General features: G+C 60.0%; 56 protein-coding genes, 1 tRNA gene and 2 pseudogenes (2 of these 59 cut by a window edge). 44 read left to right on the forward strand and 15 right to left on the reverse strand.

Features of this window, described 5'->3' with window-relative positions:
* The 4 genes in view from C1713_RS00435 to C1713_RS00450 are tightly spaced (at most 1 nt apart) and all read right to left on the reverse strand, a layout consistent with a single transcriptional unit that may run on beyond the window.
* A protein-coding gene (locus C1713_RS00435) for a 2-oxoacid:acceptor oxidoreductase family protein (RefSeq protein ID WP_102492675.1) crosses the window boundary here: on the reverse strand, positions 1-126 show its 5' end (the start). Its footprint begins 405 nt before the window's first position; 126 of the gene's 531 nt are visible here — the first part of the coding sequence; it begins with the start codon at positions 124-126; the stop codon falls past the left edge of the window.
* 1 nt (position 127) lies between these two features.
* Complete coding sequence (locus tag C1713_RS00440; protein ID WP_102492676.1) at positions 128-976, reverse strand: thiamine pyrophosphate-dependent enzyme; 849 nt, start codon at positions 974-976, stop codon at positions 128-130.
* On the reverse strand, positions 973-2,124 hold the full coding sequence (locus C1713_RS00445) for a 2-oxoacid:acceptor oxidoreductase subunit alpha (RefSeq protein WP_102492677.1): 1,152 nt from the start codon (positions 2,122-2,124) through the stop codon (positions 973-975). Before C1713_RS00445 ends, C1713_RS00440 begins: the two co-directional genes overlap by 4 nt.
* A complete protein-coding gene (locus tag C1713_RS00450) occupies positions 2,121-2,324 on the reverse strand; it encodes a 4Fe-4S binding protein (RefSeq protein ID WP_102492678.1) in 204 nt (67 codons plus the stop codon). The genes C1713_RS00445 and C1713_RS00450 overlap by 4 nt, the downstream gene beginning before the upstream one ends.
* A 677-nt stretch (positions 2,325-3,001) precedes the next feature.
* Between C1713_RS00450 and C1713_RS00455 the strand changes: the two genes are divergently transcribed.
* Both C1713_RS00455 and C1713_RS00460 read left to right on the forward strand, forming a co-directional pair.
* Complete coding sequence (locus C1713_RS00455) at positions 3,002-3,697, forward strand: class I SAM-dependent methyltransferase (protein ID WP_102492679.1); 696 nt, start codon at positions 3,002-3,004, stop codon at positions 3,695-3,697.
* Between the two features lie 30 nt (positions 3,698-3,727).
* Positions 3,728-4,174: a DUF3887 domain-containing protein gene (locus tag C1713_RS00460; RefSeq protein ID WP_102492680.1), complete on the forward strand. Its 447-nt coding sequence runs from the start codon at positions 3,728-3,730 to the stop codon at positions 4,172-4,174.
* A 221-nt stretch (positions 4,175-4,395) separates the two neighbouring features.
* Here C1713_RS00460 and C1713_RS00465 read toward each other — a convergent pair whose 3' ends face one another.
* Positions 4,396-5,406 (reverse strand): hypothetical protein, encoded by a 1,011-nt coding sequence (locus C1713_RS00465; protein WP_102492681.1) that lies wholly within the window; start codon positions 5,404-5,406, stop codon positions 4,396-4,398.
* A gap of 13 nt (positions 5,407-5,419) precedes the next feature.
* A complete protein-coding gene (locus C1713_RS00470; RefSeq protein WP_050342430.1) occupies positions 5,420-5,827 on the reverse strand; it encodes a hypothetical protein in 408 nt (135 codons plus the stop codon).
* Positions 5,828-6,108: 281 nt separating this feature from the next.
* Between C1713_RS00470 and C1713_RS00475 the strand changes: the two genes are divergently transcribed.
* The 13 genes from C1713_RS00475 (at position 6,109) to C1713_RS00535 (ending at position 18,938) form a co-directional block, all read left to right on the forward strand.
* A complete protein-coding gene (locus C1713_RS00475) occupies positions 6,109-7,635 on the forward strand; it encodes an LPS-assembly protein LptD (protein WP_102492682.1) in 1,527 nt (508 codons plus the stop codon).
* A complete protein-coding gene (locus C1713_RS00480; protein ID WP_102492683.1) occupies positions 7,629-8,630 on the forward strand; it encodes a bifunctional heptose 7-phosphate kinase/heptose 1-phosphate adenyltransferase in 1,002 nt (333 codons plus the stop codon). Before C1713_RS00475 ends, C1713_RS00480 begins: the two co-directional genes overlap by 7 nt.
* Positions 8,617-9,081 carry a D-glycero-beta-D-manno-heptose 1-phosphate adenylyltransferase gene (gene rfaE2 / locus C1713_RS00485; protein ID WP_061945193.1) on the forward strand — a complete coding sequence of 155 codons (465 nt, stop codon included), beginning with the start codon at positions 8,617-8,619 and terminating at the stop codon, positions 9,079-9,081. The genes C1713_RS00480 and rfaE2 overlap by 14 nt, the downstream gene beginning before the upstream one ends.
* A gap of 264 nt (positions 9,082-9,345) precedes the next feature.
* On the forward strand, positions 9,346-10,377 hold the full coding sequence (locus C1713_RS00490; protein ID WP_102492684.1) for a glycosyltransferase family 9 protein: 1,032 nt from the start codon (positions 9,346-9,348) through the stop codon (positions 10,375-10,377).
* A gap of 27 nt (positions 10,378-10,404) precedes the next feature.
* The gene (locus C1713_RS00495) at positions 10,405-11,583 is read left to right on the forward strand and encodes a glycosyltransferase family 9 protein (protein ID WP_170950733.1); all 1,179 of its coding nucleotides are present in this window, start codon (positions 10,405-10,407) and stop codon (positions 11,581-11,583) included.
* Between the two features lie 10 nt (positions 11,584-11,593).
* The gene (gene rfaE1, locus C1713_RS00500; RefSeq protein ID WP_102492685.1) at positions 11,594-12,592 is read left to right on the forward strand and encodes a D-glycero-beta-D-manno-heptose-7-phosphate kinase; all 999 of its coding nucleotides are present in this window, start codon (positions 11,594-11,596) and stop codon (positions 12,590-12,592) included.
* A complete protein-coding gene (gene rfaD, locus C1713_RS00505) occupies positions 12,589-13,560 on the forward strand; it encodes an ADP-glyceromanno-heptose 6-epimerase (protein WP_102492686.1) in 972 nt (323 codons plus the stop codon). Before rfaE1 ends, rfaD begins: the two co-directional genes overlap by 4 nt.
* Positions 13,550-14,053, forward strand: coding sequence for a D-glycero-alpha-D-manno-heptose-1,7-bisphosphate 7-phosphatase (locus C1713_RS00510; RefSeq protein ID WP_102492687.1), 504 nt, complete (start codon positions 13,550-13,552; stop codon positions 14,051-14,053). The genes rfaD and C1713_RS00510 overlap by 11 nt, the downstream gene beginning before the upstream one ends.
* 27 nt (positions 14,054-14,080) lie before the next feature.
* Positions 14,081-15,295 carry an O-antigen ligase family protein gene (locus C1713_RS00515; RefSeq protein WP_245870865.1) on the forward strand — a complete coding sequence of 405 codons (1,215 nt, stop codon included), beginning with the start codon at positions 14,081-14,083 and terminating at the stop codon, positions 15,293-15,295.
* Between the two features lie 19 nt (positions 15,296-15,314).
* On the forward strand, positions 15,315-16,061 hold the full coding sequence (locus C1713_RS00520) for a glycosyltransferase family 2 protein (RefSeq protein ID WP_102492688.1): 747 nt from the start codon (positions 15,315-15,317) through the stop codon (positions 16,059-16,061).
* Between the two features lie 70 nt (positions 16,062-16,131).
* Positions 16,132-17,253 carry a glycosyltransferase gene (locus C1713_RS00525; RefSeq protein ID WP_102492689.1) on the forward strand — a complete coding sequence of 374 codons (1,122 nt, stop codon included), beginning with the start codon at positions 16,132-16,134 and terminating at the stop codon, positions 17,251-17,253.
* A gap of 12 nt (positions 17,254-17,265) precedes the next feature.
* Entirely contained in the window at positions 17,266-18,186 is a 921-nt protein-coding gene (locus C1713_RS00530) for a VirK/YbjX family protein (protein ID WP_102492690.1), read from the forward strand.
* Between the two features lie 11 nt (positions 18,187-18,197).
* A complete protein-coding gene (locus tag C1713_RS00535) occupies positions 18,198-18,938 on the forward strand; it encodes a glycosyltransferase family 32 protein (protein WP_170950734.1) in 741 nt (246 codons plus the stop codon).
* Positions 18,939-19,065: 127 nt separating this feature from the next.
* Here the strand turns inward: C1713_RS00535 and C1713_RS00540 are convergent, their stop codons facing one another.
* From C1713_RS00540 to C1713_RS12190, 5 genes are all read right to left on the reverse strand, one after another.
* The gene (locus C1713_RS00540; RefSeq protein WP_102492717.1) at positions 19,066-20,124 is read right to left on the reverse strand and encodes a tyrosine-type recombinase/integrase; all 1,059 of its coding nucleotides are present in this window, start codon (positions 20,122-20,124) and stop codon (positions 19,066-19,068) included.
* A 73-nt stretch (positions 20,125-20,197) separates the two neighbouring features.
* Positions 20,198-21,283 carry a 3-phosphoserine/phosphohydroxythreonine transaminase gene (serC, locus tag C1713_RS00545; RefSeq protein WP_102492691.1) on the reverse strand — a complete coding sequence of 362 codons (1,086 nt, stop codon included), beginning with the start codon at positions 21,281-21,283 and terminating at the stop codon, positions 20,198-20,200.
* A gap of 109 nt (positions 21,284-21,392) precedes the next feature.
* Entirely contained in the window at positions 21,393-22,712 is a 1,320-nt protein-coding gene (locus tag C1713_RS00550; protein WP_102492692.1) for a hemolysin family protein, read from the reverse strand.
* A gap of 158 nt (positions 22,713-22,870) precedes the next feature.
* A complete protein-coding gene (locus C1713_RS00555) occupies positions 22,871-24,598 on the reverse strand; it encodes a DUF3329 domain-containing protein (RefSeq protein WP_102492693.1) in 1,728 nt (575 codons plus the stop codon).
* The gene (locus tag C1713_RS12190) at positions 24,582-25,382 is read right to left on the reverse strand and encodes a glycosyltransferase (RefSeq protein WP_245870867.1); all 801 of its coding nucleotides are present in this window, start codon (positions 25,380-25,382) and stop codon (positions 24,582-24,584) included. The genes C1713_RS00555 and C1713_RS12190 overlap by 17 nt, the downstream gene beginning before the upstream one ends.
* A gap of 168 nt (positions 25,383-25,550) precedes the next feature.
* Here C1713_RS12190 and C1713_RS00565 point away from each other — a divergent pair, with 168 nt between their 5' ends.
* From C1713_RS00565 to C1713_RS00590, 6 genes are all read left to right on the forward strand, one after another.
* The gene (locus C1713_RS00565; protein ID WP_102492695.1) at positions 25,551-26,339 is read left to right on the forward strand and encodes a molybdopterin-binding protein; all 789 of its coding nucleotides are present in this window, start codon (positions 25,551-25,553) and stop codon (positions 26,337-26,339) included.
* Positions 26,340-27,668: an SGNH/GDSL hydrolase family protein gene (locus tag C1713_RS00570; protein ID WP_102492696.1), complete on the forward strand. Its 1,329-nt coding sequence runs from the start codon at positions 26,340-26,342 to the stop codon at positions 27,666-27,668.
* Positions 27,669-27,749: 81 nt separating this feature from the next.
* On the forward strand, positions 27,750-28,430 hold the full coding sequence (locus C1713_RS00575) for a hypothetical protein (protein ID WP_245870869.1): 681 nt from the start codon (positions 27,750-27,752) through the stop codon (positions 28,428-28,430).
* Positions 28,431-28,445: 15 nt separating this feature from the next.
* Positions 28,446-28,871: a bacteriohemerythrin gene (locus tag C1713_RS00580; protein WP_102492697.1), complete on the forward strand. Its 426-nt coding sequence runs from the start codon at positions 28,446-28,448 to the stop codon at positions 28,869-28,871.
* Between the two features lie 63 nt (positions 28,872-28,934).
* Complete coding sequence (locus tag C1713_RS00585; protein ID WP_102492698.1) at positions 28,935-29,342, forward strand: bacteriohemerythrin; 408 nt, start codon at positions 28,935-28,937, stop codon at positions 29,340-29,342.
* Positions 29,343-29,697: 355 nt separating this feature from the next.
* A complete protein-coding gene (locus tag C1713_RS00590; protein ID WP_009753268.1) occupies positions 29,698-30,060 on the forward strand; it encodes a hypothetical protein in 363 nt (120 codons plus the stop codon).
* Positions 30,061-30,123: 63 nt separating this feature from the next.
* Here C1713_RS00590 and C1713_RS00595 read toward each other — a convergent pair whose 3' ends face one another.
* The 3 genes from C1713_RS00595 to C1713_RS12195 form a co-directional block, all read right to left on the reverse strand.
* The gene (locus tag C1713_RS00595; RefSeq protein WP_102492699.1) at positions 30,124-35,295 is read right to left on the reverse strand and encodes a DUF4132 domain-containing protein; all 5,172 of its coding nucleotides are present in this window, start codon (positions 35,293-35,295) and stop codon (positions 30,124-30,126) included.
* 230 nt (positions 35,296-35,525) lie between these two features.
* Positions 35,526-35,948: a hypothetical protein gene (locus C1713_RS00600; protein WP_102492700.1), complete on the reverse strand. Its 423-nt coding sequence runs from the start codon at positions 35,946-35,948 to the stop codon at positions 35,526-35,528.
* Positions 35,949-36,284: 336 nt separating this feature from the next.
* Positions 36,285-36,410 carry a secretion protein HlyD gene (locus C1713_RS12195; RefSeq protein ID WP_071586098.1) on the reverse strand — a complete coding sequence of 42 codons (126 nt, stop codon included), beginning with the start codon at positions 36,408-36,410 and terminating at the stop codon, positions 36,285-36,287.
* Between the two features lie 66 nt (positions 36,411-36,476).
* Here C1713_RS12195 and C1713_RS00620 point away from each other — a divergent pair, with 66 nt between their 5' ends.
* From C1713_RS00620 to C1713_RS00670, 11 genes and pseudogenes are all read left to right on the forward strand, one after another.
* Positions 36,477-37,139 (forward strand): hypothetical protein, encoded by a 663-nt coding sequence (locus C1713_RS00620; RefSeq protein WP_102492719.1) that lies wholly within the window; start codon positions 36,477-36,479, stop codon positions 37,137-37,139.
* 296 nt (positions 37,140-37,435) lie between these two features.
* Positions 37,436-37,996: pseudogene (locus C1713_RS00625) on the forward strand (PD-(D/E)XK nuclease family transposase); the annotation flags it as partial.
* Positions 37,997-38,038: 42 nt separating this feature from the next.
* A complete protein-coding gene (locus tag C1713_RS12200) occupies positions 38,039-38,197 on the forward strand; it encodes a secretion protein HlyD (RefSeq protein WP_245870881.1) in 159 nt (52 codons plus the stop codon).
* Positions 38,166-38,381 (forward strand): annotated as a pseudogene (locus tag C1713_RS00635) (nuclease); the annotation flags it as partial. The gene C1713_RS12200 and the pseudogene C1713_RS00635, both read left to right, overlap by 32 nt.
* A gap of 370 nt (positions 38,382-38,751) precedes the next feature.
* Positions 38,752-42,447 carry a nitrate reductase subunit alpha gene (locus C1713_RS00640; RefSeq protein WP_102492703.1) on the forward strand — a complete coding sequence of 1,232 codons (3,696 nt, stop codon included), beginning with the start codon at positions 38,752-38,754 and terminating at the stop codon, positions 42,445-42,447.
* Positions 42,437-43,855 (forward strand): nitrate reductase subunit beta, encoded by a 1,419-nt coding sequence (gene narH / locus C1713_RS00645; protein WP_006690406.1) that lies wholly within the window; start codon positions 42,437-42,439, stop codon positions 43,853-43,855. The genes C1713_RS00640 and narH overlap by 11 nt, the downstream gene beginning before the upstream one ends.
* Before the next feature lie 2 nt (positions 43,856-43,857).
* Positions 43,858-44,391, forward strand: coding sequence for a nitrate reductase molybdenum cofactor assembly chaperone (gene narJ, locus C1713_RS00650; protein ID WP_170950737.1), 534 nt, complete (start codon positions 43,858-43,860; stop codon positions 44,389-44,391).
* Positions 44,388-45,053, forward strand: coding sequence for a respiratory nitrate reductase subunit gamma (narI, locus tag C1713_RS00655; protein ID WP_102492705.1), 666 nt, complete (start codon positions 44,388-44,390; stop codon positions 45,051-45,053). Before narJ ends, narI begins: the two co-directional genes overlap by 4 nt.
* A gap of 125 nt (positions 45,054-45,178) precedes the next feature.
* The gene (locus tag C1713_RS00660; RefSeq protein ID WP_102492706.1) at positions 45,179-45,472 is read left to right on the forward strand and encodes a hypothetical protein; all 294 of its coding nucleotides are present in this window, start codon (positions 45,179-45,181) and stop codon (positions 45,470-45,472) included.
* Between the two features lie 149 nt (positions 45,473-45,621).
* Positions 45,622-47,034: a glycoside hydrolase family 1 protein gene (locus C1713_RS00665; protein ID WP_102492707.1), complete on the forward strand. Its 1,413-nt coding sequence runs from the start codon at positions 45,622-45,624 to the stop codon at positions 47,032-47,034.
* Positions 47,035-47,287: 253 nt separating this feature from the next.
* Entirely contained in the window at positions 47,288-48,565 is a 1,278-nt protein-coding gene (locus tag C1713_RS00670; RefSeq protein WP_102492708.1) for an ArsB/NhaD family transporter, read from the forward strand.
* On the opposite strand, the gene C1713_RS12205 is transcribed toward C1713_RS00670, so the two are convergent.
* Positions 48,553-48,693 carry a secretion protein HlyD gene (locus C1713_RS12205; protein ID WP_071586082.1) on the reverse strand — a complete coding sequence of 47 codons (141 nt, stop codon included), beginning with the start codon at positions 48,691-48,693 and terminating at the stop codon, positions 48,553-48,555. The genes C1713_RS00670 and C1713_RS12205 overlap by 13 nt on opposite strands.
* Before the next feature lie 213 nt (positions 48,694-48,906).
* Here C1713_RS12205 and C1713_RS00680 point away from each other — a divergent pair, with 213 nt between their 5' ends.
* The 12 genes from C1713_RS00680 to C1713_RS00730 all read left to right on the forward strand — a co-directional run.
* Positions 48,907-49,488, forward strand: a complete 582-nt coding sequence (locus C1713_RS00680) for a Maf family protein (RefSeq protein ID WP_009753257.1) — start codon at positions 48,907-48,909, stop codon at positions 49,486-49,488.
* Positions 49,475-50,152 carry a RadC family protein gene (radC, locus tag C1713_RS00685; RefSeq protein ID WP_009753256.1) on the forward strand — a complete coding sequence of 226 codons (678 nt, stop codon included), beginning with the start codon at positions 49,475-49,477 and terminating at the stop codon, positions 50,150-50,152. The genes C1713_RS00680 and radC overlap by 14 nt, the downstream gene beginning before the upstream one ends.
* Before the next feature lie 91 nt (positions 50,153-50,243).
* On the forward strand, positions 50,244-50,627 hold the full coding sequence (locus tag C1713_RS00690; RefSeq protein WP_170950735.1) for a universal stress protein: 384 nt from the start codon (positions 50,244-50,246) through the stop codon (positions 50,625-50,627).
* Between the two features lie 11 nt (positions 50,628-50,638).
* Positions 50,639-51,646, forward strand: coding sequence for a deoxyguanosinetriphosphate triphosphohydrolase (locus C1713_RS00695; RefSeq protein WP_050342496.1), 1,008 nt, complete (start codon positions 50,639-50,641; stop codon positions 51,644-51,646).
* A gap of 226 nt (positions 51,647-51,872) precedes the next feature.
* Positions 51,873-52,199 (forward strand): CHC2 zinc finger domain-containing protein, encoded by a 327-nt coding sequence (locus tag C1713_RS12210; RefSeq protein WP_245870873.1) that lies wholly within the window; start codon positions 51,873-51,875, stop codon positions 52,197-52,199.
* Between the two features lie 64 nt (positions 52,200-52,263).
* On the forward strand, positions 52,264-53,046 hold the full coding sequence (locus C1713_RS00700) for a hypothetical protein (protein WP_245870875.1): 783 nt from the start codon (positions 52,264-52,266) through the stop codon (positions 53,044-53,046).
* A gap of 94 nt (positions 53,047-53,140) precedes the next feature.
* Complete coding sequence (gene rpoD, locus C1713_RS00705) at positions 53,141-54,286, forward strand: RNA polymerase sigma factor RpoD (RefSeq protein WP_009753252.1); 1,146 nt, start codon at positions 53,141-53,143, stop codon at positions 54,284-54,286.
* A 40-nt stretch (positions 54,287-54,326) separates the two neighbouring features.
* Positions 54,327-55,439 (forward strand): RNA polymerase sigma factor RpoD, encoded by a 1,113-nt coding sequence (gene rpoD / locus C1713_RS00710; protein ID WP_009753251.1) that lies wholly within the window; start codon positions 54,327-54,329, stop codon positions 55,437-55,439.
* A 73-nt stretch (positions 55,440-55,512) separates the two neighbouring features.
* A tRNA-Asn gene (locus C1713_RS00715) sits at positions 55,513-55,588 on the forward strand.
* Positions 55,589-55,683: 95 nt separating this feature from the next.
* The gene (locus C1713_RS00720; protein WP_102492709.1) at positions 55,684-56,394 is read left to right on the forward strand and encodes a tRNA (adenine(22)-N(1))-methyltransferase; all 711 of its coding nucleotides are present in this window, start codon (positions 55,684-55,686) and stop codon (positions 56,392-56,394) included.
* A gap of 206 nt (positions 56,395-56,600) precedes the next feature.
* On the forward strand, positions 56,601-57,410 hold the full coding sequence (locus C1713_RS00725; RefSeq protein ID WP_102492710.1) for a Nif3-like dinuclear metal center hexameric protein: 810 nt from the start codon (positions 56,601-56,603) through the stop codon (positions 57,408-57,410).
* Positions 57,411-57,422: 12 nt separating this feature from the next.
* Positions 57,423-57,671, forward strand: part of the annotated coding region (locus C1713_RS00730; RefSeq protein WP_138774467.1) for a GTP-binding protein (this coding region is incomplete at its 3' end). The annotated region continues 613 nt past the right edge of the window; 249 of its 862 annotated nt are in view.

Below are 57,671 nucleotides of genomic sequence, written 5' to 3' on the forward strand. Positions count from 1 at the left end.
CTCGGGACCGTAGGACTGCGACTGTGCGACATTCATTCCGCACGCGGTTGCCGCCTCGGCAAAGATGATGGCGGCGGTGATGACGCCCTGTCCGCCCGAGCCTGAGAGACGAAGTTCCTTCTGCATATCAGAGCCCTCCCGCGCGCCGCTGAATCTCGGCGTTCGCCGTGCCGTACTCCTCGCCCGCGCATTCGTAGAGCAGTCCGATGGGGAATTTCTCCGGCGTGCGCTTCTCGGGCGGGAGCTTGTCCCATGCCGCCTTCATGACGGCGGAGTCCTTCATCCATGTGAGCATCGCGGCGGGCGACCCCATCTTGTTCTTGCGCCCGTAGGCGGTCGGGCACTGCACCATCGCCTCGATGAGGGCAAAGCCGTGATTTTTGAGCCCTCCCGCAATCATCTGCGTGAGATGCTTGACGTGGAACGCCGTCGAGCGTGCGACGTAGGTCGCACCTGCTGCCTCGGCGATGCGGCACGCGTCGAGCGGGCGGTCGATCGTCCCGTATGGTGCCGTCGCCGTCATCTTGCCCGGCGGGGTCGTCGGCGAGGACTGTCCGCCCGTCATGCCGTAGATATTGTTGTTGAAAAGTACGACGGTGAGATCGACGTTGCGCCGACAGCCGTGCAGGAAGTGATTGCCGCCGATGGCAGTGCAGTCGCCGTCTCCTGTAATGACGATGACGTTCAGCTCGGGTCGTGCGAGCTTGATCCCCGTTGCGAAGGGAATGGCGCGCCCGTGCGCCGTGTGTACGGTGTCAAAGTCCATATAGCCCGAGCCGCGTGAGGAACAGCCGATGCCGGAGACAATGACGGTGTTGTCCTGCGAAAATCCCTCCGCAGCGTCCACCGCCTCCGCGATGCACTTCATTGCCGTGCCGTTGCCGCAGCCCGGACACCAGAGATGGGGGAGGCGGTTCTGACGAAAATACTGCTCGAACGGACGCTGTATGTCGGTCTTTGTATGTGCTGTGCTCATGCCCGCACCTCCTCGCTCATCTGACGGATCGCCGCCGTGATCTCCTGCGGCGTGAAATCCAGCATATTGTACTTGAGGCAGGAGCGGACGTGCGTGCCGTGTGCAGCGCGCGTGACCTCACCTACGAGCTGCCCGTAGTTCAGCTCCGCGGCGAGAATGCCCTTGACACGTGCCGCGAGCCGTGCGACTGCCGCATCCGCGAACGGCCAGATCGTCTGGAGCCGCAGGAAGCCGACCTTGATTCCCTCGGCGCGTGCCGTGCGCACCGCTTCGTATGCCGTACGCGCCGTGCCGCCGTAGCTGACGACGGCGTACTCCGCGTCCTCCATAAAGGATTCCTCTGTGTGGATAATCTCCTCACCCACGCGGCTGATCTTCTCGTGGAGACGGCGGATGAGCTGCTCCGTCACGGCAGGACTGCCTGAGGGAAAACCCGTCTCATCGTGGAGCAGTCCCGTGACGTGGATGTGATATCCGTCGCCGAAACGCGCCGCGTCGGGTACGAGATCCTCGCCCACGGCATAGGGCTGATAGCCCTCGGCACGCGTTGCTTTCGGCAGGCGGCGCGGGTAGATTTCGATTTCCTCAGGGGAGGGCAGTGTCACATTCTCGCGCAGATGCCCGATGATCTCGTCCGTCAGCAAAATGACGGGGGTGCGGAAACGCTCCGCATAGTTCACTGCCATGACTGCCATGTCGAATGACTCGCGCACGCTCCACGGGGAGAGCGCGATGATCGGATGATCGCCGTGCGTGCCCCAGCGCGCCTGCATCACATCGCCCTGCGAGGGTGCGGTCGGCTGTCCTGTCGAGGGGCCGACGCGCTGGACGTTCGCCACCACGCAGGGGATCTCCGCGCACGCGGCATAGCCGATCAGCTCCTGCTTCAGTGAGAAGCCCGGGCCGCTCGTCGCGTCCATGACCTTTGCCCCTGCGAGTGATGCGCCGAGAATCGCGCCCATCGCGCCGATCTCGTCCTCCATCTGGAGGAATGTGCCGCCGATTTTCGGCAGCAGCTTTGCCATCTGCTCGGCGATTTCCGTGGACGGCGTGATCGGATAGCCCGCGAAGAACGTCACACCTGCCGCAATCGCGCCCTCGGCAACCGCCTCGTTGCCCTGCATGAGCCTTGCTCTCGTCTCGCTCATTTGTGCTTCTCCCTCCGTTCCACGAATATCGCAAAATCGGGACAGCGCATCTCGCACTGTCCGCACGCGATGCAGTCCTCGGGGCGGATGGGTGTGATCTTGCCGAGCAGACTCACCTCGAGCACCTTCTTCGGGCAGAATGCCGCGCAGATGCCGCAGCCCTTGCACCGCTTTTCCTTGATATACAGCTCACCTTTCATGGCACTTCTCTCCCGCCGGGATGCGGAAACACATCCTCACATACACAAAAGCTCATCCTATCATTTCTATAAAAACGATTTTATCATTATAACAGAAAATACAGAAAGAGGATATATCCCCTGATAGGAAAGGGGGTTCGCGCGTGTATACATCTGCTTGTCTACCGATTGCCTACAAAAATCATTTGTCTGCAAGCCGTTCAAAGATACGATACATGAGTTAGGGCGCAGGATAATATGTGCCGCCTGTGAGGATGACGGCGAACTGTTCGGGCGTGATAATGGTACTTAGGACGGCTTTTCTATGCCCAAATTTTCTGTGTGTACGAACGACGAAAGCCGGGGCGGGAATTTTCGCCGCATGATGGACGCCATCAAATCGGTGGGAAAGCCTTCCCCGCATGTTGAAGTTCGCGACGGCACAGAGAAGTGACAGCGGATATCGGTGTATCGCAGGTGAAACGGTTCATGAAGGACAAGCGTCCCACCGACGGTGCAGTGATCTCTCGCCGCGAACAGCTGCACAGGAAGTGCGCATTACCTACTACACCTGCAGCGCTATGGACATCGGCTGTGCCGACGATGCAAAGAGCGCGCTGCACAAGATATTTTCGGTCATTGAAACCGCCATTTTTTTGTGCTAGAATAAATTGCGATCGGATCGGAGAAAGGATGCCATGATGGATGAGGAACTGCGCCGCTACGAGAAGATACGCGGAGCGTACTGTTCGGTCGGGCGGCTCGCGAGCCTCTATGACGGAATGATGACGTACTCGACATGGTCGGGGAAGCTGGTCTCACGGCTCGTGTGGGGGCTGGATCGCAGCGGCGTGCGCCGCTATGTGACGCTTGCGCTGCGTGCGGCGCACGAGGGCTTTACAGGACGCCTGCTTGAGGTACCCGTCGGGACGGGATGTCTCTCGCTGCCCGTCTATGCGGAGCTCCCGGAGGCGGACATCACCTGTCTCGACTACGCGCCCGCGATGCTTGCGGCGGCGCGTGCGCGTGCGGAGGCACTCGGCATTCGGAACGTCACCTTTACCGAGGGGGACGTCGGGCATTTGACGTTTGGCGACGCTGCGTTCGATGCGGCGGTTTCGATCAATGGGGTTCATGCGTTTCCCGACAAGGAAGCGGCATGGAGCGAGGTACACCGCGTACTGCGTCCCGGCGGACGTCTGACGGGGTCGGTGTTTGTCCTGGGGGAGAATGCGCGGACGGACTTCGTCGTGACGCAGCTCTACACGCGCATGGGATTCTTTACGCCGCCGTATGACACCCGGGAGAGCTTGACGGAGCGCCTGCGTGCGCTCTATGCGGAGGCCTCTGTGGAGTGCGTGGAATCGCTCGCTTGTTTTTCCTGTGTAAAGTAGGGGGATGCCTACTAGAAGGAGGACGTTTTTATGAAGTCTCGTACCCTTTCCCGTTTCCTTGCTGCCGCGCTCGTTGCGGGCAGCGCATTTGTTGCCGCACCGGTGGGCTATGCGGCGGATGCTCCCGCTGCACAGGCGCAGGAGGAGCAGGCACCGTTCCAGGGTGATGTCGTCCAGCAGCACATGATGGCGACGATTGACCGCTTCGAAAAGGGGGATATCGCAGGCCTGCAGAATGAGGCGACCGCCGATCTGAAGGCGCATCTCTCGGCCGATCAGCTGAAAGAGGCAAAGGCTCAGTTCGCACAGGACTGGGGCGCACGCGTCTCCGTTGGCAAGCCGTATATGACGGCAGGCAAGGAGAATAATGCGTGGTTCGCGGTCTGCGAGATCGCTGTCGGCTACAAGGCGACGGCTGTGGTCTACCGTCTTAGCTACGACCAGAACATGAAGCTCGCAGGATTCTTCATCCGCTGACGGATCCCTTGATTGCAGCAAAAAGGGGCTGTTGTACGAAGTCGTAAACTTCGTGCAACAGCCCCTTCTTTGTGCCCCTTCCACCGCTTGCGCGGTCCCCCTTCCCCGTGATAACGGGGAAGGCTTAGGATAACGGTATATTAGCTTCCCCCGCTAACGGGGGAAGTGGCGAGCGTAGCGAGCCGATGGGGGAATATGCAACAGCCCCTTTATGATGCCGTTTACGCCGCGTCGTGGTAGACGCTCTGGTCGTTTGTGCTGTCTGCCTTGGCCGCAGGTGCCTCTGCGTCGCGCTGGAACGGTGCCGCGCTGTCGTAGGTGGTCTGCACGCCGAAGAGAGTCGTCTCGTGCTGTGTCTGGATGTAGAGCTCTGTGCCGGCGGGGAGGTCGACGTTCTTGCCGTGGACGAACGCACCCGCGACAACGCCGATGGGGCCGAGGACGGCGATGCCTGCGAGGGATGCACCGGCTGCCATGGCGAGATGGGTCATCTCTTTCTTTGACTCCTCACCGATGAAGGTCGTCACGTACGTGCCGTCGAGTGCCTTGGTCTCCTTAAAGTCGATCTCGACCTGTGCGTTGCGGCCGAAGTTGCGCGCTTGGCGCACCTTCGTGACCGTGCCCTCACCGCGCGAGCCCTTCGTAAAGACGAGTACGTCGTTGACGAAGACATCATCCGCGATCTGGTACTCGATGGTGTCGCCCACTTTGAGATTCTTCGCGTTGACCGGGGTGACAAGGGCAATCTTGATGAGTGTGTTTGCAGGAACGGAGACGGGGGTGACGGGGATTTCTGCACGTCCAAAGGATGCGGTCGAGAGGGCGGCAATGCGCTTTTTGAACGTACCCTCGGAAGTCTTGCCGAGGAGTGCCGTTTCGAGTTCGCCGACGCGCTCCTGCACGGAGCGCATGCTCGTCTCGTGGTTGATGTTCCACTCGATGGCGTTGAGATCCATTAGAACGGACGGCGATGCGCTGTTCGTATAGACCTCCTCGTAGATCGCATCGATGCGCGCCATGAGGCTGCCGCCGCGATGTTTTCCGTCGTAGTCGCGCTCCAGGCGGTTGATGCGGTCGATGAGCGCACCCGTCTGCTCGCGTCCGTAGGTGTCCTGCTCGATGAGGGCGAGCTTTGACTGGACGGCGTTCGGCGGCTCTGCGGCAAACGCCGTACCGATGGACGTGAGTGCCAGAGCGAGCGTCAGCATGAGAGCGCAGATTTTCTGTCGCATGGATTCATCCTCCTTATGGTGTCGTCTTCTGCTTTGCGAGCAGTTCTTCGATAAAGTCCTCGATGCTCTGCATCGGCGAGGTGGGCGTGTAGACCTGTGGCGCTGCCATGCCCGGCGTCGTGCGCAGTACCTCCTTCGTGTCGTAGACCCCGACCTGACCGGAGAGAATCTGGTAGGTGCGCATCTGCCGATTGAATCGGATGCGGTAGAGGAGGCGACGGTTCTCCGTTGCTTTGACCACGGCGACGCCTGCCTCGCGCTCGGCATCCGAGAGGCGTGTGATGCTCGCGGCATCCACGTAGTAGCCCGTGTCGCCGTTCGCGTCGACAAAGCGCATATCCTCTGCCGCTTCGACGCTGCTGAGGCCAGTGAAAAGGCCAATCAGCACCGCCCAAAATCCACACACTACAATACGCCGCATCCGCAGGACTCCTTCCGTACCTGTCTTTCTCTCTGATTTCGCTCTATTATAGAGGAAAAATTTTTACGCGTCAAATCCTATGGACGTATGGATACAATGAAGTTTCTCAGATTGGTGTAGATTTTTTGAGGACTGCGGGAAAACGAATGCTGGGGGATTTTCTGTCGTAGTGTTTCCCTCGGAACGAGCAGGGCGCGTGCGCTCTTTTCAGTTGCGAAAATTCCGTTTATGATGTAGTATAAGAACGTCAAATCACTTTTAAAGGACAGGAGAACGCGCCGATGAGTACAGCCCACACCACCCGTATTCTGCTCGCACTGACCACCGCCTGTGCGATTTTTCCGGGAGCGGCGCACGCGGCGTACAGCTCAGACTCGGATACGGGGATCGAGCGCCTAGATTTTATCGAAAATCAGCGGCGTGCGGAGCGTGCCAATCGTCTCACGCCGGAGCAGGAAAAGCTGCTTGCCGACGTGGCGGCGATGCGAGAGCATCTGCGTCACCCCGTGGCGGCGGATCAGCCCTCTCCGATCGCGTTTGAGGGCGATGACCTGACGTATGATGAGAGCACGGGCGACTTTACGGCGAAGGGACATGTGGATATTGTCCAGCTGGAGGAGCGCCGCTTTCAGGGGGATTATGTGGCGGGCAATACGGTGCGCGGCGTGGTATCCGTGCCGGATCGCGCGCACGTGCTGCAGCTGACGGAGGGGACGTCGCGCGTGACGCTCGACGGCTATCACATTAACTACAACTATCAGAAACACACGGGGACGATGGAACGGGCGGACGGCAAGGTCGGCGCCTACTATATGACGGGCAAGCGCTTTGAGTTCTACCCCGACAAGATCGTTGTCTATGACGGCACGCAGACGAAGTGCGGGGCGAAGAGCCCTGACTATCATCTCAGCTCGGAGATGGCGGAGCTCTATCCCGGCGACCGACTCATCCTGCACAACGTGAAGTTCTGGGTAAAGAACAAGGTGATCTTTTCTAAAAAGCGGCATGAGGTCGATGTTTCGCACCCGATGCAGAACAATTTCCCGCGCGCGGGCTATGACAGTGACGACGGGCTCTGGCTGGAACAGCGGTTTGAGCAGAACGTTGCCCCGCGCGTGACCGTCGGAGCAAATATCCATGTGACGACGAAGCGCGGATGGCGCAGCTCCTATGATCTCGGCTGGGCGAACGGGGGCGCGAGTGCCGCATTGACCTACGGCGTCTTTGAGGACGGCGACAACGAGTGGGTCAAAAAGATGCCGTCGCTCTCTCTTGGCTATGGGCAGCGCGTCGGACAGTCCCCCATCACCTACAGCCTGTATTCGGAATACGGACGCTGGTACGGCGGTGGGATCCACAGCAACCATCTTAGGTATGGGATCTCCGTTACACACGACACGATTCCCCTGCACGGCTATGGGCTTGATCTTTCGGCGGGCTACTCCGTGACGCGTGAGAGCTACGATCATTCACGTGTACAGGGGCTCAGTGCCAGTGCCTTCCTGACGAAGAAATTTAACGACCGATTTGCGGCCTACGCCGGCGGTATTTACACGAAGAGCTCCAAAGAAAATGCCCTTTTCTCCTACAACGAAGAGGACTACTCCAAGGTCTTTATGGGCGGGCTGAGCTATCGCCTCGGCGAACGTGACCGCATTGCCATCGGCACGAAGTACGCTGTCGAGCCGCGTGCGTGGACGGATGTGGACTACTACTGGTTCCACGACCTGCACTGCTCGCAGATCATCCTGCGCTACCGTTCCAAGCAGGATGCGTGGCGCATCAAATGGGAGTTCACGCCATGGTGAGTGCACTGGAGCGCCTGAAGAACGCCCCTGTGCTCATCATCGGGGATATGGTGGCGGATGTCTATCTCGACGGGACGATCGCACGCATCTCGCGTGAGGCCCCCGTGCTCGTTCTGGAGCAGCGGGAGGAGCGCGTCGTGGCCGGCGGAGCGGCGAATGTGGCGAACAATGCAGCGACGCTCGGTGGGCGTTCGTATGCCGTTGGCGTCTGCGGGACGGATGCGGGCGGCGATGCGCTCTGCGCCGTGCTCGGGGAAAACGCCGTCGATACGGCGGGATTTGTCCGCGACGCGGCGCGTCCGACCATCACGAAGACGCGCATCATTGCGGGCGGGCGCGCGACAGTCAGCCAGCAGATTGTGCGCGTTGACCGTGAGTGGCATACGCCGCTTGCGGCGGCGGTGGAGGAGTGTCTCCTCACGGAGATCACGCGCCTCCTCCCACAGGTGCGCGCGGTGGTGCTCTCCGACTATGGGTCGGGTACGGTGACGGAGCGCGTGCGCCGTACGGTGATTGACGCGGCACGTGCGGCGGGGATTCCGAGTATCGTGGATGCACGCTATGACATCCTCAGCTATGCGGGCATCGGTTACGTCAAGCAGAACGACGCGGAGCTCGCGGCGGCACTCGGGCGTGAACTCCGCTCGGCGGCCGACATCCATGCGGCGGGACGTGAACTCCTCACACGCCTCTCGGCGGACGGCGTGCTCATCACGCGTGGGGCGGACGGCATGACGCTCTTTCTCGCAGATGGGTCAGCGACGGATATCCCCGTGAGCGACCACAGTGAGATCTTCGATGTCTCCGGTGCGGGCGATACGTGCGTTGCCGTGATGGCACTCGCTCTTGCGGCGGGCGTGGATCCCGTGACGGCGGCGCGGCTCAGCAATACGGCGTCGGGGATTGCCGTGCGGAAACGCGGGACGGCGACGGTGGCGTGGGCGGAGCTGCACGCGGCACTCACAGCGGAAGGAGACGCTCATGCTCATTCCTGACGAACACATCGAGGCGTACGCGGCGGCACTGCGCGCGTCAGGTGCGCGTGTCGTCTTTACCAACGGTTGCTTTGACATCCTTCATGCAGGGCATGTGCGCTACCTAGCGGCGGCGCGTGCGCAGGGGGATGTGCTCATCCTCGGGCTGAACAGCGACGCCTCTGTGCGGCGGCTCAAGGGGCCGTCGCGCCCCATTAACAATGAGCAGGATCGCGCGGAGGTCGTCGGGGCGCTCGCCGCCGTCGATGCGGTGGTGATCTTTGGCGAGGATACGGCGGAGACGCTGATCGCAAAGGTGCGTCCTGCAGTCTACGTCAAGGGCGGCGACTACACGCGCGAGACGCTGCCCGAGGCGCGCATCGTCGAGGCGTACGGCGGCGAGGTCGCCTTGGTCCCGCTCGTCGCGGGTAAGTCCACGACGGGGATTATTGAGAAGGCGGGCCGCGGGTAATCGCGCGTAGTGTTCGTAGCGTAGGCACCCGTGAGGATTCCCTGAGCGAATCCTAGAGAAGCAAACGGCGCAGAGCGTGCGACCCGCCCCCTGCGGATTTCTATCGTTCAAGCGAAGCGCGTTAAGGAATCCGCAGGTATTTAGGCGGACGAGCACGCGCCCGTTTGCGTAACGAGGCATTCGCGAGGGGGATCGCACGGCACTGACGGCAGGCGGACACGCTGCGTATGCGCGAACATATAGCGAAAGAAAGGAGGGCAGTCCATGAAGAATATCTTGGTCGTCAAACTCAGTGCGATCGGCGATGTGATTCATGCGCTGCCCGTTTCCTATGCCATCAAGGAGACCTATCCCAATGCACATCTGACGTGGGTGGTCGAGCCGCCCGCCTATCCTCTGCTCGAGGGAAATCCGTACATCGATGAGCCTATCCTCTTTGAAAAGGCGGAGTTCCGCAGCATCGCCGGATTCCTCCGTGAATATCCGCCCCTGCGCTGCCGTCTGCGCGCGCGCCGCTACGATGTCTCGCTCGATCTGCAGGGACTCTTCAAGTCGGCAGCGATCGTCTATACGGCGGGGGCGAGGGAGCGCGTCGGCACGGCAAATATGCGCGAGGGCGCGGACCGTGTGAGCCGCCCCGTGCGCGGGCCGCACGCACAGGGACACATCGTCGAGCGCTATCTCGACGTGGCACGCGCCATCGGCTGTCGTGTGGATGCGGTGCGCTTTCCCATCACCGTCTCGGATCGTGACCGCATGGCGGCAAAGACGCTGCTGCAGCGCGAGGGGGTGCCGGAGGGGCGCGCGTTTGTCGCCTTTGCCGTCGGGGCGAACTGGCCGAACAAGCGCTGGCCGGCGGAGCATTTCGCCGCGCTCGGCGACCGTCTCTATGAGGCGCATATCGTTTCCGTGCTCGTCGGCGGTGGGCATCTCGATGTGACGATTGCCGCCGACATCATGGCGGCGGCGCGGATCCCGCCCGTGAATCTCGTCGGGCGGACGAACCTCAAGCAGCTCGCACATCTCTTTACGCGTGCCGCGCTCGTCCTCGGCGGCGATACGGGACCCGTACATCTCGCTGCGGGGCTCGGACGGCCGACCGTTATGCTGATGGGGCCAACGGATGCGAACCGCAACGGCCCGTACGGGCAGCAGGAGAATGCCATCGAGGTGGATCGCTCCTGCCGCTGCTGCTGGAAACGCGCCTGCCCGAAGGGACTCGACTGCCTCGCGCTGATCACAGTAGATGAGGTGGAGAAGAAGATTACGGACGTTCTGCATGCTGTTGTGTCATGACAGACGAACGGACATGGGGGGAAAGAGTTGTATCAAAATATTCTCGTCATCCACCTCATGCACCTCGGGGATCTCATGCTCGGCACGCCCGTGCTCGCCGCCCTGCGTCAGCAGTATCCTGCGGCGCGCATCACGCTCCTCGCGGACAAGAAGCTCGCGGATGTCGTCGTCATGAACGAGCATCTCGACGAATGCCTCCTGATCGACAAGAAGGGCGCAGACGGCGGCATCCTCGGCATCCTGCGCTATGCGATGCGCCTGCGGAAAAACCACTACGATCTCGTCATCAACCTCCACCGCAACGAGCGTTCTTCGGCGCTCGCCGCGCTCAGCGGCGGACGGCGCATCGTCGGCTACGCAAAGCCCGGCTTCTCCCTCGCCTTTGACCATGTCAGCCCGAGTCAGAATCAGGTGATGCACGAGGTGCACTCGCACTATGCGGCACTGCGCGCGGCGGGCGTGCTCGATGCGGACGGGACGGCGGGGCTCGAGATGTGGATTCCGCCTGCCGCGGCAGAGGAGGCAGAGCGCCTCTGGAGGGAGCACTTCGCCCCGATCGACAAGGTGATCGCCATCAACATCGGTGCGAGCTGGGCGACCAAGCGATGGATTGATGCGTACTTCGCCGTCGTGGCTGACACCTATCTCCGACGCGGCTATCACATCGCCGTCATGGGCGGCCCGATGGATATGGAGATGGTGGAGGAATGCCGTGCCCGCATGGAGGAACGCGAGCATCCGCACCTCCATATCTTTACGGGGAAGGTCAGCCTCGGCGTGCTCGCGGGAATCCTCTCCCGCTGCATCCTTTTCATCACGACGGACTCGGGGCCAATGCATGTCGGCGTCGCAATGCACGTCCCCGTGATCTGCATGTTCGGCGCATCGCCGATTCCCGGGTTCTACCCCTACGATGCACGGAGCATCTCCGTCCGCGCGCCCGTCTCGTGTCATCCGTGCCGCATCCACGAGTGCCCGCTCGCAGGAGAGGAGCACATGATGTGCATGAAGCGGATGCCGCCTGACCTCATTTTGCAGTATGCCGATCAGATCCTGTGCGAGGAGGGCGAGCGTCCCGCGTGCGAACTGCCCGCACCGACGGATTTTGAGACGCGGGTGGTGGAGATGGCAGACGGGCATTTTGCCCTCGCACCGCGCGGAGCGGCAGGGCGGGTCGTTCGTTCGAGTTTACCGCAGAGCAGATAGGAGCATTTTCATGGATATGGAAAAAATCCGCAGCGTCGTTGCCGAAAAGAGCGCGCGCAGCAACATCCTCGTCGTCGGCGATGTCATGCTCGACAAGTATTATACGGGAGAGGTGACGCGCATCTCACCCGAGGCACCGGTGCCGATCACCCACGTGACGGGGACGCGCGAGACGCTCGGCGGGGCGGCAAACGTCGCGCACAACCTGGCGCTCCTTGGGACGAACGTCAGCATCGCGGGCTATGTCGGCAGGGATCCGCACTGCGACAGTCTGCTGGATAAATTCAAATCGCGCGGCATTGACTATGCGGGGCTCGTCCATACGGAGCGTCCGACGACGACGAAGATCCGCATCATTGGCGGGCATCAGCAGATGATGCGGCTGGACTTCGAGGATGTAAAGCCCATCGACGGCGCAGACGCAGAGCAGTACCTCGCCTACATTGATCAGAAACTGAACGAGAGCATGGACTGCGTCATTATCTCGGACTATGGCAAGGGCGCATGCACGGAGTACGCCTGCCAGCACATCATCCATGCGGCGCACGATCACGGCGTTCCCGTCATCGTCGACCCGAAGGGGCCGCAGTGGGCGAAGTACAAGGGCGCGGACTACGTGACGCCGAACCTGAAGGAGATCAACGAGATCCTCCTGGAGCCGATCGTCAACGAGAACGGCGCGGCGGAGCGTGCGGCACACTATGCCATACGCAAGTTCGGCGTGAAGAACGTCATCCTGACGCGCTCGGCAAAGGGCATCTCGCTCATCCACGGGCAGGCGGCCGTCCACATCCCGACGCGCGCACAGGAGGTATTCGATGTCTCGGGTGCGGGCGACACGGTGATCGCCGTCTTCGGGCTCGCACTCGCAGGCGGGCTGAAGCCCGAGGACGGCGCGGCACTCGCCAACCTCGCGGCGAGCGTCGTCGTCTCGAAACTCGGTACGTATGCCGTGAGCCGTGAGGAACTGCTCCGCGTGCTCGATCGGCAGGAAGGGGAAGATCTATGATTATCGTTACCGGCGGTGCCGGCTTTATCGGCAGCAACATCGTCCATGCGCTGAATGCGCGCGGCTATCGCGACATCCTCATCGTCGACGATCTGGAGGACGGCGAGAACTACAAGAATCTGCGCGGCCTCCATTTCATCGACTATCAGCACAAGGACGACTTTCTCCACCTCGTCGAGGAGGGTGACTTCGACGGGACGGACATCGACGCGATCTTCCATGAGGGCGCATGCTCGGATACGATGGAGTATGACGTCAACTATATGATGAAGGTCAATTACTCCTACTCCAAGGCGCTCCTGCACTTTGCGATGGGGGCGCGCATCCCGTTCTTCTACGCCTCCTCAGCCTCGACCTACGGCGGCGGGGTACATGGCTTCACCGAGGGGGATGCGTGTGAGGACGCACTCAATCCCTATGCGTTCTCGAAGCTCGCATTCGACCGCTATGTGCGGCAGGTCATCCCCGAGGCACGCAGCCCGATCGTCGGCCTGCGCTACTTCAACGTCTATGGTCCCCAGGAGCACCACAAGGGCAAGATGGCGTCGATCTTCTATCAGCTCTATCATCAGATTCTCGATGTGGGCGAGGCGCGTCTCTTCCGCGGGACGGACGGTATCGCAGACGGCGAGCAGCGGCGCGACTTCGTCTATGTCGGCGACGTCGTGCGCGTCAACCTGCATTTCTTTGAAAATGGCGGGGAGAGCGGCGTTTACAACTGCGGCACAGGTACGGCACATACATATAACGAGGCGGCACATGCCGTGATCGCCGCACTCGGCAAGGGGCAGATCGTCTACCGTGATTTCCCCGAAGTGCTGCGCGGCAAGTATCAGAACTACACACAGGCGGATACGGCAGCGCTGATCGCCGCGGGCTACACGGGCGGCTTCACCCCCATGGAGCAGGCGGTGAAGGAGTACTGCGACTTCCTGAATGCGGGCGGCTACTTCTCCTATGCCGAATAAGGCCATTTTCTTCGACCGCGACGGGACGCTCAATGTCGATGTGCACTACCTCCACGATCCTGCGGAATTCGCGTGGACGGAGGGGGCGGTCGAGGCGATCCGCTGGGCGAACGCACACGGCTTTCTTGTCATTGTTGTCACGAACCAGAGCGGTATCGCGCGCGGCTATTACGGTGAGGATTCTGTTCGCCGCCTGCATGACTGGATGAATGCGGAGCTTGCACGGCAGGGCGCGCACATCGACGCATTCTACTACTGTCCGCATCATCCCGCGGGGACTGTGCCGGCGTATACACGGGTATGTGGCTGCCGCAAGCCTGCGCCCGGGATGCTCCTGCGTGCGATCACGGAGCACGATATTGACCCCGCCGCATCGCTGATGATCGGCGATGCGGCGCGTGACGTCGCGGCAGCAAAGCAGGCGGGGGTGCGCGGCGTGCGCTATGTGGGCGGGAGCCTCGCGGACTGCGTGCGGGAGGCGCTGGCATCGTAGCGGCGGTAACATATAGAGAAAGCGAAGATGGTCTGTAATATGCTGCAGAAACTCAAGGGAACTCCTGTTATACGGCTCCATACGTGGGCATTCTATCTGCTCTGCGGGTTTGGACTTTTTAGTAGTGTTTCGACTACGGTTACCAGTATTTTTCTCAGCCTGCTCACGGCGCTGCTTCTCTTCCGCTTGTGGGTGAAGCATGATGACTGGCAAGATGCGCTGCCCGATGGGCAGCTTTGTCTGGCACTTTTGCTGCTGATGGGCGCAGTCGTTTTGTCTTCTTTTTTTTCCAGCGATATCCTGCATAGTTTGCGCATATTCAGTCATCAGTATGGAACGCGTGCGGTCGGACTATTTGCTGTCCTACTGATGATTCGACAGCGAAAACAGCTGATTTGGATTGCGGCCTGTATCGGCATTTCACTCTTCATCAACGATGTGGCTGTTGTCTTTCAAGGTGTCGTGCAGGGTGATTATCGGGCCGTCGGATTTTCTTCCTATATGACAGTGGGAGGAATCCTCTCCATGCTGCTCCCTGCCCTGCTCCTTCTTTCGCTCGGTGATCATCTTGATGTACGCTGGCGCACCCTTGCAGCAGGCTCATTCCTCCTTGGCTGCGGGGCTCTGCTGTACAATGGTACGCGCGGAGCATGGCTTGCCGTTCCCGTTGCCATGTGTCTTTGCACTGTCGTTTTCGTCCGTCAAAAGAAGCAGTTTGTTATCGGTGCACTCGTTGCGTTGAGCGTGTTTGCAGGAATCTTTATGATGTCGCCGTCACTTTCGTCACGGTTTGTCTCCATCGGCGATACACATAATCAAAGTAACTCAGAGCGGTTTCTTCTTTGGACAAGTGCCTATCACATGTTCGTAGATCATCCGTTGTTTGGCGTTGGGTTTGCCGAGTTTCAGACATCATATCATAGGGAATACGTTTCCCCCGAGGCAAAGGAACCTTGGCTGGCACATGCCCACAGCAATGTAATGCATATGCTTGCAGAGTGTGGAGGAGTTGGTCTTCTCGCTCTGCTGTTCTTCTGGTATACGTTCCTATCCTATGGATTCCGCACATGGATGGCAACCCGTCATATTGCGGCACTGCTTATACCTGCCATTCTTCTGGGACTCATTCTGCAGGGACTAACGGAATACAATATGGGGAATGCAGCAGTGATGAAGCTGTATTGGGTACTAATGGGGCTCTGTCTGCAATGGCTGCGTCTGGATCACTATGCGCCGGCATAATATAGGGGAGGGGAGACGGGTGAGACTTGCCGTTATCATTCTTACACATAACGAGGAACATCACATCGAGGCGTGCATTCAGAGTGCATCGTTTGCTGATGAGATCCTTGTGATCGACGATATGAGCACGGACCGTACGGCAGAACTGGCACAGAGCCTCGGCGCACGTGTTGTCACGCACCCTCTCGCGGGAGATTTCGCGGGTCAGCGGAACTTTGCCCTGACGCAGACGGATGCGGACTGGGTACTCTATGTGGATGCGGATGAGCGCGTGAACGAGGGGACAGAGGCGGAGCTTCGCCGCATTATGTCGGCAGATGTACGTGCTGTGTACGAGATCAAACGCATCAACGTCGTCTTTGGACAGCGTATGTGTTGCGGCGGGCATCGACCGGACTACCCTCGGCGATTTTTTCCGCGCGATGCAGTGCACTGGACAGGGCTGGTGCACGAGCGTGCGGAGTCTGAACTCCCCGTACGCCGTATGGGAGGGAGCCTCCTGCACCATACATACGAAAGCTGGGAACAGTATTTTCAGAAGTTCAATCAATATACAACACTCATGGCAGAACGGCAGCATAGAGAGGGGCGGCACGCGTCCTTCCTGAAAATTCTCCTTGATCCGCCGTTTGCCTTTTTTCGCTACTATATCCTGCAGTGCGGTTTCCTCGATGGACGTCTTGGATTTATCATGGCGGTGTACCACAGCTTCTATACCATGGCGAAGTATGTGAAGCTGTATTACATGGAGATGCGTCGGAAATAGCACTATGTATTTTGTGAAGAACTCGTATCTGCAAGAGCAGGCTGGGTTTTGGGAAAGGGGAGGATATGGTGTGCGGGTCGCTGTCTTGGAAACAGTGAAGGCGGATGGCGGATTTGAACTCGAATTTGACCATATCATCATCGAGACATTGAAGGAGGAGGGGCATGAGCCCCTGCTCTTTTTGCCAAGAGATACAGATCTCGGGCGAAACTTCCATGTGCCCGTGCACGATTTAGACGGAGGGCGCATTATTAGCTACGATGGTGCGGGGCGCCTCAAAAAAATATGGCTCTCCCTATTACGGGAATATCGTCGTGTCAAATGGTTTGATGCAATGGCGAGGGCGATCATTCAGGAACGGCTCGATGCTGTGTTGATTACGACGGCAACCTATCGCTATCTGCGTGCCCTAAAAAAAAGCATACTACGAGACAGCCCTGTGCCAGTTTATTTTATCTTTCTTGGCGTAAATCCTAAGGAGATGCCCAAATTCCAAAAGGCTGCACAGTCGTGTCAGATATACCGGAATATTCATCTCTGTGTAACAACGCTGCGCGATGACTTCGGGGTAAATCGTCCCGGCAATGTGAACCTTATCGCACCGCCTGTGATGTCACTACCCACGATCTGTCCAGAGCAACCAGATCAGACGCTGCGTATTGGATTTTTCGGTCACTATCGCAAGGGAGAAAAAAACCTCACGTATTTCCTGCGTGCAGCGGAAGAAGGAAAGTTTACACGCCCTGTGCATTTCATTTTGCAGGCGGCTCCGACCACGGAGGCAGATCGTGCTGATGTCCAGTCACTCGTAGAACGCTATCGGAAGGACACTCGGGTCACTATCCTGACGGAAAAATTAGTCGGCACGGCGTGGTATGAAATGATTGCTTCCGTAGATGCGATGTTCCTCCCCTATACGGCGGAGCGGTATCGTTATAACTGGAGTGCACTCTACTTCACTGCAATCGGATTTCAAAAACCTGTCATAACGACTGATGTGCTGAATCCCGAAGTCATGGCAGCATTTGACATCGGCAGCATTGTGAACATGAATCACTATGAGGACTTTCTCGTGAAGATCGAGGATTTCATCAATCACTTTTCTGCACGACGAGCGCGCTATCGGGAGCAGCTTGCAGCGGCGGCGGAGACATACAGCAGAGCAAATTTTATTCGAAATCTGCTGAACTAGGAGGAGAGATCGGTGCGCGCATTCTATCAGCTGGCAAAACAGATCTATGACATGAAAAATCCACGTGAAGCGAGACGTGCCGTGATCTTCTGTATACGTGCAATTCTGCATCGCGGGCAAATGCAGAAACTCGATGCGTTCCTTAAGCGAGATGCGTTACTGACGGAGTTGGCAGGGATTTACCCCTTTGTCTATGAACAGCCGACACGCGCCTTTTTTTACAGCCATTCCACCTTTGATACACGTGTTGCACTGATCGAGTCACACATGGAATTTCTTCGTGAACATGTGAGAGATGAGATCGTGCTCTCCCTCTATCGAAAGGAAGCATTCTCTCTTTGGTCAGGAATAGAGTGCTGTGGAAAGATCCTGTCAGCATCTCTTTTCTTTGAGCCGGGGCAGCGCAAGGAGGGGCTTCTGTCGGTGATGCTCCGCATGGGTGAAGTATCGTTCTATCAGATTATTTTTTGGATCGCTCCCGCTCACGATGGCAGTCCTGCCATGTGGATTGGAGCAATGCAGGGACCTAATATGGAGAATGCGCGTGATATGGTGAAAGCAGCAACCAAGGTATGTCATAGCTATCGGACAAAAAATCTTATACTTTACATTGCACAAGGGGTTGCGCGCAGCCTTGGGCTCAGGCACATCTATGCCGTGACGAATAAAGGATACTATGCCAACAATCACATCCGCATTGACCGTAAGCTTAAAACGGACTTCAGTGAATTCTGGCGTGAATCGGGAGGCGTTATCATGGGGGATACACGTTTTATGGAACTTCCTCTGACAGAGATACGCAAGACGATGGAGGAGGTTCCGACGCGCAAGCGTGCGGTCTATCGGCGGCGGTTTGCATTTCTTGATGCATTGGATGAGGAAATAGAGACGTCGATGGGACGGTTGCTTAAAGATGTGGGGGAGAAGACATGATGTTGGATACCTTGAAAGATAAGATGGCATATCGCCTGACAGACTACAGAGATAAGATACAGTTCTATATCGATCTGTACAGTTACTGCAGCAATATCAAGCTAACGGATTGGCAGTCACAGTGTCCTCCCGTTGCTATTCCTAAGGTCATTCATTATTGCTGGTTTGGGTGCGGAGAGTACTCTTCGCTGATCAAAAAATGTATGGCAACATGGGAGCGTGTATTGCCGGATTATGAATTTGTTCTCTGGAATGAGGATAACTTCCCCATTGAAAAATATCCTTTTGCACAGGAGGCGTACGACAAGAAGAAATATGCCTTCACTTCGGATGTTGCACGGCTCGCTGCCTTATATGAACATGGCGGAATTTATCTCGATACAGACATCGAGATGCTGAAATCATTCGACCCGTTTTTATCGCACCGCGCATTTACCGGATTTGAGACCTATGGCAATGTCCGCGCACGGATCCAGTCGGGTGTAATGGGGGCAGTCCCGCATCACCCTTGGATCGAGCTGCTTTTACGATGGTATGAGGGAAAGCATTTTAGCGGCTACGCAACATTTATGCCAAATACACGAATTATTTCCAAGATTATTGGACGTTATTATCGTGTAAAGCTGGATGGACAGCCGATGGTTCTGGATGGTGATGTTCATATTTATCCTGCGGCATATTTCTGTCCCGGTAAACAGGCATCAGAACAGAGTTGTTGCATACATCATTTTATCGGTTCTTGGTTCGACTAATGTGGTAAACAGAACATAACACCCAACGGAGTCATTTACATCCGTTGGGTGTTTATCGTATATAAATTGGAAGAGCTTGTCCCATATCTCCTGTCTCAGATTCAGGAGCTGTCCTTCCTGCTCTGCATCATTCCTTTTCCCTTGTCGCGGGCGGCGTCCCCTGCACGCTCTCCACATTCAGCCCCGGTGTGATGCCGCGTGTGTAGCGGCGCTCCATGCGGTCGTGGACATGGGCGTATTTCGCCGTGACCTTGGGGCTGCGCTGGCGCAGGGTTTCCTGTACGACGCGCAGATCCTTGGTCTCCTGATAGAGGTTCGTGCCGCAGCTGTGGCGGAAGAGGTGGCAGGCATAGCCGGGCTGCTTGAGCCCCGCCTCGGTGAGTGCCTTGTTGATGACATAGCGGATGCCGACGCGCGAGATGCGCCCCTTCGGGTTGTTGTTCGCGCAGGAGATGATGGTCGGCGTGAGGCGGCTCTCGGGCGGGACAGCGCCGCGCGTTTCGATGTATGCGCGCAGGATGCCGAAGGTCTCCTCGCAGGGGTAGATGATGCCCGCGTGTCCCTTACCGCGGATCTCGATGCGCCCGCGCTGCCAGTCGATGTCCTCGTCGGAGAGGCGCATGACTTCGACGACGCGCAGACCCTCGACCCCCATGAGGTAGACGATGAGGAGGTTGCGCAGACGGCGCAGCTCGTTCTTGTCGGCGGCAAGGCCCTCGCAGATCTCCTTGATCTGATCGACGGTGAGGTATTTATAGTCCTCGTCGAGGTGCTGTGGGTTGCGCAGCTGGAGGTCGGCGCAGGGGTTCTCGGCGATGAAGGAGAGCCGCTGGGCGACCTTGTAAAAGGCGCGGATCGCCGCGCCCTTGATCATGAGGGTGGCAGCACTGTAGCCGCGCGTCCGCATCTCCTCCATGTAGACGCGAATCTGGTAGTCGTGCACGTCGTTTAGCGGATGCAGCCCCTGTTCCATGCACCAGTGGAGAAAGAGGCGGATGGCGAGCTCATACGTGTCGCGCGTGTCCGACGTCGGTGCGCCGCCCGCGATGTAGCGCGGGAGGTACTCGTAGAAATGTGCGATAAAGAACTCCGGTGTAATGGCGTCCTGCCGCACGCTGATGGACGGCGCATCCATGCGGCGCACAGCTGCGGGCGCATTCTCCCCGCGCCGCGCGGGAACGCCCATCTCCTGCGTGCCGTCGCTGCGGTATGCGCGATTTCCTGCCAAAAATGTCACCTCTTTCCACAGACCACGAGCATCAGTGTTTCTTGCGGAACTCTGCCATGAACGCGGCGAGCGCCTCGACGCCTGCGAGAGGCATGGCGTTGTAGATGGAGGCGCGCATGCCGCCGACGCTGCGGTGTCCCTTGATGCCGCCGAGGTTGTGTTCCTTTGCCTCGGCAACGAATGCCGTTTCGAGTTCCTCGGTCGGCAGGCGGAAGGTGACGTTCATGCGCGAGCGGCTGGCCTTCGCGGCATGCCCGCGGTAGAATCCGTCGGAGCTGTCGATGGCATCGTAGAGGAGCGCCGCTTTCTTTGCATTTGCCTCGCCCATGGCAGCGAGACCGCCGCGCTCTTTGATCCAGCGGGCGACTTTGCCGACGATGTAGATGGCAAAGACGGGCGGGGTGTTGTAGAGGGAGTCGTTCTTCTGGAAGGTGCTGTAGCGCAGCATGGTCGGCAGCTCGGCGGGGGTGTTCGCGAGGAGCTCCTTTTTCGCGATGTTCAGTACGACGCCGGCGGGGCCGAGGTTTTTCTGCACGCCCGCATAGATGAAGTCGTAGGAGGAGAAGTCCCACGGGCGCGAGAGCATGTCGGACGACATGTCGGCAAAGAGGGGGACGCCGTTTGTCTGCGGCGTGTAGTGGTACTCCGTGCCGTAGATGGTGTTGTTGAGGCAGATGTGGAGGTAGGCCGCGCCGGGCGCGATGTTCAGCTCGTCCTGACGCGGGACGCGGACGTAGTTCTCCTCCTTGGTGGAGGCGGCGACGGTGCCGACGCCGAGTTTGACGGCCTCCTCGTATGCCTTCTGGGAGAAGGAGCCGGAGAGGGCGTAGCTGCCGGGGTGAGACTCGGTGGCGAAGTTCAGCGGGATGAGGGCAAAGGTCTGGCTGGCGCCGCCGGCGGTAAAGATGATGTCGTAGTCGTCGCCGAGCCCCATCAGTTCTTTGATGTCCGCCTTGGCCTGCTGGTGTACTTCGTCGTAGGCGGGGGCACGGTGGCTGATCTCGAGGATGGACATGCCTGTGCCGTGGAAGTTGAGCATCTCGCTCTGGACTTCTTTCAGGACGTCCTCGGGCAGGACGGCGGGGCCGGGGTTAAAGTTATAGATGCGTTCGTTCATTTTGTGTCTCCCTCTATATCCTATCATTTCCATTGGGCGCCCCCTCCGTCACGCTGGCGCGTGCCGCCTCCCCCGTTGCGACGGGGGAGGCGAAGGAAGCAGTATTCGATCAGTCGCCGGTTTCCACAGCGTTTGCCCGCGTCATGCGGATCTGGGCGACGCGCGCGCGATCCATCTGCAGCACCTCGAAGGTGTAGTCCTCCCATGTGCAGGTTTCGCCGACGGTAGGGATGCGGCCGATCTGGGCGGTGACGAAGCCGCCGAGGGTGTGAAAGTGGTCGTGATCCTCGTCGGGGAGTTCGTCGATGCCGAATTCCTCCTTGAACTCGTCGATGGGGAACAGTCCGTCAAAGATCCATGTCTGCGCCTTCTCCGCCCCGGTGCGCGTGCCCGTGGGCGCATCCTCATCCGCGCTGCCGATGATCTCGCCCATGATGTCGTCCATGGTGATGAAGCCGACGACGCCGCCGTACTCGTCGAGGACGACGGCCTCGTGGATGGCACCGCTGCGGAATTTTTCGAGGACGCGCAGCCCCTCCATGGTGCGCGGGACGAAGAGCGGCTTGCGGATGTAGTCCGTGATGTCGATCTCCGTCCCGTCGAGTGCCGCGTCGAGCAGCTCCTTGGCGTAGACCACGCCGCGGAAGTCGTCGAGGTTCTCATAGGCGACGGGGAATACGTCGTGCGCCTCTGCGCGGACGATGCGCAGCTGTTCGGCGCGGGGCTCCGCGAGGTCGACCCAGGCGATCTGGGTGCGCGGCGTCATGAGCGCCGAGGCGGTCTGATCGCTCATGTGGAAGATGCGGTCGACCATGTCCTGCTCGGTCTTTTCAAATGTACCGTCCTCCGTGCCCTGCTCCATGAGATCCTTGACCGCGTCCTCCGTGGCGGAGACACGGTTCTCCGGGTTGATGCCGAAGATGAGCAGGATGCCGCGCGAGATGGAGATGAGCGCAGCACTCGGCAGCGCGGTGAGCTGCGTGAGGAGGGCGATGGTGCGGTGTTTGCGCAGGAGCATCTCCTCGGGGTTCTGGAGGGCGATCTGTTTCGGCAGAAAGTCGCCAAAGAGCAGGGTGAGCGTCGTCATGACGAGGACGCTGAGGACGAGAGCGGCGGCGTAGACCTCCATGCCCGGGAGGAGCCGCGTGAGCACCCTGCTGAAAATCGGCAGGGCAAAGAGCCCGATGCCGAGCCCCGTAAAGAGACTCATGCAGGTGACGCCCGCCTGCGCCATGGCGATGGGGCGGTCGGCGTGCTCTAGGAGGGCAAGCGCCTCGGCCGCACCCGCTTCGCCGCTTTCGGCGAGACGCTCAAGACGCCCGCGATGGGAGGCTGTGAGCGCAGTCTCGATCTGGGCAAAGTAGGCGTTTGCCATGAGGGCGACGACGAGCAGGAAAAGACAGAGAGCGTCGGATAAAGGACTGTCCAAGAGTTGATGCAGCTCCTTTCAAATGTTGATGCGTTGCTTGACACTGCCGTCGATGCGAACACCATGCTGCGCAGGAAAACGCAGCGGAGCGTTGGCACTGGCGTATGGTGCCGTCATACGATACGTGCCCCTCATTCTACCACAAGATGAAGGAAATGTCATTGGGGCCTATGCGGGGGAACCTCTATATCCGTCAGCCCGAAGTATTCCATCGCACCGTCCTTCGTGACGCCGTTGTCCCAGTCCTCGTAGTAGACGTGGCGCAGGGCGCGGCGCGTGTTCTCGATGCGCGGGAAGTGAACGACGGTCTCGCCGCGTGCGCGGGCGGCCTCGATCTGTGCGATCCGTGCCGCGTCCTCTATCCCCATCTCGTGTGTGAGGAGGAGCGCCGCCGCGCCCGTATAGGCGAGGAGGAGGAACGCCGCCGTGCGCAGCAGGCGGCCTGCCCGGGGGGAGAATTCGCTGCGCACCGATGGATCATTCAGCAGGGCGAGCAGTGCCGCGACGCACATGGCGGCGGAACTGAATGTGGCACGTCCCGGGAAGGTCGGCGCGGCGATCATGACGAGATTGTTGCAGAGGCCGAGCCCGATGAGGCATGCGGCGTAACGCGCGGCGGGAGAGGCGCGCAGCACCTCGCACCAAGAGACCTGCTGCGCAGCGTCGCGGATGGAGGCCTTCGTCAGTCCCAGCAGCGCTTTCATGCGATGGTAGCAGAGCAGAATCACGAGCCAGTAGATCGCCATCTCCTCGAAGCCGTTCATGACATTCGTGAAGAGGAAAATGGTCTTTGGTCTGGTCTGCCCGAGCGGCGTGAGTACCCCCGCGATGACTGTGTCGCGGATGGCGGCCGCGACCCATCCGCCCGTAAAATAGGAGACGGTGAGCAGCAGAAGCAGGCTCCAGAGCACTGCAGAGGCGGCGGTGATGCCGCCTTTGTCAAACGCCGCGACATGTTTTTTTCTGGCGCAGAGGATGAGCGATCCATCTCGCTCTACCGGCAGCCCAGACAGACGGCGCTGGCAGAGACGATATGCCGTGTATATGAGCAGCAGGACGGGCAGGAGGTAGAGCAGCATCTCGCCCTGCCCCGCGATCTGATTGCCAAGGTGGATGAGGATGCCCTTGTCCGCGCCCTGTGCGTCGTAGCGGACGTAGTTGCCGGGCGCGGCGACGAGCCCGATGAGCCCCGCGAGTGCGCCGACGGCACCCGTGAGCATCCACGGTGCGAACGCGCCGTGCCGCCGCGCATAGAGCGTGCAGCCAAGCGCGAGGAGGGTCACGGTCACGGCGAGGTTCTCGATCGACCAGCCCGCGAGTATGCCGAGGAGAAACATCGGCAGGATCGCCCACGCATGACGCGCCCGCTGTCTATCCCCCAGCATTTTCAGCGTGAGATTGTACGGCAGGAGAAAGAGAAAGGCGGGCACCGCCGACCAGAGATAGACCGTCGAGCCGCTTTTCCACACGGCGACCTCGCCAAAATGCGGCAGAGAGAGCCAGAGGAGGAGTGCCGCCAATGCAAGCAGCCCCGGCGTCCGGGTGAGTGCGGCAGAGCGGCGTGCGTGCATCATGACGAGCACGGAGAGCGCGAGGAACATGAGCGCGTTCGCCGCGTCAAAGAGCGGCTTGCCGAGCCAGAGGAAGAGGTCGAGACAGAACACCGTGACCATGCGCCCGCCGTGCAGGAGGTAGTGCTGCATGGCGGAGGTGAGGACATCGGAGAGCGATGCGATGGGCACGCCCGTCTTCCAGACCATCAGATAGTCGTAGTCGTCGCGGTGAAGGGGCATCCAGTGATTGAGCGCGAGCATAAAGGCAAAAATGGCGGCGGCTGTGAGTGCCGTCGCGCCGTATCGGTGCCCTCCGTCATTCGCCTGTGTCAATGTATCTCCTCCTTGCCAGCTTTGCATTGTCAAATTTCTCCCCGTCCAGCTCATCGATCAGATAGCACGGACGACGCTTGCTCTCTGTAAAGACACGCCCGAGGTACTCGCCGATGATGCCGAGCGAGAGCAGCTGCACGCCGCCGAGAAAGAGCAGGACAGTCATGAGCGTCGGATAGCCCGCCACGGGGTCGCCGTAGACGAGCGCATCGACGAGCACGACGACCATGTAGCAGAGCGCGAGCGCGGAGACGATGAGCCCGAGCACCGTCGTCAGGCGCAGCGGCGCGGTCGTAAAGGACGTGATCCCCTCGACGGCGAGCGAGAGCAGCGCGAGATAGCTCCACGTCGTCTTGCCCGCCGCACGCGGCTGCACCTGAAAGGGGATCTCCTTTTTCTTGAACCCCACCCACGTAAAGAGCCCCTTCGTAAACCTCTGATTCTCGCGCAGCAGGCGCAGCGCCGCGACGCAGCGATGATCGAGCAGGGCAAAGTCATAGTTCTGCCCCGTCGGATGCGCGACGGTATACGCCTCCGTGCCCTCGTTGCGCACGGTCAGCTTCAGCAGGAGACGACCGCTCTTTTCGTTCACGGTCAGATCTTCGGAGAGATCGCCGATGCGCACCCCCGCGTAGGTGTTCGATGCCGCGTGCACCGCGGGCGTGTGCGAGGTCGGTATGCTGATGCCGATGCCTCCGCCGATGCCCGCCTCCGCCGCGGGGGCGAGGGCAGGGGCGAGGAGGGCGGCCGTGAGAAGGGCAGCGAATAGTTTCGTGGGGGTCATGGGTATTCCTTCCGTCAATCCAATTATTTTCATCGTATTCGCGCAGAAATGCGATTCCTTAGTAATTTCGACAAAAAAGGGCGAATTACCTTTTCTAGGCGGGATTTTTGTAGTAGAATGAATAGAAACACTGATTATCAGTGGGAAAACCGTCAAAGGAGAAAGTACATGGTCGTAGAAATCATCAGTGTGGGCACGGAGCTGCTCATGGGAAATATCGTGAACACGAACGCACAGCACATCGCGCAGAAACTCGCGCACATGGGGCTGGATGCCTACTATCAGACGGTGGTCGGGGACAATCCCGAGCGCCTGCGCGCCGCACTCGATGTGGCGTATACGCGCGGGGACTGCGTCATCACCACGGGCGGTCTTGGCCCGACGAAGGACGATCTGACAAAGGAGATGCTGATCTCCTACTTTGGCTGCACGCCCGTTGAGGACGAGGAGGCGCTGCGCCGTCTGGAGGAGCGCGCGGCAAAGCGCGGCGTCCCCCTCTCGGAGAGTATGCGCAAGCAGGCGACGGTTCCCTCAGGTGCAGTGGTACTGCAGAACGACCACGGCACGGCACCCGGCGTCATCATTGAGAAGGACGGCCGCGTGTGCATCATGCTCCCCGGCCCGCCGAAAGAGATGAAGCCGATGTTTGCGGATGCATGCCGTCTCTTTCTCGCGGGAAAGAGCGACAAGGCGTTCGTCTCCATGAACATCAAGCTCTACTCCATGGCGGAGCAAGGCTTTCCCGTCGGTGAGGCACAGGTTGCCGATCGGCTCGGCGCACTCGTCGATGGGGAAAACCCGACGGTGGCGACGTACGCGAAGGAGGACGGCTGCCTCGTCCGCGTGACGGCAGCGGCGAAGACCACGGAGGAAGCGCGAATCCTTCTCGCACCGACACTCGCAGAGGTCAGAGCGGCGATTGGGGAAGAGCATATCAGATTGGTGGAAGAGGACTAAATGCAGCTGCGATTTTTTCGGCATGGGCTGGGGGTACTCCTTGCCGTTTTTCTTATTGTGAGTATGACACAGGCATCCGCCGCAGGGAAATCTGTGGAGCGTGGTGCGGAGCGGAGCGGCGTACGTACACCGCCTGCGGCAGCACTGCCCTCCTCCGTGCTCCTGCGCTGGGAGCCCTACAATGGTGCGGTACGCTATGAGGTGCGCATCCTCGTGCGCACGGCGGAGGGGCGTATGGTCGAGCAGCAGAAGCTCAGCCGTGTCTATACGACGGGCGTACACATCCCCTTTACAGGGCTTCTGCCGCAGGACGACCTCTACTGGACAGTGCAGCCGCTTGGCTACGACGGCACGCCGATTGCTGCGGCGTCGGCGCCGCAGCCGGTGTGCAAGGCGCTCGCCGACCCGCCTGCGCCCGTCCTCACGGCGGAGTATGACAAGATGGCATACGCGCCGCTCTACCCCGTCTACTCGTGGATCCCGCTCAGCGGGCAGACCCATCATGAGGTCGAGGTCTACCGCCGCGCGGCCGATGGGCGTGATGTTTTCCTGCATACCCTGCAGGCGGGCGAGCAGGATGTCTATGACGATGCGGCGTTCACTGTGCCGGGACACTATGTCTACCGCGTTCGCGGCGTGACGACGGCGGGGACGCCGATCTCCGACTGGTCGGCGGGCGGCACATTCGATGTCATCTTGCATACACCGATCGCCGCGATCGGGGACAGCATCACGCATGGCGGCGGGGCGATCACACTGCCGCCCTCCTACACGCTCTATGACTGGGAGACGTACTGCACCGTGCCCGTCAAAAACCTCGGGCACAGCGGCGACACGACAGCGGATATGCTCGCGCGGTTTGACCGCGATGTGCTGCCGTTCGCGCCGCGCGTCCTCATCATCATGGGCGGCGTGAACGACTACCGCTCCGGCGTCTACGGTGCACAGACCGTGCGCAACCTCGCCGCCCTTGGGGAGAAATGCCGCGCGCACGGCATCACGCCGATCTTTCTGACGGTGACGCCGATCCGCCCCGTGTGGATGACGAAGCGCATGACGATCATGACGCCGCCCTCGGACTGGATGGATCACCGTGACTACATCAACGACTGGGTGCGTCAGCAGGAGTTCAGCATCGATGTCTCCTCCACGCTTGCGGACGCGAATGGCGAGCTCGAGGCAGCGTACACGACGGATGGACTGCACCCCGACTATATGGGGAAAAATCACATCGGGCAGACGGTGGACGCCTACCTGCGCAGGAATTTCGCTGATGCGGTGGGCGCGGCGGAACGCCGCCTTCGGATTTACAAAGAGACGGGAGAGTAGGGATAGGGCGCACACACTGTGCCGCTTGCTTCCCTATGGCGTATGAGATACAATATAAAAATGATGAAAGGAGCCTCTGTCATGCGACACCTGCGCCGCAGCAGTGCCGCTGTACTGGTCGTGTTGCTCATGTTCTGTGCATATATGGGCTTCGGATACTGGAAGAAACATACGCCCGAGGCAGCACTTGCACATATCGCCCATGCTGTTGCGGCGGAGGACCGCGTGACCTTCGATCAATACGTCGATACGGATGCCGTCCTTGCGTGGCTCTCTGAGGATGCGGCGGCACTGCTCACGGAGAACATCGACGCCCTGCACACGCGCCATCCGAGCGATTGGTTCTTTCGCCACGATGCCGCCTTCATGGAGCAGTATATGGCGGAGCGGCGCGCGGCGGACATTGCCTTTGTGCGTGCCGCGCTGGACTACTACTTTGACTCCTCGCGTGTACCGATCTCGCGCACAGACGGCACGGCGCGGTGGGCGTCCGACGAGATGCGTGCCTTTTCCGCTGCCTACAGCGTGACTGTGGGAGCGGTGCGCACGGACGGCGACCGCGCCTATGCGGATGCTGTACTGCATGGCAGCGACAGCACCTACGGACGGCTTCTGCCGGCGGCGGCCTTTACGCTGGAGCTGGCACGCATGGCGGACGGGCGATGGAAACTCGTGCGCATACGGACGGCGGCGGATGAGAACGGATTCTTCGCTCTCGTCGATGCGGCGGAGCGATACTGGGCTCTTCAGGGCTGGGACTAATAGAAAAGGAAGGAAATGCAGACGATGAAGAAGTACGAACTGACGAAAGAATATTTGACTGGAATCGATATGATCGACAAAGAGCACGGAAAGCTCTTTGATCTCGCGAACGAGTGCTATGAGCTCGTGATGGATGATGCGGGCACTGACCACTACGACCGCATCGTGGAGCTCATCGACGAGCTGCGCGACTATGCGGCGACGCATTTCGCCCATGAGGAGGAGTACATGGAGCGCGTGCAGTACGAGCGGCGCTTCAGCGAGCGGTATCAGCATCTGCGCTTCATCCAGAAACTGAGCGAGGTCGATCTGGACAGTGTGGATGAGAACCAGCAGGAGTATCTGCTCGGCATCCTCGACTTCCTCGCGCGCTGGCTCTATGGACACATCAAGGTGATGGACTGCCGTATCCCAAAGGAAGAGGACGCCGCAGCAAAGTAATTAGCATATTTCTCATACCAAAGGAGTAGCCGCTCAAAGCAGACGAAAGAGGGAAAATGCGCCATGAAGTATGAGTTTACGGATGACTATCTGACGGGGATTGCATCGGTCGACCAGCAACACGCAAAGCTGTTCGATCTGACGAACGAGTGCTACGAGCTCGTGATGGAGGATGCGTCGGAGGATAAGTACGATAAGATCGTCGCGATCCTCGATGAGCTTGCCGCCTATGCCGGCACGCATTTTGCGAGCGAGGAGGCGTATGCCGAGCGCGTCGGCGACCCGCACCGTTTCAGCCATCGCGCGCTGCACCTGCGTTTTATGAAAAAGGTCGGAGAGATTGACCTCGCCAAGGTGGACGAGAATCAGCAGGAGTATCTCCTGAACATCCTCGATTTCCTTGCGCGCTGGCTCTTTGACCACATCAAGGGGCGTGACTGCCATCTGCCGCACGCAGACGGCGGGAAGTGAGCGCAAAACAGAGGGAAGCACAGACAAAAAGACCGCGCAGTGAGCAACTGTGCGGTCTTTTTGCTGTGTATTTGTAGGAGAGTATGGGAGAAGCCGTACGGTGAAGAACGGCTCCTGAGGAAGGCTAACAGGAAATCCCTCAGGCGTTCCTCAAAACTGTGATGTAAGTATAGCATATAAGAGAATGAATTTCAATAGCGTAGAAGAAAATTTTTCATAAAACTTTCATTGAAATGTGTCATAAACAGTGACAAATTGGGAAAAAGGTCTGTAGGCAAGAAACGGGAAAGATTTTATAATGTACGTAGGACAAAGGAACTGTCCAAACAACTCATAAGGAAATGAGGTGATCGTGATGTCTGTACTATCACTTGCATCCGTACTCGACGATCCTGCACGGCAGATCCCCGTTCCGCTGATTATGCGGACGGCGACACCAACGCTTGCACAGGATGGGATTAACGTCGGCGATATCCGTTCGCAGCACTTTGCTCAGCGTGAGCAGATCCGCCTGCTGGCACGTATGGGGGAAGATGCGTACGCAGTAGACATCGAGTCCTTGGCGCGCTCGCTTCACTCGCTGGAGGAGGACATCCGCAAGGAGGCGTCGCGTGAGGTATTCGGTGATGCGTATGTGGTTGAACTGAGTACAAAGGCACAGCAGGCGAACACGGCGGCGGGACAGACGTACCGCGCTGCGTTTGCACAGCAGAACTGAAAGCAAAAAACAGCGGCAGGAACATGATTGTTCCTGCCGCTGTTTTTGTGCTGTGCTTCTTCCTTACTTCCTCACGCGGATCTGGTCGAGGATGAACGGATCCTTGATCTTGCCGTCCTCGGCAAAGAGGATGATCTTCGACAGGATCTCCGCCGTCTTCGGATCCTCGTCGAGGAACGGGAGGAAGAGACGCCCGCGATGCTGGCTGTGGACGGGCAGAACGTTGATCATCGCGCCCGCCTTCTGCTGGATGATGCCGCTGCCGAGGTGGACGGTGTAGTCGCCGAGCTTGCCGTGGATGTGCGCGTGCGCACCCTCGAGCCGCACGTTGTCCAGTTTGAACAGCGGCAGGTTAAACTGGACGATGGCGCGGCGCATCTCGATGGTCGAGTGGCTCGCCTCGGGATCGACGCCGCCGACGTGTGCGACGGAGACGACAAGATCGACGTCACGCATGACCTCGCTGAAGATGAGATCAGGGACATCGTCGATCGGCAGCCGCTTGAAGGTTTTACGGTCGAAGAACTCCACCCACTCCAGTGTCGGCGCCTCGATGTCGGCGGGCGAGTACCAGTCGGCGAGTGCGTAGATGCGTGCGATAATGTTCGCCTTGTAGTAGATGCGCTGCAGCCCCTCACTGCCGTCGATGACCCAGCGGCGCGTCTTGAGCAGAGCAACGGTCTTTGCGGGCTGCACCTGATGCCCCGCATAGCGGTGGCTCGACTCCTTGCCGTGCTCGTCCGCCGTCTTGATGTAGAGCTCGCGGAATACCTGCTTGAACGGCTGACGGATCTCCTTTTCAAAAAGATATTTCTGGTAGTCCGCCCATGTGCCGCTCTCATAGAGATCGAGCGCGTGGGCGATCTTTACCTCTGCGTCCTCCGCGAGCTCCGTGCGCGTGCCGTCCGCAGCGACGAGCGCACCGTCCGCATAGAAGCCGAGAGCTGCGCCCGTCTGAAACACGAGCGGTTTCAGCAGCGGTGCAATGACGGGGTTGTGCTCCATGACGTTTGCAATCTCGCGGGCGAGGAGCGGCGTGCCGTCCTCCATCATCTCCTCGAGCATCTTCTTTGCGCGGCGGTACTGCTCCTTTAGATTCTTCTCTGCGTCCTTCAGCTCGAGCACGTAGGCGTTCTTCTTCAGCTTCGCGGGGACGGCCTTCAGCGGCTTCCCGCCCTTCGTGCAGATGAGCGACACTGCGCCGTCCTCTGCGACGGAGAGGGAGAGCGCGACATCCTCGACCTCCTTCGGGGTGAAATGATCGGCGTGCGCCTTGATGAGCTCCGTCTCCGCCGTCCACACGAGGCGCGTCACATCGTCAAATCCGCAGGCGCGCGCGAGGTTCGAGAGGGCGATCTCCACCGCCTTCTCCTCACTCGCACGGCGCTGCGCCCCGAACTGCTTGCTTTCCTTGAGGAAATTTTGGAGGAACACATAGCGTGCGAGCATATCCTTATCCCGTGCGCGTTTCAGCGGGATCAGGCCGCAGCACATGACGAGATCTTTGTTGCGCTTCGCCGTGATTTCCTTCTCCACATCGGCGAGTTTCAGCGCACCGCGTACGGCATCGGCAAATTTGCGTGCTCGCGCGTGCTTTGCGCCGTTCGAGATGTACTTTGCCGCGTCGTAGAGACTCTCAAAATGCGCCTTGCCGAGCTCCTTGTACGCCGCTTTGAACCAGTCGATGTCGAACGCGCCCTCCTTCAGATCCTCGATCGGGATGGGCGTGTATTTCGCGATCATGCTCGCGCGTTCCTTTGGGATGTCGCTCATGTGCGCTTGGAAGTAGTAGCAGCCGCTCGCCATACTGCGCCAGCCGAGGTATGCCTCGATGAGCGGGATCCACTGCGGCGCGTACATCGCCGCCTCGACGAGGCGCTGCTGGGCGATGCCGGCGTCCTTCAGCGCCGCCTTCAGGTCGGCGGCCGTCTCGCCCGCGTGCGGGTGGCTGACCTTCAGCAGGTGGCTCAGCGTCGATGCCTTTGCCTCGTCCGAGCCCGCGTACCAGCTGCGGCGGTCGAGCTTCAGCGCACCGAGCGCCTGCAGGATGCGCACGAAGAGCTGGATGCCCTCGACGCGTAGGATACTGTCCACGGCGGCGGAGTGGAGCGCGGGTGTATCGCCGCGCCGCAGCTCTGCCGTGACGATGCTGTCGACGACGCGCTGTCCCTCCTCCTTGACAAAGGAAAGCACATCCTCCGTCTGTGCGCCGCGGCATTCGGGGTCATTGCGGTCGGGGAGCGCACCGCTCCGATAGCGCTCGAGCACGCGTATGCGGTTCTGTTCGACCTTTTTCTGATTGCGGCGTGCGTCCTTATCCATATCCTCCGCCTGCACGCCGAGGAGCATCTTGTAGAACGCGTCCTTCTTCTCCATGCCGAGGAGGTGTGCCTTTGCATGCTCGATGATGCCCGTCAGGCCGCCCTCGGGTTCCCCTCCCGCGCGCAGAAGGACATCCTCGATCCGCTCCGCGAGCCGCAGGCGCAGGGCGTAGGACTGTGCGAACTCCGCATCGTCCGCGTAGAGCCGCGCCCCGTGCAGGGCGGCCTGCATCAGTGCATTGTCGTGCGTGATCCGATACGTGCTCGAACTCCAACGCCCCTTTCGCTCCACGAGGTAGAGCTTTTCATCATAGCATTCATAGGCGCGGCGCATCAGCAGCAGCCCCGCGGCAAAGACGAATGGGCGGTTCTCCTCGGCGTGCGTTTCATAGAGCACGCGGATGACGTTTTTCCCCGTCTGCCGTCCGACGTACCCCTCGCCGAAGTAACTCAGCTTCTGCGCGGCAAGGGCGGCGGGGAACGCCGTCCAGTCCCGCCCCGTGATGCGCGTCAGCCCCTCCGTAAAGAGGGCATCCTCCGCCTTTGCCATGAGAACGGCGATGGCGAGCTGATAGAGCACGCGGAAGTCTTTGATCTCCTTTCGATAGAACTCCTCCCAGACCTCCGGGAGCGGGTAGTCTTTGATATTGTTGGGTGCCCTCTTCGTGTGTTCGGTATCCGCGCGCTCGTAAAAGCCCGAGGCCAGCGTCGTCTCCTCCCTGCCGTTCCAGCGGCTCTTGTACTCATAGTCCTCGTGTTCCGTGTAGAGCGCGTCGAGTTTTTCGACGATCGTGAGCAGTTCCTCGTCCGTGCACGGGAAAATATCCTCGAGCGTGACGGTATTGACGACGTGTACGATGTTCGTCGCCGCATCAAAGCCCGCCGCGACCGCCGCATCCGCTGTGTCATGGAGGTCAATGGTGAAGTCGGGCACGTATGCCGCATCGAACAGCGCGTCCTCCGCCTCTGCCGCCGCGTCCGTGCGTGCGAGCTCGTCGATCAGCACCTGCTCGTCCGACGTCGGCTTCTTGATCGTCTGTGCGAGGGCGAGCAGCTCCTCCTGCGGGATGCGCTCGTCCGCCTTGCAGCGCAGGAGCAGGTCGAGCGCGCCGAGCCGCTTGTTCACGTCGCGCTGCGTGAGGAGGCCTGCCATCGTCGCACGGAGCTGCGCATCGGTCTGCCCGTAGAGGAGATCGAGCACCGTGCGGCGTACATTCGCCGTCTTGAGGCGCAGCAGGGCGGCGATGTCGCCCTCGTGGCGCGTGACGAAGTCCCCGCCCATGAGACCCTTTGCTGTCTCAGGTGCCGTGCGGAGCGTGTCGGTAACCTCCGTATCGGGCACCGACGCCGTTGGGTTCTCACGGATGATCCGCGCCGCTGTCTCGGGAGCGAGGCGCAGGAGATCGATGAGTGCCTGCTCCTGCACGGGGCTCAGCGGCGCTTTGAGCAGGAGCGGTGCAGCCCGCTGTCCCGTGTAGCAGGCGGAGAGGATGGGCGCGACGCGATCCGTCAGCGCAGTGCCGGCACAGAGGGCAGCGAGCACCATCGCATTGGACAGTGCTTCCTTCGTCAGCGTCACCCCGTACCACGGGAAAATGCACGGACGGTATTCCTCCTCCTTGCGCTTCATGCGCGCATGGGCGCGTTCGCAGAGGTCGAAGAAACGCGTGGCCTCCTCTGCGTTCGCGAAATACGCCTGTGCGTCGAACTTCTTGACGAAGTCGTCGAGCTCCCGCAGGATGTAGAAATCGCCCGTCACATAGGACAGATAGCAGGCGATTTTCTGCATGTCCGCCGCACTGAGTTCCGCGTCCGTGATGCCAAGGAGCACGCGCTTGGCGACATTTCGCTCGGCCGCGCCGTCCTGCAGGGCGTGCAGGAAGTACGAGACGAGGAGGACGGAGTGCGGACGCCCCTCCCCAATGATCTCCTCCATGGCGGCGATGAGATCCTTTACGTCGTGCAGCCCCTTGCTCCACAGCCCGACCATCGCCTCGACATTGTCCGCGCTGTAGACGAAGGCATCTCCCTCCGCGGGATCGCGCAGCACGCGCATGATGAGCGCGAGGAGTTTCTTGTCCACACGCTCGCTGTCCGTGCCGATGCCGATGGTCGTCGCGATGGCGCGGCGCACGGACGAGAAACGGATGAGATTATGCGCCTCGATCAGCCCCATGATGTAGACGAAGTGCTCCTGCCGCCCGCAGTCCATCGTCTCGCAGATCGCCTGCCGCAGACCCTCCTGCAGTTTCCCCGCGAGGAGGAGCTTGCCGACGAGTTCTGCGAGCTCCGTATTGCGCGCCTTGAAGATGGCGCGGAACACATCGTAGGTGAGGATTTTCGTGTTGTTCTCGCTGAGCAGCATCTCGCGGATGATGGAGAGGACTTCCTCATCGCCGCGGTCAATCCACACGGCGATCTGCTCGGGCACGAGGAAGCTGCTGCCGTACTTTTCCACATCGTAGGCGCCGCGCAGAATCTGCGGCACGGTCAGTCCGGAGAAACGCTGGCGAATCAGCCGCTCTACCAGCGCCCAGATGCGCCCGACGTGCTGATGATAGTCACGCGAGCGGATGAGACGGCGCGTATAGCGGGTTGTGTAGGGATAGTCGGCGAGATTGTGTGCGATAGCGACGAGATCTTTCCGCAGCGCCTCGCCCATCATGAGGTCAAAGGCGGGGTAGAGCGCGGGCGGCAGGACATCATCGTCCACCGTACAGACCACGTCCTTCTTGTTGCGGCGGAAATTCGCCACAACGACATCCCAGTCATAGTCGGGCTCGCCCTTTTTGTCCGTGCGGAAAAAGAGAAAATTCAGCAGTTTTTGGCTCTGCTCATTCAGCGCGGGCATCGCCTCTTTCAGCTCCGCCAAAAGCGCGGCCATGTCCTCATCGCCCAGATACCAGTTGATCATCGTATTCCTCCAGTTACTATACGCCAGCATGATGCAGCGCTCCAAAGCGAACCTTAGTGAAGCAAGTGAGAAAAGTGCGTGTTCTGCCCCCTGTGGACTTCTTTCGTTCAAGCGAAGCGCGTTTAAGAAGTCCACAGGTATTTAGGCAGATAAGCGCACGATCACTTGCGCAACGAGGTGTTCGCGTGGAGCGTGCAGCATCGCATCAGATGAGTGCATAACATCCTCCCTCACCACATACGTCCCGCGAGCATCGTCAGACGCACAAAGGTGATCTCATCGTTCTCCTTCAGCGTGACGGGCGTATCGCACGTCTCGCCGAGCTCCTCCCCGTTCACGAAAATCCGGTAGATGCCGTCCTCGAACGACTGCCGCGCATTCTCGATCGCCGCCGCCGCACTCTGCACCTGCCCGCGATAGTCCACGCCAAAGCCGACCTTGCCGACCGTGCTCGCATCCGCGATCTCCGCGCTCGTCAGATAGCGGAGCGCCGTCTCGCCCGTCTCCGCACGCGCGTTGAACCGCGTGACCTCCGCCGTCACAAACGCATCGATCAGTTCGCCGATATCGTGCACCGCGCCAATCTCATACGGGCGCGTCTCGATGGCATCCCTGCGCTTGCCGATGTGCTTTACATTCACCTGTACCTGCATAACCCTGCCTTTCGTATCGAAAAGACACAATAACTTATCTTAAGGAAGCACTGATAAATTCGGTACAACCATCTTGACGCATCTTTTTTGCCCGCACTTCGGCGGAAAATCCTCCACAGAGCACCACTCTGCGTCCGGTTTTCCACCTCGTTCGGACGAAAAAATCTACGCCAATCTGGCAGACCTCATTTTATCAGTGTTTCCTTATATTATAGTATAGTTGAAGGATTCATACAATAAGAAGGACATTTGTTGTCAATGCGTCATGGCGGATGATGAATATCATCAAAAAATTGATTTTGGATTAAGGGAGGGGCGATTTTTACGATAATATTGTTAAGGAAGCACTGATAAATTCAGCACTACCATCTTGACGCATCTTTTTTGCCCGCACTGTGTCGGCAAATCCTCCACATAGCCCTTGCTATGCGTCCGGTTTGCCTCCTTGTTCGGACGAAAAATCTACGCCAATCTGGCAGACTTCATTTTATCAGCGATTCCTTAGAAGAAAAGAAAGGAAGGCTTGATATGGCATATTTGAGTGTACATGGAACAGATGATGCGGCGCGCGTCCACTCATCCGCCGCCAAACCGTCGAAAAAGCCAGTTGATGGAGAAGTTTTTGCCGCGATGCTCGGCGAGGCGTTGTCGACATCCGATTCCGACGCGAAGCGGAACTCAGTGGAGAATATTTGCAAGTGGTCTGTTGATCCGGAGCATTATCCGGAACCGGATGATGAGGCACTCATTGCGGCTCTCTATAACGATGATCTGCGTGATTATTCCACAATGGCGAAGCCGCGTATCGGCGGACGCCTTGTTGTCTGTCAGAAGAATCCTGACGGTTCGCTTTTCTACTACCCGCCGCGGGATGCATCATTCGAGGAAAAGCGTGCGTTCGTCGACGCGATGAAGGGGCTTTCACGAGAGGAACGCTATCAAGTGAACAATCTTATCTCCGATATGTTCGGCTTCTCTCCCTTTCATCCATTTCTGCATCGGCAGTTGCCGCGAACAGCGGGAGATGTGCAGTCGAGTACACTGTTTGATCTTCTGCGCGATGAAGTGATTAAGGATCTTAAGCAAATGCATGTGGATGATCCAAATCGCCCATGGCGTGAACAGGAAGCGGCGGTACTGGACAAGATTTTTGAACGCAGGGAAGCCGCAAAGCGTTCGGCAATACATTAGGGAAGCACTGATAAATTCAGCACAATCGTCTTGACGCATCTTTTTTCCCGCACGTCGGCGAAAATCTATGCTAAACTGAGGGACTGCTTTATCAGCGATTCCATTAGTCAAACGATTCACGGGAGTACCGCATGAGGCGAATGGCTTCGTGCGGTGCTCTTTTTGTCGTTGAACGAGGAGCGCCTTGATATTCCCGCCTTGACAATATTCGCCCCAATGCATACTATGATAGTAGAGTAAGAGGAGGAAGTGGATCAGTGAGCATCATCAAGAAGGACATCCCTGCGGAGTACAATATGCTGATTCAAAAACTCCGCCTGATCGACGATACATTCTTTAATGTCTGTTTTGATAACTATACCGAAGGGATGCAGCTCCTGCTGCGCATCTTCTTTGATCGAGATGATCTCGTTGTTCGGCGCGTTGTTACACAGCAGAGTGCGGACAATCTCTACGGGCGCGGGGTGCGTTTTGATGTGCTGGCAGAGGACAGCGAGGGGAAACTCTACGACTGCGAAGTCCAGCGGGCAAACGAAGGCGCAGCTGCGCGCCGGGCGAGATACAACAGCAGCATGATGGACTCGCGCGAGCTGGCAAAAGGAGCGGAGTTCGCGGCACTCCCGGAGACGTGGGTGATCTTCATCACAGAAAATGACATCTATCAAGCAGGATGCCCTCTGTATCACGTCGAGCGGATTGTCCAAGAAACGCAGCGTCCATTCGATGATGGGGCGCATATCCTCTATGTCAACGGAGCGAACCGAGACGACACACCGCTCGGGCGGCTGATGCAGGACTTTTTCTGTGAGCGTCCGGAGCAGATGAATTATGCGGAACTTGCGAAACGAGCAGATTATTAAGGAATCGCTGATAAAATGAAGTCCGTCAGATTGGCGTAGATTTTTCGTCCGATTGAGGAGGCAAACCGGACGCATAGCGGAGGCTATGTGGAGGATTTGCCGACAAAAAGCGGGCAAAAAAGATGCGCTAAGATGGCGGTGCTGAATTTATCAGTGCTTCCTTCAGGCAGAAGCAGAGGGGGTCAATGCCATGTGTGAACTGATGGAAAAATTTGGGGAAAAGAAGTTGGAAGAGGGGCGTGCCGAAGGTCGTATCGAGTCGGCACGTCGGACGGCGACGGCATTGCTCGCGCTGGGGAAGCTCACGCCCTCTCAGATCGCTGAGGCAACAGAACTGTCACAGGAAGAGGTAAAACGCTTGGCAGGGACGCTTGGGGTGTAACCTTGATTAGATAACAGTGTCGAATTGATCTATGTATTTTTCTACTCACGGGAGTACCGCATGAGGCTGAGGGCTTCGTGCGGTGCTCCTTTTTTATGAGCAAAATGTTCACGCAATTAGCATGGCCATGAAGCAATAATGAGAATCTCACGCAAGATTCATCATATATGAATTGAGAATATTATTCGATTGTAGAATTTGCCTAAAACTGTGATATAACTCACATTCTAGAGACAAGGATTATAGTAACATAAAAGAACCTATGTAATGTGTTTTTTCTGTGTAAAGGAAGCACTGATGAATTCAGAACCGCCATCTTAGGGCCTGTTTTATCAGCGATTCCTAAACAGAACAGCGGAGGGGTGAAGGCGTGAGCAGTATCTTTCAAAAATTCAAGTATCTGATTCCTACGTCGACTTCTGCGGATGGTCATCAGGAGACGCGCGAGGGCGGACGTACATGGGAGAACATGTACCGTGATCGCTGGTCATTTGACAAGACCGTACGCACGACGCATGGCGTCAACTGCACGGGCTCGTGCAGCTGGAACGTCCACGTCAAGAACGGGATCGTAGCGTGGGAGAATCAGGCGACGGACTACCCGGAGACGGCGCCCGATATGCCGGACTTCGAGCCGCGCGGCTGTCCGCGTGGGTCGACGTTCTCCTGGTATCTCTACAGTCCGCACCGCGTGAAGTTCCCGTACCTGCGCGGGGAGCTCGCGGCTCTCTGGCGTGAGGCGCGTGCGTCGCACGCGAATGCATACGAGGCGTGGAAGAGCATCGCCTCGGATCCCGTGAAGCAGAAAAAGTACAAAGAGGCACGCGGCATGGGCGGCTTTGTGCGCTCCAACTGGGAGGAGGTCAGCGAGCTGATCGCCGCCTCCGTGCTCTATACGGCGTATACCTACGGCTCCGACCGTATCTTCGGCTTCTCCGTTATCCCGGCGATGTCGATGCTGAGCTATGCGGCGGGCATCCGTTTCATGCAGCTGATGGGTGGTGTCGGCCTCTCGTTCTACGACTGGTACGCCGACCTCCCGCCTGCGAGCCCGCAGATCTGGGGCGAGCAGACGGACGTGCCCGAGTCAAGCGACTGGTACAACGCGGGCTACCTCATCACATGGGGCTCGAATGTGCCGCTGACGCGTACGCCGGACGCACATTTTATGGCGGAGGTGCGCTACAAGGGGACGAAGGTCGTCTCCATCGCGCCCGACTACGCCGAGTCGTCGATGTTCGCGGATACGTGGATTTCGCTGAAGGTCGGCAGTGACTCTGCCCTCGCGATGGCGATGGGACACGTCATCCTGAAGGAATACTATGTTGACAAGACCGTCCCGTTCTTCGTCGAGTACACGCGGAAATATACGGACTTCCCGTTCCTCGTGCGCATCGAAAAGCGCGCGGACGGCACGTATATCCCGGGGCGCATGCTCTCCTCGCGCGACATGGGACGCGACGAGAAGCACGCGGAGTTCCGCTACTATGTGGTGGACGATGTGACGGGCGAGATCGTCATCCCGAACGGCACACTCGCCGAGCGCTGGAGCGATCAGGAGAAATGGAACATCCGCGAGGAGAACCGCGACACGGGCGCGGAGATCTGCCCGCGTCTCTCCGTCTGGGATGATAAGACGGGGACGGTGGAGGTCGAGCTGCCGTACTTTGGCAACGACCGCGAAAAGCGCACGCTGACGCGTGCACTCCCCGTGCGCAGCGTCAAGACCGCAGACGGCGAGGTGCTCGTCACGACGGTCTACGATCTGACGCTCGCGAACTATGCGATTGACCGCGGCATCGGCGGCGAGAGTGCGGGCTCCTACGAGGACGATACGCCCTATACGCCCGCATGGCAGGAGAAGTACACGGGCATCGCACCCGACCTCGTCATCAAGACGGCGCGCGAGATCGCGGACAATGCGATCAAGACGAACGGGCGCACGATGATCATCATGGGCGGCGGCATCAACCACTGGTTCCACGCCGACATCGTCTACCGCACGATCATCAACCTCCTGCTCTTCACGGGCTGCGAGGGACGCAACGGCGGCGGCTGGGCGCACTACGTCGGGCAGGAGAAGCTCCGCCCGAACGAGGGCTGGGCGCGCATTATGTCGGGCTCCGACTGGCAGGCTCCGCCGAAGATGCTGAACTCCACGTCGTTCTACTATTTTGCGACCGACCAGTGGCGCAGCGACGAGATCCAGACGGACGCGCTCGCGGCGGCAAACGAGACGGCGCGCTATACGCATCCGGCGGACTACGCCCTGCTCGCGGCACGTCTCGGCTGGGCCCCCGCCTATCCGACGTTCAACCGCGGCTCGAACCAGATCGCCGCAGACGCGAAGTCGGCGGGCTACGAGGGCACGGATGGCATCAAGCAGTATGTCGTGAAGAGCCTGAAGGACGGCAGCCTCGACTTTGCGTGGGCGGACCCCGATGCACCCCAGAACTTCCCGCGCAACCTCTTCGTCTGGCGCTGCAACCTCCTCGGCTCGTCCGCGAAGGGCAACGACTACTTCCTCAAGTATCTCCTCGGCACGGAGAACAGCATCTTCCAGGAGGAGGATGCCGCCGTCCGTCCGCAGGAGGTCAAGTGGCGTGAGAAGGAGGAGCTCGAAAAGCCGGGCGGCGCGCTCGACGGCAAGCTCGACCTGCTCGTTGCGCTCGATTTCCGCATGGCGGGCAACGCGCTCTACTCCGACGTCGTCCTGCCGACGGCGACGTGGTACGAGAAGACCGACATCTCCTCGACGGATATGCATCCCTTCGTCCATCCGTTCCAGCCGGCGGTCGATCCGCTCTGGGAGTCGCGGACGGACTGGGATATCTACCGCACGCTCGCACAGGCGGTCTCCGCTGTCGCGAAGGATGCGGGACTCACCCCGTACACGAACATCGCCGCGACCCCGCTCGGGCACGACAGCGAGGCAGAGCTGGCACAGCCCGACGGCGTCGTGCGCGACTGGAAAAAGGGAGAGTGTGAGCCGATCCCCGGCAAGACGATGCCGAACATCGCCGCGAATACGATCGACTACACGAAACTCTATGAGAAGTGGATTGCACTCGGGCCGAATGCGGGCGGCAAGACGGCGAGCCACGGCAATACGTGGGACTCGGCAGAGGACTACGAGGAAATCCGCCGGCGCAACGGCATCATCGACAACAAGGACTATGTGTCCTACGGCTGCCCCTCGATCTACGAGGCACGGCAGGCGATCGACGCGGTGCTCGGCATGTCGCCGACGACCTGCGGCAGGACGGCCGTCCGTGCATGGGCGGCGGTCGAAAAGCGCACGGGACTTTCGAACCTCACGAAGCTCGCGAAGGATCGCGAGGAGGAGCGCTTTACCTACGATCAGGTCATTGCGCAGCCGCGTGAGACGATCACGGCGCCGACCTTTACGGGCAGCAATCAGAACCGCCGCTACACGCCCTTTACGAACAATGTGGAGGAGCTGATTCCGTTCCGCACGCTGACGGGACGCCAGCATTTCTACATGGATCATGAGGTCATGCGCGAGTTCGGCGAGGCACAGGCGGTCTACCGCCCGATCCTCGATTTCCGCCCGATGAACAAGTCGCTGAACGGTCCGCAGAAGGAGATCACGCTGAAGTATCTCACGCCGCACAACAAGTGGAGTACGCACAGCATGTACTTCGATGCGCAGCAGATGCTCACGATGTTCCGCGGCGGCCAGAGCGTCTGGATGAGCGAGAAGGACGCGGCGGAGATCGGCGTGAAGGACAACGACTGGATCGAGCTCTACAACCGCAACGGCGTTGTCGCCTCGCGCGTCGTCGTCTCGCCGCGCATTCCGCAGGGCGCAGTCTTTATGCACCACGCGCAGGACCGCCACATCAACGTGCCGGGCTCGAAGCTCTCCGGGACGCGCGCGGGAACGCACAACACCCCGACGCACATTCACATGAAGCCCACCCACCTCATCGGCGGCTACGGGCAGCTCAGCTATGGATTTAACTACTACGGCCCGACGGGCAACCAGCGCGACTCGTATGTCGTCGTGCGGCGCATGGAGGAGGTAGATTGGCTTGAAGATTAAAGCACAGATCGCGATGGTCATGAATCTCGACAAGTGCATTGGCTGTCATACGTGCTCCATCCTGTGCAAGAACGTCTGGACGAACCGGCGCGGCGCGGAGTATATGTATTTCAACAACGTCGAGACAAAACCCGGCATCGGCTATCCGAAGCAGTGGGAGAATCAGGAAAAATGGAAGGGCGGCTGGGAGCTGAAGGACGGCGAGCTGAGCCTCAAGACCGGCGGCAAGATCTCGCGCCTCGCGAAGCTCTTTTACCATCCGCAGCAGCCCGAGATGGACGACTACTATGAGCCGTGGACATACGACTATGAGACGCTGATCCACACGAAGCGGCGCAACCACCAGCCCGTGGCGCGTCCGCGCTCGCTCATCACGCAGAAGCGCATGGAGATCAAATGGGGCCCGAACTGGGAGGACGACCTCGCCGACGGACAGTCCGCACGCAAGGACTACAACCTCGGCAAGATCGGACAGGAGATCACGCTTGAGTTCCACGACATCTTCATGAAGCATCTGCCGCGTCTCTGCAACCACTGCCTCAACCCTGCCTGCGTCGCGGCGTGCCCCTCGGGCGCGATCTACAAGCGCGACGAGGACGGCGTGGTGCTGATCTCGCAGGACGGCTGCCGCGGCTGGCGTCACTGCGTCCCCGCGTGCCCGTACAAGAAGATCTACTACAACTGGGAGACGAACAAGGCGGAGAAGTGCGTATTCTGCTTCCCGCGCCTGGAGAACGGGCTGCCGACCGTCTGCAGCGACGGCTGCGTCGGACGCATGCGCTATCTCGGCGTGCTGCTCTACGATGCGGACAAGGTGAAGGCGGCGGCATCGACCCCCGATCCGAAGGACATCTACAAGGCGTACCTCGATGCGCTCTGCGATCCGAACGATCCCGCAACGGTGAAGGCGGCGCACGAGGCAGGCATCCCGGACCGCTGGATCCGCGCGGCACAGAACTCGCCCTCGTATAAGCTGATCGCCGAGTGGCAGCTCGCGTTCCCGCTCCATCCGGAGTACCGCACGCTGCCGAACATCTGGTACGTCCCGCCCCTCAGTCCGATCGCACGGCGCGCCGAGGAGAAGGTATTCTTCCCCGGCGCAGCAGAGATGCGCATCCCCGTCGCCTATCTCGCCCAGCTCCTCACGGCGGGCGACACGGCGGCGATCGAGCGCGTCCTCGGCGTACTGCTCGAGCTGCGCACCTACATGCGCACGAAGCAGACGGGCGAGCCGCTGCCCGCGGGACTCACGCACGATGCGGAGACCTACGAGGCGATGTACCGTCTGCTCGGCATCGCAAAGCGCCGCGATCGGTTCAACATCCCCGCAGGCGTGCAGGACGTATCGCAGGATAAACTGCGCGAGCTGCAGGGGACGGCAGGCTATGCCTGTCCCGGGGGGTGCTGATGATGGAGACAAACAGCATTCAAAAGGAGCTGCTCCTCACCTCCTATCTCTTTGAGTATCCCTCCAAGGAATGGTGGGGGGATGTGAAGGAGTGCGCCGCCGAGGCGCATACCGTCGAGCGCCCGCAGTCGCGCGAGGTGCTTGAGGAGTTCTTTGACTACGTGGAGGAAAGCGACCCGACGGAGTATGAGGACGCATACGTGCGTGCCTTCGACTTCTCCCAGAACACGAACCTCTACCTCACGACGCACAACCGCACCGATTTCGGCAAGCAGTCCGAGGAGATGCTCGCGTACAAGCAGCTCTTCCTCGATGCGGGCTATGACCTCGACCATGAGCTGCCCGACTACCTGCCCGCGATCCTTGAGCTCGCAGCAGCCGTACCCGAGGAGCGTGCCGCACACATCCTCGGCGCGGTGCGCCCGAAGCTGGAGCTCCTGCGTGACCGTCTGATCGAGGCGAAGCTGCCCTACGCGTTTCTGCTCGATGTCGTCCTCACAGGGGCGGCGCATCTGGAAGGGAGGACGGCATCATGAAACAGTTTGTCTGGGGCGCGCTCCCCTACATTGCGTTCACGTTCCTCATCGTGGGGACGATCGTGCGCTACACCGTCTTTGAGCGGAACTGGACGACGAAGTCCAGCCAGTTCCTCACGAAGGGGAACCTCCCGCTCGCAGGCCCCATGTTCCACCTCGGCCTCGTCATGGCACTCGGCGGACACATCATCGGCGTGCTCATCCCGAAGGCGGCGACGGAGGCGGTGGGCATCAACGAGCACCTTTATCACATGATCGCGCTCGGCGGCGGTACGCCCGCGGGGATTCTCTTCTTCCTCGGCTTCATCCTCCTGCTCGGCCGCCGTTTCGGCACCGACCGCATGGCGGTGAACACGTCGTCGATGGATCGTTTCCTCTATTTCTTCCTCTTCCTTGCCATCTTCACGGGCTGTGCGGCAACAGGTCTCAACGCCTTGGAGGGCGGGTTTGACTACCGCGAGACCATCGCGCCATGGTTCCGCTCCGTCCTTGCGCTCAGCCCCGACATCTCCTATATGGAGAACGTGCCGCTCATGTTCCGCCTGCACATGCTCGCGTGGATGTCGGTCGCGATACTCTTCCCGTTCTCGCGTCTCGTCCACTGCCTCAGCGCACCGTTTGAGTATCTCTGGCGCAGCCCGATCATCTATCGGAAAAAGTAATGCACGACCGTAGTATACCTGAAAGCCTCTGCATCATTGGATGCGGGGGCTTTTTCTGTTGACCAAAGGCATAGAAGCCGATATAATAGAGAGACACGTATAGAGAGGAAAGGGTGGAGTGTGCGATGGGAGAGCCAAATGCTGATGAGCTGATCCGCACGACGCTGGGTCGGCGGACGGAGGAGCTGCGCGCGACGCTCGCGGCCGATCTCGAGACCGCGTGGAAGCATGGCGTGGAGGCCGGCAAGGCGGAGGGATTTGCCGAGGGCGAGTTCCGCGGGCGCAAGCAGGGCGTCATCCGCGTGGCGATGAACTGCCTGCGTGCGGGGATTGATACGGCGGTCGTCGCCAAGGCGGCGGAGCTGCCCGAGCCGATCATCAAGAAGCTCGCGCAGGACAACGGCATCGAGATCGCGTAAGAGATGCGCGATCTCGATGACTGAGGAAACACTGATGATTTGATGCGGCACACGCCGCATCTTTTTTGTATGCGTCGATTCGGGCGATGCATGGATAAAGAAGCACGGTGAGGGAAGTATTTTCCTGTGATATGGGAAAGGAGCACAGTATGGCATTTCCGAAGGATTTCCTCTGGGGCGGGGCGGTCGCCGCGAATCAGTGTGAGGGCGCGTACCATGCGGACGGCAAGGGGCTCGACATACAGGACATCATGCCGCATGGCATCATGGGGGCACCGACGGCAGAGCCGACCGCGGACAATCTAAAGCTCACGGCGATCGACTTTTACCATCAGTATCGGGAGGATATCGCCCTCTTTGCCGAGATGGGGTTCAAGGTGTTCCGCACGTCGATTGCGTGGAGCCGCATCTATCCGAACGGGGACGACGCGGAGCCGAACGAGGCGGGGCTGCAGTTCTACGATGATCTCTTTGACGAGTGTCTGCGACATGGCATCGAGCCGCTCGTCACGATCTCGCACTACGAGACGCCGCTCCACCTCGCGAAAACATACAATGGCTGGATGAGCCACGACCTCATCGGCTTCTACGAACGCTATGTGCGCACGATCTTTACGCGCTATCGGGATAAAGTAAAATACTGGCTGACGTTCAACGAAATCAACTCCGTGCTGCACGAGCCGCTGCTCTCGGGCGGCATCATGACGCCGAAGGCGGAGCTGTCGCTGTCGGATCTCTATCAGGCGTGTCATCATGAGTTCGTTGCCTCGGCACGCGCGGTCAAGATCGGGCATGAGATCATCCCGGACGCCAAGATCGGCTGCATGATCCTCGCGATGCCGACCTATCCGCTGACCCCCGCACCCGACGACATGATCGCCGTCATGCAGGCGGAGCATTTTAACGACTTCTTCGGCGACATGCACGTACGCGGTGTGTACCCCGGCTATATGAAACGGTACTTTCGTGAGAACGGCATCGAGATCAGGGCGACGGAGGAGGAGCTGCGCCTCCTGCGGGAGCACACGGTGGACTTCGTTTCGTTCAGCTACTACGTCAGTATCTGTGAGGGCGCAGGCGGTACGGCGGGCGGCGGCAACATCCTCGGCGGGAAGAAAAACCCGTATCTGCGGGCAAGCGAATGGGGCTGGCAGATCGACCCGCAAGGGCTGCGGCTCGTGCTCAACCGCTTCTATGACCGCTGGCAGAAGCCGCTCTTCATCGTGGAGAACGGGCTGGGCGCAAAGGACGTGCTCGTCGCGGACGGCGCGGGCGGCATGACGGTGGAGGACGACTATCGCATCGATTATCTGAACGATCATCTCGTGCAGGTGGAGGAGGCCATCGCCGACGGCGTGCCCGTCATGGGCTATACGACGTGGGGCTGCATCGACCTCGTGAGCGCGTCGACCGCGCAGATGAGCAAGCGTTACGGCTTCATCTACGTCGACCGAAATGACGACGGGACGGGAACGCTCGCGCGGTACCGCAAGAAATCGTTCCACTGGTATAGGAACGTGATCGCGACCAATGGGGGCTGTTTGCAGCGCACGACGGAATGAGATGTGGGCTCCCTTGCCCGAGGCACACGCGCAGCGCACACTGTTTTGTGAAAAACATTACAAAACACGTGCAAGCGTGACATAAAAATTGTACGCGGAAAAAAACTTGTCACTGATCACAGGCTTGTGATAAGATGAACAAAGTCGTGCGTGCGGCGGCTGTGCCGCACGTCAGTAGAACACCCCCAGGGAATCGCTGATCAAATGAGGTACGGAACGGATCAGCGATTCTCAAGACAAAGGAGGCGCATCTATGGAAACCTTGGCCGCAATCATTTTTGTCGTGATGTATATGGTGATCGTGTCGGAGAAGATCCACCGTACGGTTGCCGCGATGATCGGCGCAGTGCTCATGATGCTGCTCGGCATCCTCTCACAGGAGGTCGCGCTGCACCATGTGGACTTTGAGACGCTCGGGCTGCTCGTCGGGATGATGGTGCTCGTCGGCGTGACGAAGGAGACGGGGCTCTTTGACTACGTCGCCATCAAGGCGGCGAAATCTGCACAGGCGGAACCGCGCCGCATCCTCGTCTACCTCTGCGTGATCACGGCGGTATTCTCCGCCTTCCTCGACAATGTGACGACGGTGCTGCTCATGGTGCCGGTGACGTTCAGCATCACAAAGATTCTGAAACTCGATCCGATGCCGTATCTGCTGACGCAGATCATCGCCTCGAACATCGGCGGAACGGCGACCCTCATCGGCGACCCGCCGAACATTATGATCGGCAGTGCGGTCAAGGAACTGACCTTCGTCATGTTCATCGAACATCTCGCACCGATCGCCATTGTCTGTATGGTGGTTGTGCTCTTTATCATGGCGACGATCTACCGCAAGCAGCTCGTGACGACGCCGGAGCTGCAGGCAGAGCTGATGCAGATGGACGAGAAGGCGGCGATCACGGATCACGCCCTGCTGAAGCGTGCACTGTTCGTGCTGGGACTGACGATCCTCGGATTTTTCACACACTCCTTTACGCATATTGGGTCCTCGCTCATCGCTCTCTCGGGCGGCTTCCTGCTGCTCCTCCTCGCGGGCGGCAGCGAGCACCTCGTGGAAAAGGCGATGCACGCGGTCGAGTGGCCGACGATCTTCTTCTTCATCGGACTCTTTATCGCGGTCGGCGGTCTGATCGAGGTCGGCATCATCGCCCAGCTCGCGGAGACGGCGGTCAATGCGACGGGCGGCGACCTGACGGCGACATCGCTCCTCATCCTCTGGATGAGTGCGATCATCTCATCCGTTCTGGACAACATCCCGTTCGTCGCGACGATGATTCCGCTCATTCAGAACATGGGCGCGATGGGCATCGCGAACCTTGAGCCGCTCTGGTGGTCACTCGCGCTCGGCGCGTGCCTCGGCGGCAACGGAACGCTCGTCGGCGCCTCGGCGAACCTCATCGTGGCGGGGATGGCGGCGGAGCGCGGCGTGCACATCAGCTTCGTCCGCTACTTCAAGATCGGCTTCCCGCTCATGCTGCTCACGATCGTCCTCTCGACGGTCTACGTCTACGTGCGCTATCTGCTCTGAAATATAGGAAGCACTGATAAATTCGGCACTACCATCTTAACGCATCTTTTTCGCCCGCTTTTCGTTAGCAAATCCTCCACATAGTCTTTGCTATGCGTCCGGTTTGCTGCCTCAATCGGACAAAAAATCTACGTCAATATGGCAGACCTCATTTTATCAGCGATTCCTATAAAAGAAAATTATTCTTTGCAGGAAAATAGAGCGTTTGCGCGAATCAAATAAATACAGGAAAATTGTGGGAGACACCGACACAGTTTCGGTGTCTCTCTTTTTGACCGAGAAATATTTGCTTTCTGTGCTCTGCATGGAGAGCAGGGAGTATCATCAGGCAGGAGGGAGCTATGTTTATTCTTGCATCAGCATCACCGCGCCGCCGCGCGCTCCTGCGCCAGATCGGGGCGCAGTTCGTCTCGATTACGCCCGCTGTCGCGGAGCGCAAGGACGGGGAGCACCCGCGCGACGATGTGATCTACAATGCGCTGATGAAGGCGCGCAAGGTGGCGGCGGAGTACCCCGACCACGCCGTCCTCGGGGCGGATACGGCGATTGTCCTCGGCGGCAAGTCGTTCGGCAAGCCGCGCGACGCCGAGGAGGCGCGCCACATCCTCTCCCTGCTGGAGGGGCGTCAGCACACGGTACTGACGGGGATCGCGTGGGTCGTGGATGGACGCGTGGTCACGGACGCGACGGAGACGACGGTGCGTTTTGCGCCGATGTCGCCGGCGGAGATCGCCGCATACGTGGCGACGGGCGAACCGATGGGCAAGGCGGGAGCGTATGCGATTCAGGGGCGCGCGGCCGTCTACATCGAGGAGATCCACGGCTCGTTCTCGAATGTCGTCGGGCTGCCTCTCTACGCCGTGGCGGCACTCGCGCGCACGGCGGGCGTCGTCATGGAGGCAGCGGACGATGCCTCTCTCTGACCTCCCGCACGGGGAGCTGCCGCGCGAGCGGCTTCTGGCGCATGGGGCGGCGGTGCTCAGCGACGCGGAGCTGCTGGCCGTTCTCCTGCGGACGGGGCGGACGGGAGAGCATGTCCTCGATCTCGCACGCGGCATCGTCGCGCAGTTTCGGGAGGAGGGGCTCGCGGCGATCCTGCGCATGCCAGCCGCCGAGTTTGCACGCATCCCGGGCATCGGCGGGGCAAAGGCGGCGACGGTACTCGCCGCCTTAGAGCTCGGCCGACGCGCCTACGCGGGGACGCACGGGATGCCGCACCTGAACGAGGCGGCGGATGTGATGACGCTCCTTTCGGCGCGCTGCCATGCGGAGCGACGCGAGCACTTCTTCGTCCTGCCGCTCTCGGCAAAGAACGAGCTGCTGATGCTCGCCGATGTGTCGACGGGGACGCTCACGAATGCGCTGGTGCACCCGCGCGAGGTATTCGAGCCCGCGATCCGCTGCGGCGCGGCGCATGTGATCGTCGCACACAACCACCCGAGCGGCGACCCCACGCCGAGCGCGGAGGATCACCGCCTCACACGCAGTCTGTACGAGGCGGGGAAACTGCTCGGCATCCCTGTGACGGATCATGTCGTCGTCGCGCGGGACGGTTTCTTCAGCTTTGCCGAGGAGGGGCTGCTGTAATACTTTTTTTTCACAGAAAAAGGATTTGCCGTTTTATCATCGAAATATACAGATAACGTAACTAACAATATGCAGCAAATTAGGAGGGATTATGATGAGTGACATCAAGAAAATTCTCGTCCCTGTGGATGGTTCGGTCAACGGCTGCAAGGCTGTGGACGAGGCGCTCTCGATCGCGGAAAAATGCGGTGCGGAGCTGGATTTTGTCTACGTCGCGAGCAACATCAACAAGGATATCCCGAGCCATATCGTCTTTGACCGTATCTGGGAGAAGCTGCCCGAGAGCCTGACGGCGCGCAAGCACGTCAAGAGCGGGCACGTCGCCAAGTGCATTCTGGAGCTGGCCGATGAGGAGAAGGCGGATATCATCATCATGGGCAGCCGTGGTCTCGGCCTCCTCAAGGGCGTATTTATTGGCAGCGTCAGCCAGAAGGTGGTGGAGGAGTCGAAGATCCCCGTCATGGTCGTCAAATAGGAGGTGCAGCCATGACGGTACGTGAGCGTTTGGAGGAGCAGGAGGCGGCTCTGCTGTCGCCGCTGGCGGCGCGCAGCGTGGATGCATCGCGCAGTCATCCGATGGCGGAGTGCCCCTTTCGCACAAAGTTCCAACGCGACCGTGACCGCATTCTGCATTCCAAGTCCTTTCGCCGGCTAAAGCACAAGACGCAGGTCTACATCGTGGCGGGCGACCACTACCGCACGCGCATGACGCACAGCCTTGAGGTGGCGCAGATCTCGCGCACGATCGCGCGGAGTCTGCGGCTCAACGAGGATCTGACGGAGGCGATCGCCCTCGGGCACGATGTCGGACATACGCCGTTCGGACATGCGGGCGAGGCGGTGATGGAGGAGATCCTCGGGCATTTTGCCCACAACGAGCAGAGCCTGCGCATGGTGGAGATCCTAGAGCGCGGCGGGCACGGGCTGAACCTTACGGGCGCGGTGCGCGACGGCATCCTGAACCACACGGGAAAGGGGATGCCGTCGACGTTTGAGGGACGCATTGTCCGCATCGCCGACCGCATCGCCTACCTCTGCCACGACTATGACGACAGCCTGCGTGCGGGGCTCCTCACGGCGGATGATCTGCCGGCAGAGGTGCGCGACGCGTTCGGTACGGATACGTCGGCGATGATCACAAGCATGGTGTCGGATATGATCGTCACCTCGGAGGCACGCGGCGACGCGGCGCTCTCTCCGGAGGTGCAGCATGTGATGGATGCGTTCCGCAGCTTTATGTTCGAGCACATCTATCATTCCAAGACGCTCGCGCACGAGCGCGCACAGGCGGGCTATGTCCTGCGTGCGCTGATGGATCACTTCACCGTGTACTTTGACACGCTGCCGCGCGAGTTTATCGCGCGGGCGGAGCGGTGGGGGCGCGAGCAGTGCGTCGTGGACTACGTGGCAGGGCTGACGGACAGCTACGCCGTCGCGCTGTTCCGCGAGATCTACATCCCGCCCGTCGATCAGATGACCATCAAACCGATATGAGTGTTGGATGTGGTGATGCTCTTCGCGAACGCTTAGTTGCGCAAGTGATCGCGTTCTCGTTCGCCTAAATACCGGCGCACTTCTTAAACGCGCTTCGCTTGAACGAAAGAAGTACGCCAGGGGCGAGTCGCCCGCTTTACTCACTTGCTTCACTAGGGTTCGCTCAGGTGCATCACCTCGACCGTCAGCCCTACCACAATTTACAATAAAGAAGGAGAAACCACCTATGCGTGACCCGAGGATGGAGGCGTTCGTGCAGCAGGTGCGCGCAGGAACGGACATCCTCGCCGTCGTGCAGAGCTATGTATCTCTGAAGCGCAAGGGCAACCGCTACTGGGGCTGCTGCCCGTTCCACAGCGAAAAGACCGCATCGTTTTCCGTTGTGCCGTCGGAAGGCTTTTTTTACTGCTTCGGCTGCCATGCGGGCGGCGATGCGTTCAAATTTCTCTCGCTCATCGAGCACATCACCCCGTTTGAGGCGATCCTGCGGCAGGCGGAGCAGCTCGGCATCGAGCGCCCCGCACGCAAGCGCGACGCACAGGTACACATATAGAAGTGTATAACAGACAGGATGTGGGCCACCCTGCCCGAGCCACACGCCCAGCGCACCATGTTTTGTGAAAATCCTCCTCCTGCCCGACGGCAAGGATCCCGATGAGTACGTGCGCACGCACGGCGCGGATGCGTTCCGCGCCCTCGTCGAGACGGCCGTGCCCGCGCCCGCCTTCCACCTGCGCCATATCCGCGCGCAGATGGCGGACGGCATCGAGGGACAGCGTACGGCGCTGCGCGCGATGCTGCCCGTCCTCGCGGAGCTGGATCCTGTGGAGCGCGCTGCATACGTGCGCCGCACGGCGGCAGAGCTCTTTCTCGACGAGGGGGTCGTTGCCGACGCTCTGCGCCGCTGGCTGCGGCGCGGTGGTGCGGCAGAGGAACCTGCCGCACCCACTGCGGGCACGCCCGTACGACGTGCGGATCGTGCCCTGCAGCGCGCAGGGCGACAGCTCATCGCGGCCGTGCGGCAGGATCCCGATTTCCTCGCGCAGATCACGGCGGCCGTGCCGCTCGATGCGTTTCCCGATGAATTCTTCGGCACGATTTTTTGCGCCGTTGCCGCGCAGATCGCGGCGGGGGGCGTGATTGATGCGGATTTTATCGCGGCGCAGCCGGCGGAGGAGAGCGCGGAGATCACGCGTGCGCTGGTCGAGGAGCCGCCCACGTCGGAGGCACGCGCGGGTGCGCTCGCGGTATTTCGGCGGGCGCATTTGACCGCTGCCCTCGCACAGCATACACATCGTGCAGAAACGATGATGCAGGAAGGAAAAGCGGGCTACGTTGACGAATTAAACGCAGTGAAGCGCATTCAGGATGAGCTTGCCCACATCGGCACACAGGAATAAATATGCAGATTCCTTTAACAACGACCTGCGGTGAACGATATAATAAGTAATAGTAACTATTTAGAAAAAATACGAACTGAAAGGAGGGGGCAGCGTGCAGATCGCGGCATTACGAAAAGAAACGGAGCAGACGGCTACGCCTGTAGAGATCATGGATCTGCTGAAGAAAGGCAGAGCAAACGGCGGGACACTCACCTGCAGTGAGCTGATGGACGCGCTCGCGCAGGACAGCGTGACCCCCGACGCAATGGATGCGCTGTATCAGCGCTGCATGGATGAGGGCATCGAGATCATCGACGATGCCGATGTCGGTGCAGAGGATGACGCAGCGGATTTCGCCGATGATTTGGAGGATAAGGACGAGACGGACGCCGATGTCGATATCGACCTCTCCGTACCCGAGGGTGTTGCGCTCGACGACCCCGTCCGCATGTACCTCAAGGAAATCGGGCGCGTTCCCCTGCTGACCGCAGAGGAGGAGGTCGATCTCGCACGCCGCATGGAGGCGGGCGATGAGACGGCACGCCACCGTCTGGAGGAGGCGAATCTGCGCCTCGTCGTCAGTATCGCGAAGCGGTACGTTGGGCGCGGCATGATGTTCCTCGATCTCATCCAAGAGGGGAATCTCGGGCTCCTGAAGGCGGTCGAGAAGTTCGACTACAGCAAGGGCTATAAATTCAGCACCTATGCGACGTGGTGGATCCGGCAGGCGATCACGCGTGCCATCGCCGACCAGGCGCGCACGATCCGCATCCCCGTGCACATGGTCGAGACGATCAATAAGTATATCCGCGTCTCGCGTCAGCTCCTGCAGGAGCTCGGCCGCGACCCGACGCCGGAGGAGATCGCGCACCGTATGGGACTGAGTGTGGCGCGCGTGCGTGAGATCATGAAGATCTCGCAGGAACCCGTGTCCCTTGAGACGCCGATCGGCGAGGAGGAGGACACACATCTTTCCGATTTTATCGAGGACGAGGCGGCACCCGACCCCGCAGATGCGGCGTCCATGCTGCTGCTCAAAGAACAGATCTCGGAGGTGCTGACGACGCTCGCCCCGCGTGAGGCGGAGGTGCTGCGTCTGCGGTTCGGCCTTGTGGACGGACGCTCCCGCACCCTCGAGGAGGTTGGACAGAACTTTGGCGTGACGCGTGAGCGCATCCGCCAGATCGAGGCAAAGGCTCTGCGGAAACTCAGACATCCCGTGCGCCTGCGCAAACTACAGGGAAATTTTGACGCGTAAGGTGGGAGAGCCTACCCAACATCGACAGGAGGACAGCCCTATGCCAGAGGGGACGGAGCAAAAGAAAGCGCCGAGCACCGACATCATTGAGCGACTGCTTGCCAAGGGTAAGAAGAACGGTGGGTCGCTGCTTTTTGGTGAGCTCATCGACGCGCTGCAAAAACAGGATATGTCCCCCGATGAGATGGACGATATGTACCAACGCTTCAGCGATGAGGGCGTGGAGATTGTCGATGATGTGGCGGCGGCGGGGGATGCGGCAGACGATGATGGCCCCGACAAGGAGGAAGAGGTCGAGATCGACCTCTCCGTGCCCGAGGGTATCTCACTGGACGACCCCGTCCGTATGTATTTGAAGGAAATCGGACACGTCCCCCTCCTCACGGCCGAGGAGGAGGTCGCCCTCGCTCAGCGCATGGAGGCGGGCGACGAGGAAGCGCGGCATCGTCTGGAGGAGGCGAATCTGCGCCTCGTCGTCAGCATCGCGAAGCGCTACGTCGGACGCGGCATGCTCTTTCTCGATCTCATCCAAGAGGGGAATCTCGGGCTCCTGAAAGCGGTCGAGAAGTTCGACTACAGCAAGGGCTATAAATTCAGCACCTATGCGACGTGGTGGATCCGGCAGGCGATTACGCGTGCCATCGCCGACCAGGCGCGTACCATCCGCATCCCCGTGCACATGGTTGAGACGATCAACAAGCTCGTACGCATCTCGCGCCAGCTCCTGCAGGAGCTCGGCCGTGACCCGCGCCCCGAGGAGATCGCAAAGGAGATGGGCATCAGCGTCGCGCGCGTCCACGAGATCATGAAGATCGCACAGGAACCCGTGTCGTTGGAGACGCCGATCGGCGAGGAGGAGGACTCCCACCTCGGCGACTTCATCGAGGACGAGGCGGCACCCGCACCAGCGGAGGCGGCCTCCTTCATGCTCCTGCGGGAGCAGCTTGAGGAGGTCTTGGAGACACTGACCGACCGCGAGAAGAATGTCCTGCGCCTGCGCTTCGGCCTTGAGGACGGGCGCTCGCGCACACTGGAGGAGGTCGGGCAGAGCTTCGGCGTGACGCGCGAGCGCATCCGCCAGATCGAGGCCAAGGCACTGCGCAAACTCCGCCACCCGAGCCGCAGCAAGGTGCTGCGGGACTTCCTTGAGTAGTTGGCGAAACTGCAGCCAACATTTTTCTTGACAGCGGGGCATACAGCCTTTATAATACGCTTGTCTGACACATTCCTCGATAGCTCAGTCGGTAGAGCGTCTGACTGTTAATCAGAATGTCACTGGTTCGAGTCCAGTTCGAGGAGCCATTTGAATTTTTGGAGTGTAACGGAGAGGTTACACTCCTTTCTTATATTTGTTTGCGGGTATGTGCCCCGCGTGTGAAACGACAAGGAGGGCGGCTATGCAGCTCGATGCGCGGCTGGCGGCGATTGCGGCGCTTGTTCCGCACGGAACGACACTGGCGGACATCGGCGCAGACCATGCCTACCTCGCAGCGACGCTCGTCCTGCATGGACACGCACCGCGTGCGGTCGTCGGTGATCTCAGCGCGGGCGCATGCGAGGCGGCGCGGCGGACGGTCGGCGCACAGCGGCTCACACAGCAGATTGACGTGCGGCAGGGGGACGGGCTCTCCGTCCTCCTGCCGGGCGAGGCGGAGAGCATTGTCATCGCGGGCATGGGCGGCGCGCTCATCGCCGATATCCTTGCGGGGGCACAGGACATCCTCGGGGACGTCGGGACGCTCGTCCTCCAACCGATGAACGGCGCAGAGAAGCTGCGCCGCTGGCTCTATGCACATGACTGGACGATCGAGAAGGAGACGCTTGCCCGTGCGGGCGGACATCTCTATGAGATCATCCGCGCCGTGCACGGACACACGGCGATGCCCGATGAGGCGCTGCTCCACATCGGCACACAGCTCGTCCAGCAGCGCGACCCGCTCCTCGGCGAGCACATCGCGCGCAAGGCGGCGCGGCTCGCCCGTGCAGCAGAGGGCATGGAGGGGAGCGCGGAGGCGCGCCGGAGTGCGGAGTACCGCGAAACGGTGTCACTCTTGGCGGCACTGCGGACAATGCAGGCGCTCATCCATGCGGATCGACGAACATCCTAAGCCCCGTCGAAATGGGGGGGAGAAACCTAGCGCTCCCTAAGCCTCCCCCGTCACAACGGGGGAGGGGGACCGCTTGCGGTGGTGGGGGGCGCCTTGAAGAGAGCCGTCAACGGACACCAAAAACGATAGCGCAGCGCATCAAAAGAACGCACATCATTTTACGCACTCCCCCCATCGAAAACCCAACGCATCTAAGGAGGTCACCTATGCTCAGCTGTCAGGTCGTCATGAACGCCCTCGAACGCATCGCTCCGCATCATCTGGCGGAGGACTGGGACAACACAGGCCTGCTTGTCGGCAGCTTTTCACAGAAGGTGGAGCGCATCCTCGTCGCGCTCGACGTGGACGACACTGTCGTTGCCGAGGCCATCGAACGCAGAGCGGACATGATCGTCGCGCATCACCCCGCGATCTTTCGCGGCATGAAGCAGCTGCGCACCGACCTCCCGCTCGGACGGCGGCTCGCCGCGCTCCTTACGCACGGCATCGCCGTCGCGGCAGCGCATACGAACCTCGACATCACACGCGGCGGCGTGAACGACGTCCTCGCAGAGCGTCTGGGACTGGAAAAGCTCAGCAGCTTCATCATGGTCGCGCAGGCGGACGGCAGCGCGGAGAGCCTCGGACGCATCGGCACGCTCCCCGCCCCCGTCGCCATCGACGACTTTGCCCATAGCGTGTGCGAGCGGCTCGGCGTCTCCCACGTGCGCCTCGTACGTGCCGCCGATCGCCCCGTACGGCGCGTGGCCGTTGTCGGCGGTGCGGGCGCGGAGTTTATCGACACAGCCGTGCGGCGCGGCGCAGATGTCTACCTCACGGGGGATGTCAAGTACCACGAGGCACAGCGCGCCGCCGAGCAGGGCATGCACCTCATCGACGCGGGGCATTTCGGCACGGAGCGCCCCGTTCTCCCCGTCCTCGCCGACCTCCTGCGCGCGGAGCTCGCGGCGGAGCACGGGACGGTGGAGATCCACGTGACCGAGACACAGCGCGACGTATTCGACGTCATTATATAGGAAAGGGAATCTATGGAGCAGAAGCATATCCGCAATTTTTCCATCATCGCCCACATCGACCATGGAAAATCCACCATTGCCGACCGCCTCATCGAGTACACGGGGACACTCAGTGAGCGCGAGATGGAGGCGCAGGTGCTCGACAGCATGGATCTCGAGCGCGAGCGCGGCATCACCATCAAGGCACAGACCGTGCGCCTCGACTATCGCGGCGAGGACGGGGAACTGTACGAGCTGAACCTCATCGACACGCCGGGACAC

Origin of the sequence: Centipeda felix, assembly GCF_900186465.1 — a bacterium.
GTDB classification, from domain to species: Bacteria; Bacillota; Negativicutes; order Selenomonadales; family Selenomonadaceae; genus Centipeda; species Centipeda felix.

Coding starts and splice junctions, on each gene's coding strand:
- C1713_RS00600 (WP_102492700.1), bottom strand. CDS start 35,948: ATGCAGGTACAGGTGAATGTAAAGCACATCGGCAAGCGCAGGGATGCC.
- C1713_RS00695 (WP_050342496.1), top strand. CDS start 50,639: ATGACGGTACGTGAGCGTTTGGAGGAGCAGGAGGCGGCTCTGCTGTCG.
- C1713_RS00450 (WP_102492678.1), bottom strand. CDS start 2,324: ATGAAAGGTGAGCTGTATATCAAGGAAAAGCGGTGCAAGGGCTGCGGC.
- C1713_RS00585 (WP_102492698.1), top strand. CDS start 28,935: ATGAAGTATGAGTTTACGGATGACTATCTGACGGGGATTGCATCGGTC.
- C1713_RS00515 (WP_245870865.1), top strand. CDS start 14,081: ATGGTCTGTAATATGCTGCAGAAACTCAAGGGAACTCCTGTTATACGG.
- C1713_RS00680 (WP_009753257.1), top strand. CDS start 48,907: ATGTTTATTCTTGCATCAGCATCACCGCGCCGCCGCGCGCTCCTGCGC.
- C1713_RS00565 (WP_102492695.1), top strand. CDS start 25,551: ATGGTCGTAGAAATCATCAGTGTGGGCACGGAGCTGCTCATGGGAAAT.
- rfaD (WP_102492686.1), top strand. CDS start 12,589: ATGATTATCGTTACCGGCGGTGCCGGCTTTATCGGCAGCAACATCGTC.
- rpoD (WP_009753251.1), top strand. CDS start 54,327: ATGCCAGAGGGGACGGAGCAAAAGAAAGCGCCGAGCACCGACATCATT.
- C1713_RS12210 (WP_245870873.1), top strand. CDS start 51,873: ATGCGTGACCCGAGGATGGAGGCGTTCGTGCAGCAGGTGCGCGCAGGA.
- C1713_RS12190 (WP_245870867.1), bottom strand. CDS start 25,382: ATGACCCCCACGAAACTATTCGCTGCCCTTCTCACGGCCGCCCTCCTC.
- C1713_RS00690 (WP_170950735.1), top strand. CDS start 50,244: ATGATGAGTGACATCAAGAAAATTCTCGTCCCTGTGGATGGTTCGGTC.
- C1713_RS00480 (WP_102492683.1), top strand. CDS start 7,629: ATGGTGAGTGCACTGGAGCGCCTGAAGAACGCCCCTGTGCTCATCATC.
- radC (WP_009753256.1), top strand. CDS start 49,475: ATGCCTCTCTCTGACCTCCCGCACGGGGAGCTGCCGCGCGAGCGGCTT.
- C1713_RS00455 (WP_102492679.1), top strand. CDS start 3,002: ATGATGGATGAGGAACTGCGCCGCTACGAGAAGATACGCGGAGCGTAC.
- C1713_RS00660 (WP_102492706.1), top strand. CDS start 45,179: ATGGGAGAGCCAAATGCTGATGAGCTGATCCGCACGACGCTGGGTCGG.
- C1713_RS00580 (WP_102492697.1), top strand. CDS start 28,446: ATGCAGACGATGAAGAAGTACGAACTGACGAAAGAATATTTGACTGGA.
- C1713_RS00575 (WP_245870869.1), top strand. CDS start 27,750: ATGCGACACCTGCGCCGCAGCAGTGCCGCTGTACTGGTCGTGTTGCTC.
- C1713_RS00445 (WP_102492677.1), bottom strand. CDS start 2,124: ATGAGCGAGACGAGAGCAAGGCTCATGCAGGGCAACGAGGCGGTTGCC.
- C1713_RS00570 (WP_102492696.1), top strand. CDS start 26,340: ATGCAGCTGCGATTTTTTCGGCATGGGCTGGGGGTACTCCTTGCCGTT.
- C1713_RS00490 (WP_102492684.1), top strand. CDS start 9,346: ATGAAGAATATCTTGGTCGTCAAACTCAGTGCGATCGGCGATGTGATT.
- C1713_RS00465 (WP_102492681.1), bottom strand. CDS start 5,406: ATGCGACAGAAAATCTGCGCTCTCATGCTGACGCTCGCTCTGGCACTC.
- C1713_RS00470 (WP_050342430.1), bottom strand. CDS start 5,827: ATGCGGCGTATTGTAGTGTGTGGATTTTGGGCGGTGCTGATTGGCCTT.
- C1713_RS00725 (WP_102492710.1), top strand. CDS start 56,601: ATGCTCAGCTGTCAGGTCGTCATGAACGCCCTCGAACGCATCGCTCCG.
- rfaE2 (WP_061945193.1), top strand. CDS start 8,617: ATGCTCATTCCTGACGAACACATCGAGGCGTACGCGGCGGCACTGCGC.
- C1713_RS00510 (WP_102492687.1), top strand. CDS start 13,550: ATGCCGAATAAGGCCATTTTCTTCGACCGCGACGGGACGCTCAATGTC.
- C1713_RS00620 (WP_102492719.1), top strand. CDS start 36,477: ATGGCATATTTGAGTGTACATGGAACAGATGATGCGGCGCGCGTCCAC.
- serC (WP_102492691.1), bottom strand. CDS start 21,283: ATGAACGAACGCATCTATAACTTTAACCCCGGCCCCGCCGTCCTGCCC.
- narJ (WP_170950737.1), top strand. CDS start 43,858: ATGGAGACAAACAGCATTCAAAAGGAGCTGCTCCTCACCTCCTATCTC.
- C1713_RS00440 (WP_102492676.1), bottom strand. CDS start 976: ATGAGCACAGCACATACAAAGACCGACATACAGCGTCCGTTCGAGCAG.
- C1713_RS00540 (WP_102492717.1), bottom strand. CDS start 20,124: ATGGGCGTTCCCGCGCGGCGCGGGGAGAATGCGCCCGCAGCTGTGCGC.
- C1713_RS00670 (WP_102492708.1), top strand. CDS start 47,288: ATGGAAACCTTGGCCGCAATCATTTTTGTCGTGATGTATATGGTGATC.
- C1713_RS00590 (WP_009753268.1), top strand. CDS start 29,698: ATGTCTGTACTATCACTTGCATCCGTACTCGACGATCCTGCACGGCAG.
- C1713_RS00665 (WP_102492707.1), top strand. CDS start 45,622: ATGGCATTTCCGAAGGATTTCCTCTGGGGCGGGGCGGTCGCCGCGAAT.
- C1713_RS00720 (WP_102492709.1), top strand. CDS start 55,684: ATGCAGCTCGATGCGCGGCTGGCGGCGATTGCGGCGCTTGTTCCGCAC.
- C1713_RS00595 (WP_102492699.1), bottom strand. CDS start 35,295: ATGATCAACTGGTATCTGGGCGATGAGGACATGGCCGCGCTTTTGGCG.
- C1713_RS00475 (WP_102492682.1), top strand. CDS start 6,109: ATGAGTACAGCCCACACCACCCGTATTCTGCTCGCACTGACCACCGCC.
- rfaE1 (WP_102492685.1), top strand. CDS start 11,594: ATGGATATGGAAAAAATCCGCAGCGTCGTTGCCGAAAAGAGCGCGCGC.
- narI (WP_102492705.1), top strand. CDS start 44,388: ATGAAACAGTTTGTCTGGGGCGCGCTCCCCTACATTGCGTTCACGTTC.
- C1713_RS00460 (WP_102492680.1), top strand. CDS start 3,728: ATGAAGTCTCGTACCCTTTCCCGTTTCCTTGCTGCCGCGCTCGTTGCG.